Here is a 51,663-nt window from a genome sequence, read left to right on the forward strand (position 1 = left end):
CCAATAACGCATCTGCCAAACCTGTTACAAGATTGGTTGCTCCAGGGCCACTTGTAGCTAATACAACACCGACTTCTCCTGAGACTCTTGCCAAACCTTGTGCTGCATGTACTGCTGCTTGCTCGTGGCGTACAAGTATATGTTTAAGATTTTCCTGATAGTCGTAAAGGGCATCATAAATTGGAATAATGGCACCTCCCGGATATCCGAAAACGGTTTTCACTCCTTCCTGAAGAAAGGCTTCAAGAATGATCCGGCTTCCGCTCAGTTGTATTTCTGTTGATAAATTCAGGTTTTCCATATTTTTATTGAGTGATTTCGTCTGTTACACAGCCTTCTGCGGCTGACGATACGGTTAATGCATATTTATAAAGCAATCCTTTCTGTACTTTAAGTGAAGGCTTTTGCCATCCTTTCTTTCTTCTTTCTATTTCTTCTTCTGAAACTTTAAGCTGTATGGTATTGTTGACAGCATCAATTTCAATCAGGTCATCATCATTAACAAAAGCGATCAGACCTCCTTCGTGAGCTTCGGGAGTGATGTGTCCTACTACAAAACCATGAGTTCCTCCGCTAAACCTTCCGTCTGTAATCAAGGCAACACTACTTCCAAGGCCAGCTCCGATCAACGCACTGGTGGGTTTCAGCATTTCAGGCATTCCGGGAGCTCCCTTCGGACCTTCATGACGGATGACAATGACATCACCATGTTGTACGGTTCCATCCTGAATTCCTCTGATCAGATTTTTTTCACCATCAAATACACGGGCTTTGCCTACGAAACGTTCGCCTTCTTTTCCTGTAATTTTGGCTACACTTCCTTTTTCAGCAAGATTTCCGTATAATATTCTCAGGTGCCCTGTCTCTTTTACAGGTTCTGATAATGGCTTAATGATTTTTTGAGTCGTAAAATCCAGATCGGGGACATTTTCTAAATTCTCTGCTACTGTCTTTCCGGTTACCGTTAAGCAGTCACCGTGTAATAATCCATGGTTCAAAAGGTATTTCATTACTGATGGTATTCCTCCGTGCTCATACAGATCCTGCATCAGGTATTTCCCGCTTGGTTTTAAATCTGCCAGCACCGGAGTTTTATCGCTCATCTTCTGGAAATCATCCTGAGTAAGGGGAACTCCCACACTTTTTGCCATGGCTATAAAATGCAGAACGGCATTGGTACTTCCTCCGAGAATAACAATCATTCGCAACGCATTTTCAAAAGCTTTACGAGTCATGATATCCGAAGGTTTAATGTCTTTTTCCAGTAATACTTTCAGATATTTCCCTGCTTCCAGGCATTCTTCCTGTTTTTCTTTGCTTAAAGCGGGATTGGAAGAAGAATACGGAAGGCTCATTCCTAATGCTTCTATGGCAGAAGCCATTGTATTGGCGGTATACATTCCACCACATGCCCCTGCTCCGGGACAGGAATTTTTCACAACTCCATCGAAATCTTCTTCTGTGATTTCTCCTGCAATCTTTTTCCCTAATGCTTCAAAAGCAGAAACAATATTAAGCTGTTCACCTTTATAGCAGCCGGGAGCAATTGTTCCTCCGTACACCATGATGGATGGTCTGTTCAGCCTTCCCATCGCGATGATGGTTCCGGGCATATTTTTGTCACAACCAGGCAATGCGATCAATCCGTCATAGTATTGTGCTCCACAGATGGCTTCGATACTGTCTGCAATTACATCACGGCTTACCAGAGAATAGCGCATTCCATCTGTTCCGTTGCTCATTCCGTCACTTACTCCGATGGTGTTAAAAATCAATCCGGCTAATCCGTGGTTCCATGTTCCTTTTTTTACTACCTGAGCCAGATCATTCAAATGCATATTACAAGTGTTCCCGTCATAGCCCATGCTGGCAATTCCGACCTGAGCCTTATGCATATCTTCTTCTGTAAATCCTATCCCGTACAACATGGCTTTGGCTGCGGGCTGTTCGCTATTTTGCGTGAATGTTTTTGAATATTTATTTAACATACTTTTCCTACATTTTCTATTCTTTTTCTCTTCTTCAAATAGAGTTCTTTACTAAATTTTGATCCAAAACTACATTTTGTAATATTCTTTTCATTTTCATTTTTTCTAAAAACTACAATATTCAATTATTAAGAAAATAGATTCATTGAATTGATAATCAAATATTTAAATTCATAATATTTACAATGACAGAACTCTTACTAATTTTAAATATGCCTGTTGTACTCTCCCGCTTGCAGTATTTTTCCAGTCTTTCGTAAAAGGAATATCATCGAGTGAATCCAAGGCAACAATTTCTGCTGCCGTACCACAGAAAAAGCCTGCATCTGCACCCCTCATTTCCTCAGGTTTAAAAAAGGTTTCTTTTACAGGAATGTCAAGCTCATCGCAGATCTCCATAACGGTTTGTCTTGTGATTCCCGGAAGGATACTTCCTTTAGCCGGAGTGTATAAAACCCCGTCTTTTTCATAGAACACGTTAGCTCCCGAGCTCTCAGCAACATTTCCGTTTTCATCCAGAACCAGCGCTTCATCATATCCTTTGTCTTTGGCATCCTGGCAGGCCAATATAGAGTTTACATAATGTCCTCCTACTTTGGCTTCCACCTTGAAAGCCTTAGGATTAGGACGCTGAAAAGGGGAAGTCATAATTTTCATTTTATCTGCCAGATAGCCGTTATTCCATTCCCAGGCAAGCAATGACAGATAAGATTTTTGTCCTTTTGAGAGTGACATATTGGGTGAACATGTGACCAACGGACGGATATAAGCATCTGTAAACCCATTACGATCCAGAAGTTCATAGGTAAGTTCTGTAAGCTGATTTACGGAATAATCGAAAGGAATATGCATGAGTTCTGCTGATCTTTTCAGTCTTTCGTAGTGTTCTTTTGCTTTAAAAATTTGAGTTCCACGATCTGTGCTGTAGGATTTAATTCCTTCAAAAACAGAATACCCATAGTGAAGAGATTGTCCATACAGATCTGTTCCGGCATCTTTCGCTTTCATAAATTTTCCGTCAAAATAGATGGTCGTGTCGTCGTTGTAATACATGTTATAGGGGTTTAAAAAAAATTAACAAATGGGAATAAAAAAAGCCCTCTCACACTGTGAGAGGGCTCAATATATGTACAGTCATACATCTTCCTTCTCACAGACGCAAGGGAATAATAATGACGATAATAATTACTGATAATAACTGATACATATTCTTATACTATAAAAAATTAAAAACAAAAAAACCGTTTCATAATTTGAAACGGTTTTATATATAATTTAAATTAAAATCTATTTAAAATGCCGTTTCCTTACTGTTGTTAATGACAACAGCAATAATAGAAATGACAATAATATTTTTCTGATTCGTAAAATTCATACTGCAAATGTATAAACTTTTTAATTACTCACAAGTTTTTTTTGCACTTTTTATTTTTTTCGTAAAAAATGGTTCAGTGTTTCCTTTGCTTCAGCCACATCATGAACCCTTAAAATCTTTGCCCCCTGTTCCAACACTTCCCTATGAAGTTTTTGTGTTTCCTCATTGATATCCAGCGGTGATTTTCCAAGAGGTTTGTAGATAAATGACTTTCTGGAAATACCTATTAAAAGAGGAAATTTTCCAAATCCCAGATATTCAACTTCATGGATCATTTTCATCTGATCTTCTACTGTTTTTCCGAAGCCAAAACCAGGATCAAGAATGATATCATTTACTCCTTTTTCTAAAAGTTCTTTTGTTTTTTTTGCAAAATACTGGTTCACTTCCAGTGTAATATCTTCAAACTTTATTTTATGATGCATGGTCTCGTAGGAAGGGTTTACATGCATCAGAATGTAAGGCAGCCTCGTTTCAGCAGCTGTATCAAACATTTCTGCATCATATTGACCGCCAGAAATATCATTGATCAGATCAATTCCTTCATTAAATCCAAATTTCACTGTTTCTGCATAAAAAGTATCCAGGGAAATCAAGGCTTCCGGAAATTCTTTTTTGATCAGAGAAATAAGATTTCCAATTCTGTTTATTTCTTCTTTCGCACTTAAAAATTCTGCATTGGGACGTGTAGACTGAGGACCAATATCCAGTATTTCTGCTCCTTCCTTCAACAGTTTTCCGGCGTGGTTCAACGCTGATTTTTCATTATTGAATTTTCCGCCGTCAGAGAAAGAATCCGGTGTCATATTGAGGATTCCCATGATTTTTGGAGTGTCCAGTTGTACTAAACGGCCGTTGCAATTGATTGAGTAGGTTGGAGGGTTTGAGTGTGGGAGCGTTGGAGAGTTGGAGAGCATGAGTTGGATGATGATTGATGAATGATAATTGATGAATGACTTCTGTAGTGCAAAATTAGTGATTTATGAGTTTTTAATGAGAAGAAATTAGAAATTATAGGCTGGAAGATATTAATTATGAATGATGAATAATAAGTTATGAGTTTAATTCCTACACTTTCAAACTCTACTACCTCAAATCTCCTTATCCCAAACCCAAAATGTTCCCACTCTCTCCCCCTAAAACCCTCTTACTCTAAAACTCTAAAACCCAACAACTCGAAACCCGAAACTCTAAAACTCTCTCACCCTCAAACCCTCAAACCCTCAGATCCACAAACTCAGCTCATCAAATTCAAAAATCTAAAACCGAATTCGTATATTTGGAAGATTAAGAAAATTTATGCTAAAAACATCAGTACAGTTCGAGAAAGTTATCAGTCAGTGCCGTGATCTTTTCGGTAAAAAATTACAGGATTATGGTGCAGCATGGAGGGTTTTGAGACCGAGCTCCATTACGGATCAGATTTATATCAAAGTCAACAGAATCCGTACGCTGCAAATGACTGATAAAAAAATGGTGGATGAAAGTGAAGAAGATGAATTTATCGCCATTGTGAACTATTCTATCATTGGACTTATTCAGTTAGAGAAAGGTCTTTCCAATGATTTCAATGAAAACAAAGAAGAAATTTTAGGTCTTTATGACCAATATGCCAATGAAGCAAAGGCTTTGATGGAAAGAAAAAACCATGATTATGGCGAGGCATGGAGAGATATGAGAATCTCTTCGATTACAGATCTTATTTATCAGAAAGTACTGAGAACCAAGCAAATTGAGGATAACCAGGGACAAACTATCGTTTCGGAAGGTCTCGATGCCAATTATTTCGATATGCTGAATTATGCAGTCTTCTGCCTGATCAAATTCTCAGAAAAAGAAAATCAATTCGAACCCAAAAATATTTAATATGCTCAAAGGTTTATTACGCTTTATTATTGCTGTTATTTTTATCCTTTCAGGCTTTGTAAAAGCCGTGGATCTGGTAGGTTTTTCTTTCAAAATGGAAGAATATTTCGCACCTCCGGTTTTCAACATGCCATTTTTAGAAAAGTTTGCCCTGTTATTCTCCATTATTGTAGTGGTACTGGAGCTTTTCTTAGGATTTATGCTGCTGCTTAAATTAAAGCTTAAATTTACCTTATCCCTATTAATTGCGCTTTGTATTTTCTTTGGATTCCTTACATTTTATTCCGCGTATTTCAATGTGGTAACAGATTGTGGATGCTTTGGAGATGCTATCAAATTCACTCCCTGGCAGAGCTTCTTAAAAGATGTTGTACTGCTGATAGGATTGATTATCCTGTTTATCCTTTATAGAAAAGATTTCCGTAAAAAAGATGAATATGGAGTTACTCCGAAAGAATCTTCCAACACATTCAAATATATCCTTTTAACAGTCTTTTCGTTGGGAATGATTTATGTTATGGCTCAAGGAATTATGCATGAACCGATCATCGATTTCCGTGATTATAAAATAGGAACAGACATTAAGGCTGAAAAAGCAAAAATTGATAAAAATCCTTCAGAATATAAAACTTTCTACACGCTGAAAAATCAGAAGACAGGAGCTGTTGTAAAAGTAAACCAGGATGATTATATCAAAAAAACAGAATACTGGGCAGAAGGCTCTCCATGGAAAATTGAAGATGGAAAGAATGAATCTGTCCTGATAAAAGAAGGCTATAAATCTGAAATTGTAAAGTTCAAGATTGAAGATCCTACAGGAATGGAAGTTACCCAGGAAATCATCAACGCGCCTAAAGCTGTTCTGATTTTCTCTTATCATCCAAAAGATGTTCCTGCAGACCTGCTTCAAAAAGTGGAAGCGAAAGTAAATACACAGAAAGGTGCCCTTATCTACGGAATTTCTACAGAGCCTAATACTTTTAAAACCATCAAAAATGTACTGATGGACGGAACTGCTATCAAAACAATAGCGAGAAGCAACCCATTTGTACTGATTCTTGAAAACGGAAAAATTGTAGACAAACAGCCTGCAAAGGACTACGTTGATTAATTATAAATGATGAATGATGAATTATAAATGATATGTTACGACAGATATTTGTATGCAATTATCAATTATCAATTATCAATTATCAATTATCAATTATCAAATTTAAACACTAAACTTAAACATACAACAACTCATGCAAAAATCAAATAAATCAATCGCCGGTTATCATTTACTTATGATCCTTTCTTCTGTAGACGGAGAATTTGCTCCTGAGGAAGGAATGCTGGTGCAGCAATACATGGCGGATGAATTTCCTTTCAGAATGAATCTTGACAATGAACTTGAAACCCTGGCTCTTTTGCAGCCTGAGGAATGGAAAGATCATTTTGAATTCCATGCAAGATGTTTCCACGAAGATTCTACAGAGGAAGAGCGTGTGAAATTTGTTCAGTTTGCAAAATCACTGATCAAAGCTGACAATAAAGTAACGGAAGAGGAGCATACGTTCTACGTTCTGTTGAAAAACCTTTGGGGACTATAGCATAAGAAAAGATCCAAACCAAAAAACATGAAAAAAATTTATCTAGGACTATTAGTAATGAGTGCATCTACATTTCAATCTCAGACATTTCCCAATATGAAGACTCCTGTTGCAGAAAAGCAGGAACATATCAGAGAAATCCATGGTGATAAGGTTAATGATCCTTATTACTGGATGATTGATTATTTTAAAAAAGGAAAAGATTCCACCAAAGTTGTTGATTATTTAAAGGCTGAAAACACCTATTGGAAAGGTATGATGAAGGACACTGAACCCTTCAGAGAAAAGCTTTTCCAGGAAATGAAGGCCAGAATCAAGGAGAAGGATGAATCTGTACCTGTTTTTAGAAACGGATATTACTATTACAGCCGCACAGAGAACGGAAAACAGTATTTTAAATACTGCAGAAAGAAAGGCAGCCTTACTGCTCCGGAAGAAGTTCTTCTGGATGTAGATAAAATGGCAGAGGGCCATCCATACTATTCTGCTGCAGGCTTTAGCATCAGTCCGGATAATACAAAAATGATCTACGGAGTGGATGATGTTTCCAGAAGGCAGTACAAGCTATTCTTGAAAGATCTTTCTACAGGGAAAATCACGGATCTTGGTATTAAAAATACAACAGGTTCTGCAACATGGGCCAATGATAACACCACAATTTTCTATACTTCAAAAAATCCTGAGACTCTTTTAACAGAAAAAATTTTCAGACACACGCTGGGAACAGATTCCGGTAAAGATATTCTGGTATATGAAGAAAAAGATAAAACCAACTACATCAGTGTAGGAAAAACAAAAAACAATAAGTTTATCCTTATCGATTCCCGTGCTACCACTTCTTCTGAAACCAGGTATCTGGATGCCAATGATCCTAACGGAAATTTCAAAATTTTCCAGCCCAGGATCAATAATGTACTTTATGATGTAACTTCACTTGAAGATAAATTTTTGGTAACAACCAATAAAGATGCTCTTAACTTTAAGGTTGTAGAAACTCCTTTAGATAAAACGGGAGTTGAAAACTGGAAGGATTTTATTCCGCACAGAAAGGATGTTCTGATGGAGGATGTTACTGCGTTTAAAAATTATCTGATATTCAGTGAAAGACAAAACGGACTTTCCCAACTGGTAATTTATGACAGAAAAACAGGGAAAAAGGAGTTTCTAAAATTTGATGAACCTGCCTATACTGTTTATTCACTGGATAACCCTGAATATAATACGGATAATTTCCGTTTTGGGTATACCTCTATGATTACCCCAAGCTCTCAGTATGAACAGGATTTAAAAACCGGAAAACGAGTTCTTTTAAAGCAACAGGAAGTTCTGGGAGGTTATAATAAAGATAATTATACAACGGAAAGACTTTTTGCCACAGCAAAAGACGGAACGAAAATTCCAATCTCTATTGTTTATAAAAAAGGGTTCAAAAAAGATGGAGACCATCCACTTCTACTCTACGCTTACGGTTCTTACGGAAATTCTATGGATGCCAGTTTCAGCAGTACCAGACTGAGTCTTTTGGACCGGGGTTTTGCATTTGCAATTGCCCATATCCGTGGAGGTCAGGAAATGGGAAGACAATGGTATGAAGACGGAAAAATGATGAAAAAGAAAAATACTTTTACCGATTTCATCGATTCCGGGGAATATCTGGTTAAAGAAAAATATACTTCACCTAAGCATCTTTACGCTCAGGGAGGAAGTGCAGGCGGTTTATTGATGGGTGCTATAGCCAATATGAGCCCTACTCTATGGAATGGGGTTATATCGCAGGTTCCCTTTGTAGACGTAGTGAATACCATGTTGGATACAAGTATTCCACTCACTACCAATGAGTATGACGAATGGGGAAATCCCAATAATAAGGAAGCTTATTTTTATATGAAATCTTATTCTCCGTATGAAAATATAGAGAAGAAAAACTATCCGAATCTTTTGGTAACAACAGGATTGCACGATTCTCAGGTACAATATTTTGAACCAGCAAAATGGGTTGCCAAGCTAAGAGATATGAAAACGGACAAAAATGTACTTTTATTGAAAACAGATATGGACTATGGCCATGGTGGCGCTTCCGGGAGATTTGATTATCTGAAGGATGTAGCTTTGGTATATGCTTTCATGTTTAAACTGGAAGGGATTACTAAGTAATGAATCTCGCAGATTTTGCAGATAATGCAGATTTCTATTAATGACAGAAAATGAAATTTCATACATCGTTCGTAAATGTGTTTTCAATTTATATAATCAGTTAGGACCTGGTTTACTTGAATCTGTATATCAAAAAATAAATTTTAATACCTCCAATATTCTGGACAATATAAAGAGAGTGGTAAATAACTTATAATAAATAATTAGATTACATTAATCTGCTAAATCAAACAAATCCGCGAGAGCAAAAAAGAGTCTCGCAGATTATCCAAAAAAGAAAAATTAAAAAATAAATAAATCTATATTTAAATCTTATGAGAAGAAAAATAGTTGCAGGAAACTGGAAAATGAACAAAAATGTAATTGATGCACAACAATTAATGATTCAGTTACTAAGCTATAAAAACAACAATGCTACGAACTGTGAGGTTTGGATTGCTCCCCCTGCATTGTATTTGATGATGGCAAAAGACGTTTTTGAAAAGGATGAAATCGGAGTATTTTCTCAGGATATGAGCGAGCATGAAAGCGGCGCCTATACTGGTGAAATTTCTGCAGATATGCTGGAATCTATTGATGCAACCGGATCATTAATCGGGCATTCTGAAAGAAGACAATATCACGGAGAAACAGATTCTCACTGTAACAGAAAAATCAAATTAGCTCTTGATAAAGGGCTTATTCCTGTTTACTGTAACGGAGAAACTCTTGAGCAGAGAAAAGCAGGACAGCACCTTGAGGTCGTAAAAAATCAGACTGAAGTAGCTCTTTTCACACTTTCCGCGGAAGAGATTAAAAAAGTAGTGATTGCTTACGAACCGGTTTGGGCTATCGGAACAGGAGAAACGGCAAGTCCGGAGCAGGCTCAGGAAATCCACGCTCACATCAGAAATATTATCGCTTCAAAATACGGACAGGAAGTTGCTGACGAGGTTTCAATCCTTTACGGAGGTTCTGTAAAACCTGACAATGCTAAAGAAATTTTCTCTCAGCCGGATATCGACGGTGGTCTTATTGGAGGAGCAGCTTTGAAATTAGAGGATTTCTCTAAGATTATTGAAGCTTTTAATTAATATAAAGGATTGATATATCATCCAATAAAAAGCGGCGGAATCTTCGATTCCGCCGCTTTTCCGCTAAAAAAATCTAATTATTGAATATCGACTACATACATTGTTCCTTTATCTACTTTACCCGTTTTAGGCAAAATTTTAGCTTTTGGATTTCCGCTTCCATCATCCACTACTCCAAAGTCATCATCATTGAAAACAGCCAGTTTATTATTTCCCAAATAAACAATTCCCTCGAATTTATCATGTTCATAGCCCAGTTTTGCTACCAGATCTACGGCTAATGTTTTGGTAACAGCTTTTATTCCGGCATTGGTAATTTCATCCCATGAACATTGCTCTAAAGCTTTTCCGTTAATTTTCATTCCGTCCACCGCATTAATATCAGTTCCATTCACATCGGAAGCACTGCTCAGATTGATTCTGTATACTTTTTTGATTCCTCCCTGAGATCCGAAATTTCCGTCTCTTTCAATCACCAGGAATTCATTATTGCTAATGGCTGTAATATCACACACCGAATCAGAAGCTCCGCCATCCTGTTTGTATAAAAACTGCCTGGTTTGCCCTGTAATAATATCAAAAGTGACAATTCTCGTTAAAGTAGTATTGGTAGCCAATGCTTTACTAGGAACAAACATCATAGATTGTATGGTGCCTACCAATGTTCTTCCGTCCGGAGTGATGCAAAGTCCTTCCATACCTCTGTTGGCCCTTCTTTTGGCTAAAACAGCAGGCAGTTTTCTTGGTCCTGTATTTACGCCAACAGGGCTTATTCTTTCCATCTCGATTCCATCAGCACTATAATGTACGATATGTGGACCATATTCATCAGAAACCCAGAATGTACCGTCAGCGGCAGCAACAATACTTTCGCTGTCAAGACCATACTGATCAGTACCTAAGACATTTCCGGAAGCATCGTAAGCAATCTCTCCTGTACTTCCCATTCCTGCAGGATTTGGAAGCCCGGTAATAGGTTGTCCGGATGGATTTTTAAGTTTAATATATTTGATGACCTCTACATTTCCGTCAGCATTGATTTTAAAATGCATAATGGTTGGAGTAAAATTAGGAGCAAGAAACTTTTTCCCGTTCTGGAAGTCGGTATTAGGTCCTCGGTCTGTAATGACATAGAATTCACCTTTTCTGGTAGGATGAGCGGCTGCTCCGGAACCAAAACCTCCGTTGATAACATCCACACCGTTTATTGTAGCCAGTTTTGTAAAGGGAAACTCCTGAGGGAGTTTGGAATAATTAATATCCTGATTAATTATGGTGGTATCATCATCACTTTTACATGAAGCCAGTACAGCCAGTATACCCACAGACCATAGTAATTTTTTCATATGATATTTTATGGCTGCGAAAATAGAACTTGATTGTAAACTGATCTTGAATACAATGATAATTGTTTTTTAACAATAGAACAGACAGAAGCATTGAAGATAAATAAGAAAAGAACCTATTTAAAAATGAAAAACCAACAATCTCACCAAATCATCAATCAATTTGAAAATCAATTTTTTAAAGGGAAATAATTCACAAAACGAACTTATCAATTTATATGATATATTTGCAGCGTTTTAAGGCTGAACAATGTTCATTAATAGGGAATCAAGTGAGAATAATATTCAAATCTTGGGCTGTACCCGCAACTGTAAACTGTTTAAACTTACTGCACGAAAAACCACTGGACGTGAAAATCCGGGAAGGAAGCTGTAAGATGTGAGCCAGGAGACCTGCCGTAAAACACCAGATTCAGAGAAAGAATTATTTCTCCTCTGAAGATAAGTTTCGGGAATAAAACTTTAAATTAATTATATCATGAGGAAAATCTATCTTTTTTTCTTACTGCTTTGCATGCAGCTATTGTCGGCCCAATTCACAGAAAATGACATTAAATTTTGGGTAGGAACAGGTTCTAAAAAAGCGTATCTCATTGCAGACTTTAATGATGACAGCACCCCAAATTCTTATGCATGGGGATATCGTTTTGACGGTGATGGCCTGTTGATGGAAGATCTTATCAATGCAATTGTGTCAGCAGAATCCAACATGCAGGTTGACATTCCTACAGGATATCTTTCTATTCTGAATTATAATCATCATACATCCAGTACTGATGACAGCTGGATAACATGGTCCGGATCCAGTGCATCAAACATGACATGGAACAATGGTGTAGGTTATACTCCTTTGGTGGACGGAAAATGGTATGGGGTCACATACGGCCTTGATCATTACGATATTCCTCCCTCTGCTCCCGTTGCAGCCTACAATTCTTCTTGGTTTAGTCCTTCTCAGGTTACGAACTGGGTGGGAACAGGAACTAATAAAAGCCTTGTCGTTATTGATTTCGGAACTGATAATACCAACGGAAATGCCAATTCTTTTGTTTTTGGAATTAAATATAACGGAAGTATAACTGCTGAACAGGCGCTACAAATGATCCAGTCTCAAGCTTCCTATTTTAATTTTACATCAGCAAACAACCAGATTTCTACCCTATCATTGAATTCATTGACTGGGAATACTTCCGGATCAGACAGCTGGAAGTTATATAAAGGAAAAGATCTATCAAGCTGGCAAGCAAAAGCCAATCTTTCTCAGATTCAACTGAGTAACAATGATTGGTTTGGATTGAGTTTCGGGCAAAGAAGACCATTTACTCCAACCGAAGCACAGCTTACTTTAGGGATTTCCTCTGTGACAAAGAAAAAATTCATTGTTTATCCAAATCCGGCAAGTGATTTTATTCAGATTGAAACGGCTGAGAAACTGAAAGAAGTGAATATTTATTCTGCTACAGGACAGAAAGTAATGACTTCACAGTTTACTAAGATTGATATTCATTCTTTAAATACGGGAGTTTATTTTGTGGAGATTAAAACAGCTGAAAATACGACAATACATAAGATTGTTAAGAAATAGAGAAAGTGCCTTGAGGCGCTTTTTTTTGTTGGGATATGCGTAAAATATACTGTAAAACCACCCCGTCAAAAATTCTTTGAATTTTTGCCACCCCTCCAGCGGAGGGGAATTTTTACCCCTTCAGTTGGAATTTTGGTCAGGTTGTAATTTTTCTCTAACATCTGTTCTTGAATCATTGTGGCTGGATTCTACGGAATGACAAACTGTATGGATAAACCATCATTCCAATTGTGTTATTCCATAGAATCTAAGCATTCAGTAAAATGAGCGGTTAAAATACAAATCCACCAAAAAAACCGCACCAGACTGGTGCGGTTTTCTGATGATGTGACCATCAATTATTTTTTCTCTGTAGATCTTTGTAAAACCTCATCTACCATTCCGTAGCCTTTTGCTTCTTCAGAAGTCATCCAGTAATCTCTGTCAGAAGATTTTTCTACCCACTCGTACGTTTGTCCTGAGTGATGACCGATGATTTCATAAAGCTCCTGCTTCAATTTCAACATCTCTCTCAAGTTGATTTCCATATCAGAAGCAACTCCCTGAGCACCTCCTGAAGGCTGGTGAATCATAACTCTTGAGTGCTTAAGCGCAGAACGTTTTCCTTTTTCTCCTGCAACCAATAATACAGCTCCCATTGAAGCAGCCATACCTGTACAGATTGTTGCTACATCGGGCTTGATGATCTGCATGGTATCATAAATACCTAAACCTGCATATACACTACCACCAGGAGAGTTGATATAAATCTGAATATCTTTTGAAGGATCAGCACTTTCTAAGAATAAAAGCTGAGCCGTAACAATGTTTGCTACCTGATCATCAATACCTGTTCCAAGAAAGATAATTCTGTCCATCATCAGACGGGAGAAAACGTCCATCTGAGCAACGTTTAATCTTCTCTCTTCCATGATGTACGGAGTAAGATTCGTTGGGCCATACATTCCCATATACTGATCGGTAACCAAACCGTTGTTTCCTAAATGTTTTACAGAGAAATCTCTGAATTCTTTTTTAATGTCCATATTTCTATTATGTATTATTTTTTAAATATTCTCGAAGTTTAAATTACAATATTTATTCCTAAAATTTTATAGGACTTTTTGTCACAGAATATTAAAAAAACTGACTTAAAAATTATCTTTTTCTACCATAGATTCCTTTGATAGGTGAATATTCGATGATATTACTCAATCGCATGGAAGCCTGTTTCAATAATGTAATTTTCTTGATAAGCTCATAGTACTTTCCTTCATCAGTATCCCTGTACACATCCAGCTCTTTATCTGTTTCTGTAATTAAATAATCAATATATCTGTATTTGTGCAGCAAAACATCTCCCTTGATCTGATCTGCCACTTTATCACCATAATTGGGAGGATAAATATTTCTGGAAGCCCAGTTTTCAAGCTCATCCAACGGGATCAGAGCGTCTACAACCTTGGTGGTAATTTCTTCGTCCATAAAAGATACAAAAAAGTTTCCACTTCTCAACTCATCTTTTTGAATCCCTTCCCTCACCTGAGTAATAATGATTTCATTGCCTTTAACTAAAAATGCATACTGCTCTTCTTCAAAATGATGAAGAATTTCCTCAATTACAGTAATCTGATATTCTTCTCCCTGTTCATTTCTACGTTTCAGAATAATATCTCCAAATGCCAGCATGTGTTCAACAAGTTTATTCTCCATGAACAGTACATCATACAGAAAAGGATCTTCTTTTTCCTGATCCAAAGGCACAACTTCCATTTTCGGAACGGCTGTTTTCTCTTTCTGCTGCTGTTGAACATGATGCGTTTGATTCTGTGTGATCTGCTTCTGAACATCCAGTTCATTGAAAAGACTCTGCTCAGAAAGTCCGAATTTATTGGAAACTTCTTTAAGATAAACCTCTCTTTTCAGGGCATTTTGTACGAAAGAGACAGATTTCACAATATCTCTGATTGCTTCAGCCTTTTTAATCGGATCATTTCCGATATCTCTCAGGAGAATTTCCGCCTTGAAGTCGATGAAGTCCATCGCTTCATTTTCGATGTACTTTTCAACGTAATCCTGCGGGTGTTTTCTGGCAAAGGAATCCGGGTCATCTCCATCCGGGAAAAGCAAGACACGGATGTTCATTCCCTCAGTCAGCAGCATATCAATACTTCGGAAACTGGCTTTGATACCGGCATTATCACCATCAAAAAGAATCGTTACGTTTTCCGTAAGCCTTTTAATAAGTTTGATTTGTTCTGTCGTCAAAGACGTTCCGGAACTTGCCACTACGTTTTCGATTCCGGACATATGAAGGGAAATCACGTCCATATATCCTTCCACCAAAAGACAAGCATTCTTTCTTGAAATAGCCTGCTTACTCTGATTTAATCCGTAAAGAACATTGGATTTATGATAGATCTCCGTTTCCGGGGAATTAAGATATTTTGCAGTTTTAACATTGTTCTTAAGAATCCTTGCTCCAAAACCTAAAACCCTGCCGGAAAAACTGTGAATAGGGAAAATAACCCTTTCTCTGAAACGGTCTACGCCTGCAGGAGTATTTTCAGGAAAAATAGAAAGTCCGGATTTTTCAAGAATCTCTTTAGTATATCCTTTTTCCAGGGCATAAGCCGTGAAAGCATTTTTCTTCTCCGGAGAATATCCAAGCTGGAATTTCTTAATGATATCATCCTTCAATTGCCTTTCTTTGAAATAAGAAAGACCTATACTTCTACCCTCCTGATCATCCCAAAGGATCTCCTGAAAATAAGTATTGGCAACCTCATGGATCTTATACAAGAGATCTTTTTCAGTCTGGGCATTTTTTGCTTCTTCAGAAATTTCACGCTGATCTTCTTCAATTTCAATTCCGTATTTTTTTGCAGCGTGGCGGAGTGCTTCAGGATACGTAAAGTTCTCAATTTCCATAAGGAAAGAGATCGCTGTTCCCCCTTTTCCTGTGGAGAAATCCTTCCAGATCTGCTTACTGGCAGAAACTACAAAGCTGGGAGTTTTTTCGTCATGGAAAGGACTGAGTCCTTTGTAGTTAGACCCTGCTCTTTTCAACTGCACATATTCGCCCACAATCTCTTCAACGCGGATTGTGGAGAATATCTTATCAATGGTCTGTTTGGAAATCATGCTGTAAAATTAAGTATTTTTATGGAAAAGTTGGATGGGTTGGAGAGTTTCAGATACAGGATATGGGGTTCGGGTTTCGAGGTATTGGGCTGGAGAGTTTGAGAGTTAGAGGGTTTTAGGGTGCGAGAGTGTTTGAGGAAAGAGTTTCAAGATTCAATTTATCGAGGTTAGAGGGTTTGAGAGTTAGAGGGTTTTAGGGTTAGAGAGTGGGAACATTTTGCGCCCGGGATGACGAGATTCGAGGTTTTTGGTAGTAGAGTTTGAATGTGTAGGAGTTTAACTCATAACTTATAATTCATCATTCATAATTAATAACTTCCAGCTTCTAGCTTTCAACTGTTAATTTCTAACTTCTAACTTCTAGTTTCTCATTTAAAACTCATAAATCATTATTTTTGCAAAACAAATTAGTATATGCAGTTCACTATTCATACAATCGAAGACTGGCAGGAAGTTGTTGACAACATCATTCCTCAATTACAACATAATATTCTTTTATTAAAAGGAAATCTGGGAGCAGGGAAAACAACATTTACTCAATTTCTGCTTAAAAATATGGGCAGCAATGATGAAGTCAACTCTCCCACGTATTCTATTGTGAATGAATACAATACAGAAAAAGGAAAAGTGTATCATTTTGATCTTTACCGTCTGAAAAACATTGAAGAAGTGTATGATATCGGTATTGAAGAATACCTGGACAACTCTTTTTTATGCATTATCGAGTGGCCGGAAGTGTATGAAGAGGATCTTTACGGTCTTAACTACCATACAATGAGTATTGTAAATACGGGTGAAAACAGAGAAATTTCATTCGAGTAAATATTATGTATCTTTGCTCATTAATTGAGTGTAAAAAACAATCTGTAAGACATAATTTAATTTAAGGATGAGTACAAATATTTTTACTCCTTTCACAGAAGAAGAATTAATGCCGAAAGAGGAAAAATTGGAGGTTATAAAAAAAGGAAAACAGTTCAGTATTGGAATTCCTAAAGAAACCTGTCTCAACGAAAGGAGAACCTGCATTACTCCTGACGCCGTACAGGTGTTGGTAGAGCACGGCCATGAGATCATTATTGAAGCAGGGGCCGGAGAAGGTTCATTCTTTACAGATTTACAATATTCGGAATCTGGAGCGAAGATCACCAATGATCCTAAAGAAGCTTTCGGGCAGGATCTTATCCTGAAGGTGAATCCTCCTACAGAAGACGAAATTGAGTACATGAAACCTAATACCTATCTGGTTTCAGCACTTCAGATCAACCTTAGAGACAAGGATTATTTCTTAAAGCTTGCAGAGAAAAAAATAAACGCCATCGCTTTTGAATTTATCGTTGATGAATACAAGCAACTGGCTTTGGTAAGATTAGTCGGGGAAATTGCAGGAACCGTTTCTATTTTATACGCCTCAGAATTATTAGCCTTATCAAATGGTTTAATGCTTGGAGGAATTACAGGTGTAAGACCTGCAGAAGTTGTGATTCTTGGAGCCGGTATTGTGGGTGAATTTGCTACAAAAGCAGCCATTGGTTTAGGAGCGAGTGTAAAGGTTTTCGATAATTCTTTATCAAAGCTGAGAAGACTTCATACCATCGTTGACAGCCGTGTACCGACTTCTATTATTGATCCTAAAGAACTCAGTAAAAGTTTAAGACGTGCTGATGTAGTAATCGGGGCGCTACCAAGATTAAACATGACCCCTATCGTTACAGAAGATATGGTCATGAAAATGAAAAAAGGCAGTGTCATCATTGATATCACGATAGACAATGGTAAAGTGATTGAAACCTCAGAACTGACCACTATGGAGGATCCTTACATCATCAAACATGGTGTTATCCATTGCGGACTTCCGAACCTTACCTCAAGAATGCCGAGAACTACCACTAAGGCCATCTCGAATTTCTTCCTTTCCTATATTTTAAATTATGACGAAGAGGGCGGCTTTGAAAACATGCTGATCCGCAAAAACGAAATGAAGCAGAGCTTATATATGTACAAAGGAAGACATACCAAAAAGATCATCTGCGACCGTTTCGGACTTACGTACCACGATATCAATCTTTTAATTTTCTAATGAAGAAACTGAAATTTTATGCAATAGGCTTCGTTCCGGGGCTTTTGATCGTATTTTTTATTTTAAACAAAAAAGGGGCAAGCTGCAGCGGATATTTACCGAACAGCCGTGTGATTGCTGAAAGCCTTTCCAAAGAATTCAAATATTCTGAGGAAGCTAAAAATGCAATGACGACCTACAAGATTGATGAGAAGTTTATAAAAGACAGCATCATTACCAACGGAAAAGTAGACTTTGACCGTAGCCATGCACAGAAAAAACCATGTCCGGATTATCTAATCACTTATCCTGAAAAAAATCCGTCTTACGAAATCACTTTTGAAAAGTGTGAAGAAACCGTGACAGTAAACGGTCTTAAGAAACTTAAATAGTTTTCAAAAACGAGCTATGGACGGCAATTACTACATGATTCATGATTATCTGATATTCATCGGAGTTTTTGCCATTTTCCTGTTTCTGACAGTAAGCATTTATCTCTTCAGCCAGAACCAAAAGCTGAAACAGAGAAATACCAAACTAACAGAAACCAACAAACTTATTGAGCAGCGCCTGAATGAAGTTCGTCTGGAACATATCGGCACAAAGCTGAATCCGCATTTGTTTAAGAATATTCTGAATTCGGTGCAATCTCATGCCTATCAGACCTATATGTCACTGGATAAGCTGGCGAATGTGCTGGATTATATTTTGTATGAAAGCAACAATAAGTATGTAAGCCCTAAAGAGGAGCTTAGTTTTGCTTTAAGCCTTATTGAGATTAATAAAATAAAGATCAATCCACTTTTTGACTTCAGAATCAAATCAAAGATTAATAAATCGGATGCTTTATATGAAGAAAAGGTATTTGCTCCGCTGATCTCTGTGGATCTTATTGAAAATGCCTTCAAACATACGGATTTCCTGGCTCAGGACTCCTTTATTTCTATTTATATGGAGCTTGAAGGTGGAATTTTCACGATGAAAGTCAGCAATAAAGCATCTCTGAAAAATATTCTGGAGAAAGAGAAAAGCGGTTTCGGAAGCCAGTCTTTTGATCAAAGGCTTAAAATGATCTACAGTACGTATTACCAGCTGGAAAGAAGTTCAAAAAACGGAATCTTTACTGCAGAATTAAAAATCAATTTAGGAGAATTCTATGATAAAATGCGTTATTCTGGATGATGAATTACTGGCCATCAGTTATTTAAAACTTCTATGCGAACAGATTGAGAATGTAGAAGTGGTAAAAGCATTCAATGATCCTAAAATCTTTCTGAACGAAATAGACAGCCTCGACTGTAATCTATGTATTCTGGATATTGAAATGCCCGGAATGACAGGCCTTCAGGTGGCTGAGATTATTTCAGGTTCTAAAAAAATCATCTTTACAACAGCTTACAAAGAATATGCTGCCGAAGCTTTCGATTTGAATGTGGTAGATTATGTAAGGAAACCCATCAAAAAAGAAAGACTGATCCAGGCCTTCGAAAAAGCTAAAGAACTGGTAGAAAATGCGCCTAAAAAGACCTTTATCGAGTGGAATACCAATATTGGAAAAACAGTTATATTCACAGAGCAGATTTCCTATATCAAAACCTCTGAAATTGATAGCAGAGACAAAGATATTATCCTAAGTGACGGAACAACCATCGTCTTAAAAAACCTGAATTTTAAAAACCTTCTGGAAATGCTTCCCGCAAAAGATTTTGCTCAGGTCAACAAAAAAGAGATTATTGCATTGTCTTCCATTAAGGTATTTTCAACCAACGAAATCATTACAACCATTCCTACGGAAGATCACTCTTTTCTGAAACTTCAGATCGGTGATGCCTACAAAAGCTCACTGATGGAGCTCTTCGGAAAATAGGTCTTTTCCAAATCTTTCCGGTTTCATTACAGAATATAAGTCCTTCATTACAACTCCCCTTTTTCAGTATTGAATCCTGTTAATTTTGCATAGAATTAATTGATTTTATAATGAAAAATTGTTTCTATGCTGCAGGACTTCTCATATCCGGCTTTTGTTTTTCCCAGGAAACCTCTTCAAAACTGAAGGTCTCATTTTTTGACGGAATAGCAGTAGCCGGATATGTGGATCATGGTGCTTACCTCAACTTTACAGGCCCCAATATAAATCTTACCCATAAAAGCGTAAAATTCATTGTTGGAATGCTTCCTTCTCTGAGAATTAAAGAAGACCATTCTTCCGGAACTAAAAACAGTCCTATTATGCCTACGCTGGGAGCAGGTCTTACTGTGGTCTATAAAAAAATAGCCTTCCAGATTCCTGCCTACTATAACACTAAGACAGCAGATCAGAATGGAAACTGGAAAATAGGCTTCGGACTCGGCTATTCATTCAAATAGATTTTATTACATTTTTTAGAACATTCATTACATTTTAAAAAAAAGAGTATTTAACATAACTATATTCTTTTCAACTTTGCATAAAATATTGGAATCATGAATTTGGGGAAATACAAAAATTTAATTTTCTACATTACTACCATCGCTGTTTTTTCGTGTCTGATGTATTATTTCATCATCGAAGGACAGACGCTGGAAGTAAAAGAAAATATTGTTGCTAACACCAGCAGCGGTTCTACCTGGGAAAATTTCCTGGAATCTTTCAAAACCAACCTTCACCATCCGCTTGCCTTATTATTGGCGCAAATTGTCACCATCATCATGACGGCAAGGCTTTTCGGGTGGATTTGTATGAAAATAAAGCAGCCAACAGTCATCGGAGAAATGATTGCAGGTATTGTGCTGGGACCATCATTAGTGGGAATGTACTTCCCTGAGTTTTCAGCTTTTCTTTTTCCAAAAGAATCATTAGGCAACCTTCAGTTTCTAAGCCAGATAGGCCTTATTCTTTTCATGTACATCGTTGGAATGGAGCTGGATCTGAGTGTATTGAGAAAAAAAGCTCATGATGCCGTGGTCATCAGCCATGCGAGTATTATTATTCCTTTTGCTTTGGGAATCGGGCTTTCTTATTTTGTGTATCAGGAATTTGCACCGGATGGTATCCAGTTTACCTCTTTTGCTTTATTCATAGCCATTTCTATGAGTATTACCGCATTTCCGGTACTGGCGAGAATTGTACAGGAAAGAAATCTTCAGAAAACCAAACTGGGAACGATTGTTATTACCTGTGCTGCGGCCGATGATATTACAGCATGGTGTATTCTTGCTGCTGTAATTGCTATTGTAAAGGCAGGTTCTTTCGCCAGTTCTATCTATGTGATCATCATGGCAATCGCCTATGTGTTTTTAATGATTAAAATTGTACGGCCATTCCTGAAAAGAATCGGAGATCTTCAGGCTGGAAAAAACACGATCAGCAAGCCCATGGTGGCTATTTTCTTTCTGACCCTTATTTTGTCAGCATATGCTACTGAAGTAATCGGTATTCACGCTTTATTCGGAGCTTTTATGGCAGGTGCCATTATGCCGGAAAACACAAAATTCCGTACACTTTTTATTGATAAAGTAGAAGATGTGGCTTTGGTACTTTTGCTTCCGTTGTTCTTTGTATTTACAGGACTTCGTACGCAGATCGGACTTCTGAATGACAGCCATCTGTGGATGACCGCCGGATTTATTATTCTGACAGCTGTTCTCGGAAAATTTGCAGGAAGTGCGTTGACAGCACGATTTGTAGGCATTAACTGGAAAGAAAGTTTAACGATAGGAGCTCTGATGAATACCAGAGGCCTTATGGAACTTATTGTCCTGAACATCGGATATGATCTTGGAGTTTTAAGCCCCGAAATCTTTGCAATGCTCGTAATCATGGCACTTTTCACTACTTTCATGACAGGTCCTGCCTTAGACTTTATTAATTTTATTTTTAAATCTAAAAAAAATCAGGACGAACCCCTTCACGAAAACGACTCCAAATATCGTGTTCTCCTCTCTTTTGATAAACCGGAATCCGGAAGTACTCTCTTAAAACTGGCTCACAATTTCACTCATAAAATGAATGGCAATAAAAGCATCACTGCCATGAATATTGCTCCGGTAGATGAGATGCATGCTTATGATATCAACGAGTATGAAGACTCACAATTCCAGAATGTGATTGAGACTTCTCATGACCTTAATCTGGAGGTGACTACCCTTTTCAAAGCTTCTACGGATATCGAAAGCGATCTTACCAGCATTACCAACAAAGGGCATTATGACCTTCTGCTGATCATGCTAGGGAAATCTATGTATGAAGGTAGTTTATTAGGAAGGTTATTAGGTTTTACCACCAAGATTATTAATCCTGAAAAACTTCTGAACACGGTAAAAGGCAAAGGAAACATATTCAACAATTCTCCTTTTGACGATTTTACCCTTCAGATCCTTGACAAAACCAATATTCCGGTGGGGATTTTGGTAGAAAAAGATTTTAAAGCGGCAGACAAAGTGTTTGTTCCGATCTTTAACCTGAGTGATTTTTACCTTCTTGAGTATGCTAAAAGACTGATCAATAACAATAATTCCCAAATTATTATTCTGGATGCCGCAGGACAGATCCGAAATAATATTGAAGTGAAAGAACTGATCAGAAGCATTGAGCAGGTAGCTCCAAACCACATCACCCTGTACAATGAGAAAAAGATTGAAAAAGAATTTCTGAATGCTCAGGATCTGATGCTGATCAGCAGCAAAAGCTGGAAAAATCTGATTGATACAAAGAGTCTATGGCTGTCCGACATCCCATCCACATTAATCATATCAAATCCATAACATAATAACACCGATATTTCTATTTCTATTGAAGCTGTAAATATTATTCGTTGTCTGTAAAGAAAAAACGGGTATATTTATAGCTTCAATTTTTTGGGACATGCTGATTAACAGTGAAAATGGAGTTATAGAGCTGGAAGCCCTTGCTACCACACTTTATAAAGGAATGAGTCTTGATCAGCTGAAACAGTCTGATTTTTATAAAGAAAAATTTCATACGCTCCGGGATGTAAAAACCGGATATTATTGGTATTATTTTAAGAGTATAGAAATAGCAGGCTACCAGGTATCTTTCAGTTTGTGTTTTTTTGGAGATCAATTGGATATCATCCATATGAATACCTCTGAAAAGACCGATGCCAAAGACTGGAATGAATGGACAGAGGAAAAAGAAATGAATGTTTTCCGCCGGAATAATACTTTCCTGACCAAAGTCCTTGGAATATCACCCACCCAAAAAAAGAAAAACCCTTATCCCAGCTGCACCTTCAAATTTCTCTGGGGAAATGTATGGTCGGTCTACGATCCACGAAGTGCCAGCAGCTTTATGGGAATCAGTTTTAATGAAGAGGAAAAAACAAATAAAAAATAACTTATAACCAAAGAATAAGATAATACTATGTGCCGATATGCCATGATGGTTTACAAAGGACATTATGCCTGTTTCAACTGCCAGAAAACTTTCAAACGCCGCCACCTGAAAGATGTGGACCGGGATGCTCAGGTCTCTGTGGAAGCCAAGTGCCCGGAATGTGGAAGTCTGATGGCTAATATGGGACTTGACTTTAAGTCACCGGCAAAGAATGACGATAAACAATGGGCACACATCAAAGATCTGTATACGGTTGGGATCACTTTTCATTCATGTGGATGCTCTGGCCCGGGATATATCCCTCAGGACAGGAAAGCTATTATTAATTATCTTGAAAAAATCCGCTCAGAATATATGCATGCATTGGTATTCTGGAGATACCGCATAGAACCCGAAAATAAAAAAGAACGCGAGCTGGACTATCAGAAAAACAGCTCACACCTATGGGCCGTCAACCGTAATGCTTTCAAAGAAACGGTGACCAATCAGGAAGGAATCAATTATTGGCTTAAAAGGATTAATGAAGTGGAAGAAAGACTCCATATTATCAAAGCTGATCAAAAGAAATAACAGATATTATTCTGCCAGTTTCAGAAGCTTTTTGAAACGCTCTGTTAAGTTTTTCTCCTGTTCAGACGGATAATCAGCACCGATATTAAATCCACGTCCTGTAGTATTACTGATCATAATGATATTTCCATTTTCAAAGTAATTCCTGGTTGTGATAACCTCGGACTTATTAAAATCAAATGCTTGCGTATCATTATTCTCTTTCATTGCTTTTGTATCATAGAAAAGCGGACGATTATACCTGTACTCTTTCTCAAAAACAAAAGACAGCTGCCCGTTCATAAGATAATATTCTATCAACATTTGTCCCATTTCTCCATAATGTCTGGCAATAACTTTTTCCAGCCCTTTATCGGTATAATAAAATACAGACTCTCCTCCTTCTGCAGATTCTCCTTCAATATCTTTCTTTTTAACAGAAGTCCATTTTGTCATGGAATTGATTCTTTTAAAATTAGCCTGAATAGGTTTTATCCTATTTTTTAAACTCTTGCTGCCTGTAGAATCTTTCTCATTAAATGTTTCCCCAATCTTTACAGTATCCTGTGCTTTGGTGGTGAAAAAAACAGACGCTTGATCACCGGACTTCTGAGCATGTACAGAACCCCAACTGATCAATGTTATGAAAACTCCGTGTAAGAATCTATTCTTCATATTGGCTTTTTTATAGCTTTAAAATTAATAATAACTTTTGGTTGTTTTGTATATCATGAAACCACAAAAGTCACAAAAGTTTCTTATTTGCTTGTTTTAAGTTACAACTAACTGTTTTTAAAGTTCACAAGCTTTGAAAAACCTTATAGGAGCTAAGATTCCTACGGAATGACAAACTGTATGAATAAACCATCATTCCAATTATGTCATTCCGTAGGAATCCACCCACCTTAAACCAACAAGAAAAACATGAACAAAAACTCCAATCCTGACTAGAATCACAACTGAAGACGTAAAATTCCCATCCTTTGGCAGGGTGGCGAAAATTCAAAGAATTTTTGACGGGGTGGTTTTCTGTACACCATCAATCTCATGTCGTAATTCTACGACAATTTTTAAAATTTAACCTCAAAAATGAATTTCCAACAGAGTTTTTTAATAGCTTTATCAGATAATTCACTTTGGATGGAAATTGATTTCTTACAATATCAGGTACGGAATGGAGACACGTTGACCTCTATCGCTTCCCGGCTGGGCATGACCAGTGAGGAGCTGAAGTTGTTTCATAATTCCCATTGCCAAAAGATTGATAAGGTTTGGTTTGAAAGCCTTAATGATGTTAAAAATATCTTTGTTCCTACAAATTTTAAAACCAAAGAACAAAAAGAGCTGGAAAGAAAAAGTACTTTTCCTTCTCAGTGGTCTGATTCTTTTTGGGCTAAAAAATATACAGGAAACGAAACTTTTGAAAGTCCGTATGAATCTTCGGTTAACATCAGTTACACCATTGAGCTCAATCTCCGCAAAGACAAAAATACAAGTTGGCATATCCTGAATTATCTTCAAAGCAATTTTAAATCCGGCGGAAATACACCTGATGATAAGGTAAGCAGCCTTTCCATTGCCTGTATGCAAAGCATTATGCCTCTTGAATTTGTGATCAATGAACAAGGCAAAATCACCGGATTTGCAGACCATAAGAAAATGACAGAGACTTTTTCCGAACAACGTAAAGAACTTGAGGAGTTTTATGTAGGTGAAATTTTTCAAAACTATATGAATACGTTTGAAAGAAATATCAACGATGAAATGTTTTTATTAAAACAGTTTCAGAGTACGCTCCTATTTCAGACCCTATTTCCAAATATAGATTGGTTTCAGAAGAAGACAAAATGGAAAGAATCTTTCTATTTAGTGCAGAACTCTTTTCCGGTACAATGTGAAATCAATATTGAACAGGAAAATGAAGATGACAACTCTGTTTTGACTGTTTTAAAAGGTAAAATCACTGAGTTATGTACTTCGCAGGAAATCATGCGTGGCATTAAACTTCATGAAGCATTGGCTGAACCTGCATCAGGAACTATCGTATTAGAATACACCACACACACTAAAAATAAGAATCTACTTGAGGTAAAAGCATCTGTTTTGCTCAGTCATGAAGATCAATTTATTCACCAGCATCACATCAATATAACACAAGGATAATATGAAAAATTATGTCACACAGAAAGGCGATACGTTCAGTTCTCTGGCCCGGCAGTTTAAGCTGAAAGATGAGGGTATTTTGAAAACCTATCATAATCTTCACTGCCCTCCTGAAGATGTTATGCAGGAAGCTGTTCCAGGAAAAGCCATTTTAATTCCGGAAGATCCACAGCTTATGGCTGAGGAAAAAGAACATGGAAACAGCTCAACGTCATCACAAGAAGAAGCTACAGAGGAAATCTCCGCAAATGAAGAAAACGCTACAGAAGAGCAGCCAGAAGGCGGAGAACAGACATCTGAAAATACAGAACAACAATCTGATAAAGAGGAAAAAAAAGATAAAAAAGAAGACAGCGGATCCAGTCCTCATGAAGGAAAATATTTCGTTGTGCAAAAAGGAACCGTGCAATGCAATCAGGGATTTAAATTTCCAAAATTTAAAGTAACCAGCCATCAGAAACATTACTGGAATGATGAAGAAGGAAACGCTGATTATCTGGCCGTAACAGAGGATGACCTTCAGCTAGATCCTGCGGCACAACCATTCGGACAGTGTAAACTGAAGCCAACCTCCGGAGGATATCTTCCCTGTGCTTACGCTCCTGCTGGAAAATGGCAGAAAACGTATGAAAAAGTAAAAGTCCTGGGAAAAAGCTGTCTTACAGAAATCTCAGAACTGATGTGCAGCACAGGAGGAAAAATAACGATTCTCAAGCACGGACAGCAAAGTGAGGCAGGCAAAAGCCATGTGGGAAAAGCAAATACCCAGGAACAGCAGGTTTATAATCCCGTTGTGGATTTTGATGAATTCAAGGAAGATACAAAAGGGACAGACAAACTTTATTACAGCTAAGCCATGACAGGAACTATTATCGGGAATCAGAATCCTCTGGTAGGAACCACCTACTCCTACGAAATAAAACCTTCTATCCTCTCCTTCGGATTGAAAGGTGATTACGAATGGTATCTTTATAAGAAACAAAAGAACGGAAGCTGGAAAGACATTACCAGCCAACCTAAAAAGGGCGAAAAAGTAACCTACAAATTTGGAGAAATAGCACTGGGAATAGAATTTCAAATGAAAGTCTACGAGACCAAGAAAGGAATTTTACCTGGACTTCCCACAACTAAAGAATTGGTTGCCAGTATCATATTAATCCCTACCAGTAACAAAGTTTCAAAAATAGATAAAGTAGTGCTCTTCAACAGAGGAGGAGCAAACGTTAATAAAGCCAGTTATCGGGATACTCTCATTGCTCAGGCTCACTGCATCGCCATGTTTAATAAAGAGATTGAATTCCATCTTTGGGAGGATGATGCGCCTGGAAAAGGTCATGACCCTGTTATCAATAAAAACAACCGCCATACTCGAAGTTATAAGGCTCGGGTTAATGAAAAAGGGATTGCAGAAGTACAAATACCTTTGATGTCTGACGAAAAAATCCTTCGCCAGATGGCCAATCAGTTTCTGATGAAAGGTGATAATAATGAAGGTGCCAATCATGAATATTATGTTACCGCCACTTATTCAGGCCAAATTCAGGGAGCCAGCCAGGTGAATGTAGATGTGACCAATCCGGATTATAAAGGACAGCCTCAAAATCAGCCAAAACCCAAGCCGCAACCTGAGAAACACACGCCAAAATTCCCGGCCGGACAAGGAGGTGGTCCCAAACAGCCGGATCCTAAAGGCAATATTATAGAAGCCCTTTTCATTGATGATAAAGGAAAAGAACTTTCCAAAGTTGCTGTAGGAGATAAAGTTAGGGTAAGAATCCACTCCAAAAATATGGTGGGAAAACACATCCAATATGTTATCTGGGAATATGATACCACTTCCAATGATGAAGTCTACAGAAGCGGAAATATTAAAATTCCTGCCGATGTATGTGATACTTCAGGATTTATCATTACCAAAGATATTTTCGGAAAAGGAATAGACTCCCCTATCGGCGATCCGGATTCCGATGCACAAAATTATTTCATCGAAATTATCTCCAAAGACCTTTCTGCGGAATCTCAGAAATTTGGGGTAAATTCGGAAGGACTGATGCAGGTGGAGAAGGTGAAAAGTGCGGCGGGGGTGCAGAAGCAGCCTGAACCTGAAGCTCCGAAAGATGGTAAATGCAGATCATGTCAAATATCATTAAGCACTAATGATTTGGATAAGTTTATGACAGCTGCAGGGCATGGTTCAATACTTAATAAGGCACCATATAATACAAGAATACCGGCATATATTAATAATTTAAATAAATATATGACTGATTTTGAAATTAATAATAACTGTTATAGGAGAGCAAATTTTCTAGGGCAGGTTGCTAAAGAAACTAAATTTTGGAGTTATAAAGAAGACTTTATATATCCACCAAGTAGATTAAAAAGTAAATTTAGTAACTTCAAAACAGAGATAGGTAAAAAGCATGCAGAAGAATGGGGTTATGGAAGTGACAAATCAGAAATTACAAAAGAAAGAGAAATAAAAATTGCAAACTGGGCATATAGTAGAGGAGATAAAGCAAAAGATCTAGGAAATAATATATGTCCAGAAAATGATTTACAAAACCCTGAACAAGATGGTTATAAGTTTAGGGGACGAGGACTGATACAATTAACTGGAAGAAAAAATTATCAAGGATTTCAAGACTGGTATAATAAAAATTATACTAAAGTTGGATTAGCTCAACAAGATTTTATGAAAAATCCAGACTTATTATTTAATTCAGAATACATTGTATTATCTGCAATATATTTTTGGATGAAAAATAATTTAAGTAATATTGCTGATAAAGGTATTGAAAAGGAAAACGTTAGAAAAATAAGTAATGTTATTAACTCTGGAGAAGATGACGCTACAAAAGCCATTAGATATGACTATGTAAAAGCAGCACATGTTATGCTAAGTGAAAAAGCATCTGATTGTCCATTTAAAACTAAAGGCGAACCACGAAAAAAATCTAACGAATGGCATGATCCTATAGATAATCCACAAATTACACTTCACAATTTTAGCGGTGGCTATGATCCTGACTTTAGTTCTTTTGGTGGCCATAGGGGTAGGCCACATACAGGTCTGGATATTTTTGCAATTAATAAAAAAACTAAAATATATGCTTGCTTAAAAGGTGAAATTGTATATAATGATGTTATTCCTGGTTATGGTAAAACTATTGTATTAAAAGTAGACAAGGAACTATTAGAGAAACATAAAAAAAATTATACATTAAAGTATGATAAAGAAGTAACAAAAGGAGATTTATATGACTCCGGAAAAGATCGATATATTTTATATGGTCATTTGAATAGCTTTGAATTTAAAAGCAAAAATGTAGAACCTGGAGATGTAATCGCAATTTCAGGTGTAACTGGAGTTGCTGAAGGAACACATGGTCCACATTTACACATTGAATTTTCAAGCAAAATGCTTCCACAGAAAGGAGATAATTATAAGTATAGATGCAATCCTTTACTATATATATCCCTTTCAAAAGAAGATCTACAATTACAAAAACAATATAATAAAGCAAATAGAAGCACTGATAAAGTATGAGAACCTTAATATTATTAATATTTTTCACTTTCGCTGTACATAATTGTAAAGATTACAAAAGAGAAAAGATAGAAAACAAAAAGACTATTATCCATGAAGAATTAACATTTTCCCCTGTTACAGAAATAAGAAAAGACTTTAATTTACAAGGAAAAAGTTATAAATATGAGTATAAATTTGACAAAAATATTATAAGGATAGCTGCCAAAAACTATGATGGAGGCTTTTACAATGAGGTCTATTCAAACAATTCTCTAATTGGCAAATTACAAAAGAATTCTTGGAGCTGTACTCCTTATTATTATAAAAATAAAAACCTTGGTCTGCTTTTCATTGAAGAAGGAGATGAGAGTGGTATTTGGGGATATAGTATTTTTTTAGTCAAAGAAAAAGAAATAAAAGAAGTTGGTTTTATTGATATTTCTTCAACCCAGGATTCACCGTTAAATAAATTTTTAAGTTTTACTCAAGAAAATAACTTTATTATATTTAACTTTTTAGAGCCCCAGTTTTTTTCAAATGAAAATACCATCAATAAATCTGATCAAACAGTTAAAATTGACTTAAGTACATTAAAAATCATTAAAAGCTCAAATAACAATACAAACAGCAATATTGCATTTTCTTTAAAAGATCATAATTATACTATAAACTTCACAACAAAGTCAATTGTTCCAAAAACTGATGATGTTTATTTTGAAAACAATTTTCTGGTCATAAAGAAAACAGCCGAAGAAAATACCCCTCATAATCTTCTTACTTACAAATATTATTTTATTTCAACCTCTAAGACTTTACAGTTAAGTAAGATAAACTTTTCTAAAGAAACCTATGTTGAACATGATGATATCTGTAAATTATCATATACTTATTTACCTAATAACGATTCTACTTTTTCCCCTGACGAGATAAATACATTTACAGAAAAAGATCTGGATATGTATATTAGGAAATTGGATTTAAAACAAGCACTGGATATTGTCTCAAAGATTAATAAAGACTATCAGTGTACCCCACCATTAACTGAAAATGAAATCAATCAGCTTTTAAAACAATATCCACTCAATGAAAAAACGGTAAATGATTATAATAATATAGCTTACTATCAGGAACAAAATAAAGATTATAAAAGCTCCATTAGCATCCTTGATAAGATACTGTCTCAATATCCTGACAGGGTTGTTGCCTGGTTAAATTATGCAGATGCTAAATGGGGACTTAATAACAAACAAGAGTCAAAAGAAGCTTATATAAAATATTATAATCTTATGAATAGCCAATCGAAAGATATGTCCAGAGTACCACAAAGAGTTAGAGACAGGATGAAGTAAAAGTACTAAATGGAGTAAAGAAATTAAGCCTACTGATTTTTAAAACCTTCAAAGTAAATTTAATGAAAAATATATTCCTGTTTATTGCTTTAACACTCGGGTTCACCTGCTCTTCCCAACATAAAAACAAAGGTATTGTAAAACTCCGACAGCCATCAGCTGAAACTACAAGAAGCTCATTCGAAACCTACATCAATAATGAAGATTATTTCATAAAGACCTTTGATATCAATAAAGATGGCATCTCTGACAAAATTGTAAGTAACAAACCTTATCAAGGAGAAAATTTATTTATCTTTTTGGGGGATAAGGAAGGTAAATATACATTAGCACTGGAAACAAGAAACTTCTCTGAGGATGGAGGTAATGTTATCAATGATATCCTTCCAATATCCGGAAATAAAGGGTTCACTATAAAAACATCCTTCCCTGACCGCGGATATTATGAAAAAGAATATAATATTATCCTGGATAATAACACCTGGCTTCTTAAAAATATTATCTATAAAACAATGTCAGATATTTCTCAGGATGCAGTAAAATATATTTGCGATGTTCCCCAAAATATTGATATCCAGAAATACGGATGGACTGATAAAATAATACCCATTCCTGAGGAAAATGTAAGAGCCAAAAAATGTAGAGTAGAGAAAAGTCACAGTAAAACAGCCTTTTACATTCAGGATAGTGATGGTTTTACCAACCTAAGAAAGGAGAAAAACTCTTCTTCCCAAATCCTGCAAAAAATCAATACAGGTGAACAAGTTGAAGTTTTAGACCAAAACGGAGATTGGTGGTTAGTGGTTTCTAAGGCAGGTAAAAAAGGATATGTTCATAAAAGCAGAATAAAATCTGAATAATAATCTCTGATTGCTCCCAAAAACAACTTGTTAAAATATGAAGTTTACCACAAACTATTAATCTCATGTATACAAAAGTTAGAAAAGAAATTTCGTCTCATTAAAAAAATATTTTTACCTTTGCTATGTGAATTTTAATAACGGAACATATTATTATAGAATTTTTACCTCAGCTCTGGGATAGGGATTCTTATGAATATAATTTAAAACCTCGTCCTAGGGACGAGGTTTTTTTATTTTAAAAAATAAAGAAAGATGAAAATAAGTATTATTGGAGTAGGATTAATTGGTGGTTCGATGGCTTTGAAATTAAGAGAAAAAAACATCGCCAGTTTCATCTACGGAATCGATAACAATACACAGCATATCAGTGACGCATTAGAACTTAAAATCATTGATGCCGGAGTAGATCTTGAGCATGGAATTAAAAATTCGGATCTGATTATTCTTGCCATTCCTGTAGATGCGGCAAGAAAACTATTGCCTTCTGTTCTTGACTTAGTAACTGACCAGCAGACGGTAATGGATGCAGGTTCTACAAAAGCAGGCATCGTAAATGCGGTAAAAGACCATCCGAAACGTTCAAGATTTGTGGCTTTCCACCCGATGTGGGGAACAGAAAATAACGGTCCGAAATCCGCTATTGCAGAAAGTTTCTCCGGAAAAGCAGGTGTCATTTGTAACAAAGAAGAATCCGCAGAAGATGCACTGAACATTGTTGAACAAGTGGTTAATGCCCTTGATATGCACATGATTTACATGGATGCCCAAGATCACGATGTCCATACCGCTTATATTTCCCATATTTCCCACATTACATCTTATGCCCTTGCCAATACGGTATTGGAAAAAGAACGTGAGGAAGAAACTATTTTTCAGCTTGCGAGCTCCGGTTTTTCAAGTACGGTACGTCTTGCCAAATCGCATCCTGAAATGTGGGTTCCCATCTTTAAACAAAACAAAGAAAATGTGCTGGATGTGCTGAACGAACATATCTCCCAACTCAGAAAATTCAAATCTGCCCTTGAAAAAGAGAATTATGAATACCTTGAAGAGCTGATCACCAATGCCAACAGAATCAGAGGAATTTTAAGGTAAGCAATTCCACACGATACTAAAAGCCCAACGGTTTTTACTTTTATTTTATTAAGAAACCCTTAGTCAGTAATGTCTAAGGGTTTTATGTTGTAAAATAATGGTATTTCTATTAACACTCCGGAACGTTAACGGCAATGGCAAGTCCGCCTTCGGAAGTTTCTTTAAAACGGTCACTCATAGACTGAGCCGTTTCCCACATGGTAAGAATCACCTCATCCAATGTTACCTTTGCCTTGGTAGGATCACTTTCCAGTGCGATATTGGCTGCCGTAATGGCTTTCATCGCGCCCATTGTATTTCTTTCGATACATGGAATCTGTACCAATCCTTTAATTGGATCGCAGGTTAATCCAAGGTGATGTTCCATCGCAATTTCTGCCGCCATCAATACCTGCCCTACGCTTCCTCCTAAGATTTCTGTAAGTCCGGCTGCTGCCATGGCAGATGATACTCCGATTTCCGCCTGACATCCTCCCATCGCCGCAGAAATAGTTGCATTTTTCTTGAATAAGGTCCCGATTTCTCCTGCTACAAGCAAGAATCTTATAATATCCTCCTCACTCGTAAATGGGGTAAATGCCTGAGAGTACATCAATACCGCCGGAATAACCCCACTCGCTCCATTGGTAGGCGCAGTAATAATCCTTCCGAAACTTGCATTCTCTTCATTCACAGCCAGTGCAAAACAGGCAATCCACTTGTTGATATTAGTAAAGTTCTCTTCAGCGTCTACTACCTGCTGGAACCATTCATCTTTATTTTTATAAATCTTATCTCCCAGCAGCTTTCTGTTGATTCCTGCTGCTCTTCGGGTAACATTCAGTCCGCCCGGAAGAATTCCTTCTTTGTTTACTCCTTTATAAATGCATTCTTTGATCTGCTGCCAGATGTAAAGCGCTTCCTGTCTTGTTTCGTCCTGAGTTCTCCAGCTTTCTTCATTCATGAAAATCAAATCTGACATTTTGTCAAATCCCAGCTTTTCACAGTATTTTGCAATATCTGAAGCTTTATGACAAGGATACAGCGTACGTACACACTGCTTCTGAATAGAGTTTTTTTCCTGGCTGGCAATGAAACCGCCTCCTACAGAATAAAAATCCTGCACAAGTTCAGTTCCGTCTTCGAAAACAGCTCTGAAGATCATTCCGTTCGGATGAAAATCAAGGCTCTTTTTCATGTTTAAAATCAAATGATGTCCGTAGATGAATGGAATTACCTTTTCACCACCAAGATTAATGGTCTGAGTACTCTTGATGTAATCTATCTTTTCATCAATTTTTGAAGTGTTGATCGTCTTAAAATCTTCTCCGTTCAACCCAAGCATTCCGGCAATATCAGTTCCGTGCCCAATCCCCGTTTTGGCGAGTGAGCCAAAGAATTCAAGAAAAACTTCTTTAACTTCTTCGATTGATCTTTCTCTTTTTATAATCCTGATAAATGCAGCTGCTGCATTCCAAGGTCCCATTGTATGCGAACTGGATGGGCCTATCCCTACTTTAATAATCTCAAAAACCGATATTGATTCCATAAATGATTCGTCATTTTCCTCAGAAACAAAGATACATGATAAATCCTAATATATGCATAGCAAAATCTTAGATTTATTTGGTTTTGACAGTCCGTAAAACAAGTATTTTTGTAGATTAGCCGGTTATATGAATTTCAATCTGATCTATCATTATACTGTTCTTTTTAATCATTTTTTTTAAATGGAAACATTAATTAAAAGCATTTTGCAGCATGTCCAATTAAGTCCGGAAGAAATAACGGTCTGTAAAAGTTTCTGGACAGAAAAGACATTGGAAAAAGGTGATTTCCTATTGAGAAACGGAGAAATCTGCCGCCATGACAGTTATATCATTTCAGGTGTTTTAAAAGCTTTCTGCATCAATGAAGACAACGGAAATGAAGAAATTCTCTTTTTAGCCATTGATCACTGGTGGGCTACTGATATCACCAGTTTTTCAAAACAGAAACCTTCTATTTATAATATTCAGGCGGTAGAAGAAACAAAGCTCCTACAGATCAGCCATCAGTCTTTTCAAAAAATGCTGAAGGAAATTCCCTCCTTAGAAAGATACTTCAGAATCATTCTGGAAAGTTATCTCGGAACGCTGGAAAAAAGAGTCGTGTTCAATCATATGCACAAAGCGGAACAGAAGTATTATGATTTTCTGGAAACCTATCCTGATATTTCCTCCAGAGTTCCTCAGTATCTGATTGCTTCCTATCTCGGTGTAACTCCCGAATTCATCAGCCGGATCAGGAAAAAAAATAAATCCTCTTGAACTAGATCAATTTTTCACAACTCAATAATCAGGAATTTTGCGGGTATAAATTCTTAACAAATGAAAATACTGATTATTAATGCCAGTGTAAGAAACGAAAGATCTTACAGCCGAAAACTGACCCAGCTTTTCGTTGAAAACTGGACAAGCAAATACCCTCTTGACACGTTCACCTACAGAGAAGCAGGAACTGATACTATTCCCAATATTGATGAATCATGGATTGCAGGCGCATTCAAAAGATCTTCAGACAAAGCTGAAGAAAACCAAAAACCTTTACAGCTGAGTAATGAACTCGTCAAAGAACTCAAAGAACATGATGTATATGTCATCGGAACACCTATGTACAACTGGTCTATTCCGTCCGGATTAAAAGCATATATTGATCAGGTCATGCGAATCAATGAAACATGGAAATTCCGATCCGGAGTTCCGGATGGTGACTATGTAGGACTTCTTGAAAACAAAAAGCTTTTTATCCTCTCAACCCGTGGTGATACCGGATACGGAGAAAATGAAAAGAACGGACATATCAATTTCCAAACGACTTATCTGAAGCATATTTTCGGAATTATGGGTGTACATGATGTTACCATTCATTCCTTAGATAATGAAGAATTCGGAGGTGAGGTCTTTGAAAATTCTAAAAATAAAATCTTCGAAGCCATTGAATCCATTCGATAAATTATTTTTGATTTAATATAACAATCAGCAGGCTATCTCAAAAGCCCAATTATTGGGCACTTGTCATTGACTACGTCGAATCTTTGATTTCTGACGAAGGAAGAATCTTATTAATAACCATACGGATCAGATTCTTCACTACATTTCATTTCTTTCAGAATGACACTTTTGGGAAAGTCCTCTATTTTTATCAGCTGAAACTTTCCTCATGTTGAGAAAGGTCAAGACCTTTATTTTCGGACTCTTCAGAAACCCTTAGCGTAATGATAGCATTTGTAATCTTGTACAACAGCAATGAACCGAAGAATGTAAAAGCAGACACCAAAATCAATGCTGCCATATGATGAAGAAATACTTCAATCCCACCATGAAGCAGACTGGCTTTTTCACCATGAGCAAAGATGGCGGTAAGAATCATTCCCATAATTCCCCCTACTCCATGACAGGCAAAAACATCCAGTGTGTCATCTATTTTCTTTAACCCTTTCCAGTTGACCATTATATTAGAAACTATCGCTGTAATAAATCCTATAAAAAGACTCTCCTGAATACTTACAAAACCACATCCCGGAGTAATGGCTACCAAACCTACCACTGCTCCGATACACGCTCCCAAAGCAGAAACACTTCTTCCATTTATTCTGTCAAAAAAGATCCAGGTCATCATCGCTGAAGCAGAAGCAATGGTAGTTGTTCCAAAAGCGGTAGCCGCAGACGCAGAAGCACTCAGCGCAGATCCGGCATTGAAACCAAACCATCCGAACCACAGCATTCCTGTTCCCAGAAGTACATACGGGATATTCGAAGGTTCATGATGCGGATTTTTTCGGTTTCCTACCACCATAGCGCCGGCAAGGGCTGCAAAGCCTGCACTCATATGCACCACGGTTCCACCAGCAAAATCCTTTACTCCAAAGTATTTATTCAAAAGGCCTTCCGGATGCCATACCATATGACAAAGAGGCGTATAAATAAAGATACTGAAAAGAACGATGAATAATAAATAGGAAATAAAGCGAACCCTTTCTGCGAATGATCCCGTAATAATAGCCGGAGTAATAACCGCAAACTTCATCTGAAACAGAGCAAACAGGATAAATGGTATCGTTGGTGCCATCAGTTTATGAGGCAAATTTCCGACTCCATTAAAAAAGGGATAACTTAAAGGATTTCCAATGATGCCATAATGTTTTCCGGCAATCGTAATGCCCAGAGATTCTCCGAAGGATAAAGAAAAACCTACAACAACCCAGACCATAGAGATCACTCCTAAAGCAATAAAGCTCTGCAGCATCGTAGAAATGACATTTTTCTTCCCAACCATTCCACCATAAAAGAAGGAAAGTCCCGGTGTCATCAAAAGAACAAGCCCTGCCGCAGCCAAAATCCAGGCTACATCCGCACCTACAATTTTATCTTCACTTAAAAACGCTCCCGTATCAGGAATATCTGCAGCCGGATTCCAGAATAACCCTCCGATGGCTACAAGCGCGATAACAGAGAATGAAACAATCCATTTTAAGCCAACTTTCATAAAATTCATATTTAACCCTATCAAATTTAAACATAATTTTCATAAAAACTATAATTTTGAATAGCACACCCCTATAAAAATACCATTACACGAATAATATTTTTAATTTTCACAAAACACTTCCTTTAGTATTTTCGAAACTTCTTTGGATTTTGTAGCGGGAAAAAGATGGGTTCCTCCTTTTATCACGTAATCCGGATTCGAATAACGGATGGGAAAAACAATGTCTTTATCACCTGATATCTGAATAACATTCGGGTTTTCATCAAACTTCCATTCAGAAACTTTTTCCACAGACCATTTCAGATAATAAGGGTCTCTTACTTTAAAATATTGAAGAAGTTTAGGATTTTTAGGATCAAAAAGCTTTCGGATAACTGCATACACGTTGGCTGCTTTATCGTTGAACAATCCTACAGGAAGAATTCTTGGAATCCTGGTAACCTCACCTGTCCTGATGAATCTGGATTTTTCCTTATCAGATTTTATACTTCCCAGGATCACAACTTTTTCTGCAGGTTTCAATTGATTGATCTCCTGCACAATAATTCCACCGAAAGAATAACCTAGCAGATAAAATGGTTCTGCATCATCTACTTTCTCTGCCATTCTTTTAACATAGGCATCGAAAGGCTCATTTTTTTCAGGAATAAGCCAGTCTATAAAAATCAATTCACAGTGTTTGGGAAACTCTATTCTTTCAAGGACCTTGAAGTCTGCTCCCAGACCGCTTACGATATAAATTTTCATACCACTAATTTATGAAAAATACAGAAACAAGGGAAACGCAGTACCCAATCTTTATGGGATAAAGCATAAAAAAGGAGCAGTCCTCACGAACTGCTCTTCTGTATTGATAAAAATATCTCTTATTTTTTCTTCTTTGGAATTCTGTTTTCGTTATCCAGCATTTCTGTAGAAACTTTGAACTGAATGTCCATTTCGTTCTTGATGAAATAATCTTTCAATGAAGACTGATAGAATACTTTAAAGTCTCTTCTGTTCAGAGAGAACTTTGCAGACTCAATCGAAGTTGTAAACTGAGTAACATAAACATTCGCAGGGAAAGAGATTGTTTTTCTCACTCCTTTAAGGGTAAGATCACCGTACACTGTAGAATTGTATTCACTGTTTGCTAAAGGAATAATTTTAGTCAAATGGAATTTTGCAATAGGGAATTTTTTCACTTCAAAGAAGTTTGTACTTTTCAGGTCGTTGGTAAGCTTGATCTGATCTTCATCAGAAACATCCCCTGCCATCATACTTCTCATATCTATTACAAACTCTCCGTCAACAAGCACCGTATGGTCAAAGTTGAATTTTCCGCTTTTTAGCTTTATTGTTCCTGAGTGGGAAGTTTCTTCAGTTTTCACCACCTTATACCCCCACCATCTGATCTCTGATGAAGTCACTTTTGCAACCTTATCAAATTTCTTCTGGGCAGAAACAAATGACATGCTTGCGCACACCATAGCAAACAATAGTAATCTTTTCATTCTTTTTTATTTACAATTCAACAAAAATAAAAAAAAGTGTAGAACTTCTACACTTTTAATAATCTTTTTTTGATTAATTTATTGAGCAGTTACCTTTACAAGCATATCAATATCATCCTTCACAAAAACATCCTGCATTGTAGACTTGTAAGCTACGTCAAATTTTTGTCTGTCGAAAGAGAATTTGTTTGATACTAAACTTACTACTCCTTTGCTGTAAGAAATCTTTGCAGGGAAAGAGATTGGGCTTGTTTTTCCTTTTACAGTAAGGTTTCCGGTTACAAGAGAATTATAAATTTTATCGTTGTTTTTCTTTACTCCTGTAATTTTGAAGCTAGCAGTTGGGAATTTTTCCACTTCAAAGAAGTCACCGTTTTTAAGGTGTCCGTTTAATTTCTGCTGATATTCTCCTGTAAGGTCAGTAGAGCTGATTGAAGTCATATCCAATACGAAGCTTCCGCCTACCAACTGGTTTCCTTTCATCACCATATCTCCAGACTTTACTTTCACAGTACCGTCGTGAGAGCTAGCCTCAGATTTTGCTACTTTGTATCCCCACCAGTGTACATCAGACGCTACTACTTTTTTTGACTGTCCGAAAGCTAAACCACCAGCTAAAACTGCTAATAAAAATATTTTTTTCATTGAATAGAGTTATTTACTTATTTAACAGTACAAAGGTAGGTATCTTATTCAATAGATTTCATTGATGTATATCAATAAAAATTATTATTTTCATGAATAATATCATCCCATAAAAAAACTCCGAATTTCTTCGGAGTTTTATTTTATAGCTGATAGTAAGCGGTGTAAAGCGCTATACCATTTAATGCAGTATGGTTTTGCTTAACCAGATAGATGGGAGTATTTTTCAGCATTTCCTCCATTTTATCACTGATCTTGAATTTCTCGTAGAATTTCGCCTTATCAATATAGTCTGCAATCATCTGCGGAATATCTCCGGCAATCAGTAAACCTCCGGTAGCCTTTAATTTCAATGTTAAGTTATTGGCCTCTCTTGCCAGAAACTCAAGGAAAGTATCCAAAGCGATTCTGCAGATCAGTACATTCTCCTCAATAGCCGCTTTATAAAGTTCTTCCACAAAATTCCCCTGTGCAAGACGTTCTCCTAACCATTCAGGTTCAGGGTGTCTTTTCACGTCTCTTAAGAATCTGTAGATATTGAATAAACCTGACTTTGAAAGTACATTTTCCCAGCTTACAATACCATAGATATTATTTAAGAACTGGTAAAATTCAACTTCTACGTTGGTTCTTGGTGAAAACTCTGAGTGTCCTCCTTCTGTGGCGAAAGGTCTCAGGTATTTTCCGTCAAAGAAATATCCGGCTTCTCCTAATCCGTTTCCGGGAGCAAGAACCGCTACATTTCCTTTTTCAAGATGTCCGCTTGTATAAATAGCTTCAAGGTGATTATCTTCAAGAAGAGCCATCCCGTAGGCTGAAGCTTCCAGGTCGTTCAGCATTTCTACTTTTTCAAACCCGAAATCGCGTGTATACTCGGCAATATCTAAATACCAACCTAATCTTGCTGGACTGCTTTTCCCGTCCAATACAGGACCTGGCACTGCCATTCCCAGACGTTTTACGTTTTCAAGCTGATTATCCTGAATAAACTTCTTTAAAATATCTGAAAAAGAAGAATATTCTTTGGTTGCATATGTATTTTCTACTTTTATCTCAAGACCTCCGTTCCCGGATACAAAATAGCCTAAGATTGTTATATCTTCACGGAGACTTGCTCCAATGATAGAAACATTATCATTATTACTGTTCTCTACTCCTGGTAAATAAAGTGGAAATTTTGGATTCAGAATCATAACCTCAAATTTTACCAAATATAATAATTGTTTTTGTAAATCCTGCACAGAACAAAAAAACCTTTCCACTTTCGTGAAAAGGTTTTGGTTAATAATTGTTTATATATTAAATCTAACTACTTTCCTAATGGAATATTGTAACCGAATCCTACTCCGATATTCCCCACATTATAGTCCTGACCTGGCAAATCTCCTTTAGTTCCTACGAAAACCTTTTGGTATTGTACGAAGAAATTCCAGTCTCTGTTGTGATATCCGATCTCCGGTTTAAGGTAGAAACCTCCGCTTGCTCTTTCAGTATTAGTGTTTGACGCCACTGCTTTATCTCCAACCAGGAATCCGTATCCTAAGTCAGTTCCGAAATAAAAACCGGTTTGTTTCGGATAAATTCGGATTAAAGCTGCTACAGGAACTACTCCTACATCATTGTTTTTATATCCGTTGTTCTCTTTTCCAAAATAGTGCGTATATCCTGATGCGATACCAAGTCCGAATCCAGGTGTGATCAGATTCTGGTATGCTACATCCACTCCTACTGCAGCGGAAAGATTATCTGCGGGAACTGCTAAACCAACATTTGCACCTACCTTGATCATATTGTTCATTTGAGCACTTTGGGCGCTTGCGATACCTGCTGTTAAAATACCAGCCAGTACTATTGCTTGTTTAAACATTTTCATAACTCTAATTTTTTAATTTTACTAAACAAGAAGATGTAAAAATCATGCCAAGCAAGGATTTTCCTCTGCTTTTAACATTGATTAAATTCATAAAATAATGACTATCAACAAATTAATTTTAACAAAATTTAAATAATTGTTTAACAAAATTTATCAAAAAACGGGTCCTAAAAAGTGAATTAAAGAATAAAAGAAAGGAAGCCGGATGCCGGAAGAAATATAGCTCCATTAAATCAACTCAACTCTATTTCGAATATCCAAAACTTCATACCTCAAACTTCATACCTCTAGCCTCAAGATTCAAGCCTTATACAATACTATTAACAATCCTTAACCGTTGTTATTTTAACCTTTTTCTTCAAAATACATCAAAAAATAAATTCTCTATGATGGCTGATTCATTATTAAAAAACAAGCATCTTCTTTGGCGAGCGGGTTTTGGTGTTGGTATTAATCAAATTGATGATTTGAAAAATAAAAACATTAAAACGTTAATGAATGAATTATTTAAAGAAGAAAGCTTCAGTGAAATCACATATGACACTCCTGATCCGGTTTCTGTGGCAGATTATATGAACAGTACCGCTCCTGCAGAAAAGAAAAAAGAAATGCAGCGGATCAACAGGGAACAAAATAACGAACTGAACCTGAGTTTTCTGAACTCCATCGTTAACAGCAAGGAACAGATGAGAGAAAAAATGGCGTTTTTCTGGCATGGGCATTTTGCATCAAGAGTACAAAATCCAAGGTTCAACAAACAGCTTTTGAATACGATCAGGAAAAATGCACTGGGCAATTTCAAAGATCTGCTTTTTGAAGTAAGCCAATCGCCTGCCATGCTTAACTTTCTGAATAATCAGCAGAATAAAAAAGATCATCCTAATGAAAATTTTGCCCGTGAAGTGATGGAACTATTTACCATGGGAAGAGGCAAATACACTGAAAAAGATATAAGAGAAGGAGCCAGAGCTTTTACAGGATGGAGCTATGATAAGGGAGGTAATTTTAAAGAAAGGAAAAATCTTCATGACGAAGGCAGCAAAACCTTTTTAGGAAAAACCGGAAACTTTGACGGAAATGATGTTCTCAATATTATTCTGGAACAAAAGGCTACGGCACTGTTTATTACAACGAAGATTTACAAATTCTTCGTCAATGAAAAACCAGATCAGGAGATTGTTAATCAGCTCAGCACCAATTTCTATCACTCAGGATATGATATCAAAAAGCTAATGACTGAAATCTTTTCAAGCACATGGTTTTATGATCAGAAGAATATCGGAAACCGTATAAAATCGCCTGTAGAACTGATGGCAGGAATGATGAGAATCCTTCCTATGCATATTCAGAATCCTGAAAACCTCATCGTGTACCAGAAATTATTAGGACAAATGCTCCTTTATCCTCCCAATGTAGCGGGATGGCCGAATGGAAAATCATGGATTGACAGTTCTACTCTGATGCTTAGACTTCAGGTTCCACAGATCTGGTCCGGACTTCGTCCTTTGGAATACAGCCCGCGGCAGGATGACGATATTGATATGGGAATGAAATCCCGTGAAACAACTTTAAACAAGAGCTTTAAAAACCCAAATATCACCATCGACTGGGATCGTATTGAAAAGCTTTTTGCTAATAAAAACTGTGAAGATTATCTTCTGCAGGATACCCAAAGTCTCGATATGAATTCTGTACGGAATTTTTCTGACAAGAGTATAAAAATGAATGTCATCAATCTGATGTCTACTCCGGAATATCAGTTATGTTAGGTAGGAGGTTTTAGGTTGCAGGCAGCAGGTAATAGCTGTCGCAGTATAACTTGACTATCATTTATTTATTTTTTACTGCTATAAAACCCGGTGCTATAACTTTACAACCTACTACCCGCCACCTATCATCTGCCACCTTAACCCCTAAAAACAAAATTATGCTAATCAAAAGAAGAGAATTCCTCAAAATAAGTTCCTTGGCTACCGCTTCTATGCTGATGCCTAATTTCCTTAAAGCTATGACTCTGGATGAAGCACTGAATCCTAACCAGAACATTCTGGTAGTTCTTCAGTTTACAGGTGGAAATGATGGTTTGAATACCATTATTCCTGCTAAAAATGATATTTATTTCAGAGAAAGGAAAACATTGGCTATTCATGACTCTATACCGCTTACTGATGAGGCAGGAATCAATCCGTCACTCTCCTATTTTAAAGAACTTTTTGATAACGGCGAACTGTCTGTAATGAATAATGTAGGTTATCCGAATCCGGACAAATCTCATTTCCGAAGCATGGATATCTGGCAGTCGGCAAGCAGAAGTGATCAGTTTCTGGAAACAGGCTGGCTGGGGCGTTTTCTGGATGAAGAATGCTATCGTTGTGAGCATCCCACACAGGCACTAGAAGTAGATGATATGCTAAGCCTTGCTTTAAAAGGGGAAAATAATAAAGCTTTTGCCTTTAAAGATCCTAAAAGGCTTTATCAAACCAGCCAGGAAAAATATTTTAAATCTCTCTACTACCATCATCACGATGATGAAACGGTGTCTTATCTCTATCAGACCTTAGGCTCTACCATCAACAATGCCGATTATATTTTTGAAAAAAGTAAAGCTAAAAAGACAGAGCAGATCTATCCCAATTCTCAGCTGGGAAAAGATTTCAAGACGGTAGCTTCTTTGATAAAGTCTGACATCAACACTCAGGTGTATTACCTTTCCGTGGGAAGTTTCGATACCCATGTCAACCAGAATGAAAGGCAGAAAAAGTTATTCAACGATATCAATGAAGCGGTACAATCATTTGTAGCAGACATGAAGAGCAATGGACTTTTCAAAAATATACTGTTGATGACATTCTCGGAGTTTGGCCGTCGTGTGGCACAGAATGCCAGTAACGGAACCGATCACGGAACAGCCAACCAGATGTTCTTTATCGGCGGAAATCTTAAGAAAAAAGGATTATTGAACGCCCTTCCCGATCTTCAGAATCTGAATGAAGGAGATCTTATCTACAAAGAGGATTTTAGAAAAGTATATGCTACGATTTTAAAAAACTGGCTTAAAGCGGATTCTTCCAAAGTATTGGGCTGGAAAGATGGCGTTTATGATTTTGTGTAGGGAAACCGAGATTCCTACGGAATACTCAATTGGAATGATGGCATATCCACACAGTTTGCTATTCCATAGAAACCCAGCCACAATCATGCAGGAATGGATATGAAGAAAAAAATTACATTACTGACCACAATTCCAACTGAAGACGTGAAAATTCCCCTCCCTCGGAGGGGTGGCAAAAATTCAAAGAATTTTTGACGGGGTGGTTTTCAGCGTTCATCAAAAAGATCCATTAACAAAAAAAAAGAGACCGTACATCCTCATGACAGTCTCTTTTCAATAATTTTAAATTTAAACTACTTTTACGTTAAGCCGTAATCTGCTTTTTTTCGCTCTCTTTTTCTTCCTGTTTTTTATCTATTTTCTCAGATATTTTTTTCACGATATACTCTATCGCCAATGGAGCTATGATTGCAATTAATGCTTTAAATATTCTTGATTTCATAATTAATTTGGTATTGTTAAGTTAATAATACAATTTCCAAGCCAAGATAAAATATGAAAATAAATGATCTTTAACAAAGCCTTATGAATAGTGCATGTAAAATAAGTTAGTTTTCCTCAGGAACAATCAGATTCTGATAATTTTTACTGCCTGCACTGAACTTTTCCTCCATTTTCAACCGTAGTTTTTTGGGCTTATGCACAATGAGAGAGTCTCCGAACCCAAGCAAAAGTCTTTCCAGCTCATAATTGATCTGAACACATATTTTAAACAGCGTTCCGTCACGGTCTTCCTTTAAGATTTCCTGACTTTTATGCAGCGGTTTTGTTTTCACATAAGGAGCATTACCTGAATCCACCCAAAAGATCACATTCCTGGGATCCATTGACTCTGCAACGGTTACTCCTACAATATCTTTAAAATATTCATCTCCATCCAGATCCTTGTCAATATAGGGAAGACTGTCATCTGTTTCAATACTTTCCATTCTGTCCAGTGCCAGATTGTACATTTTCTGTTTGTAAAGACAGATCAGAAACCAACGGTTGTTGAACTCTTTCAACAGCTGCGGATGTACTGTAAAGATATTGGATTCCCTTGCCGTAAAACTTTTGTAAAGGATCTTCAAAACTTTTTTATTAGCAATACTTTCGTACAGAATATCAATATGTTCCAACCCTTTTAACTGTTCATTTTTATCCAGATGGATAATGGACTTCTGGCTGGTTGCATGAATAGAGTCTTCCAGTTTCTGAATAACCCCATTCATCTCCTTAAACATAGAAAAGTCTTTGAATTGTTTTAAAATCTGAACTGCATTATTCATCGCTTTCAGATCACTTTCGTTCACAGAGATATTATGAATGCTGTATTCCGGATCACTATAACGATAGTATTTTCTTTCGTAGACTTCAATAGGTGCTTCATATCCGAATTTTTCACTCCGCATATTCTGAAGATCAAGCTGAACAGTCCTCTTACTCACATAAGATTCTTTCCCTTCAAATTCAAACAATGCTTCTGAACATTCATCAATGAGATCTTCCAGCGTGTATTTCCTGTATTTATTTTTAAGGCACTTATCTAGTGTTTTATACCGGATGAGGGCATTTTTATTGGATGACATTCCTTAGTGTTTAATGATTTGGTGTTTTTATAAGCAAATTCTGCTTTTTAGATTATTTTTCTTTCAAAGCATTTTCGTCAAAAGTAATCCCTTCCCAGCCGAATTTCATAAAATTCCGGATATTCTGATGATCAGTTCCTTCAGGATTTTTCAAAACATCTTCTCTGTAGAACTCACCAAAAAGCCAAAGTGTCTGTTCTTTTGTCAGATCCTGAATGCTTGCAAAGCTGAAAACCTTACACGAACCATTGTTCTGTCCGGCCTGATTGGTTGTATCTCCGTTTTGAAAAGCAGTAGGAGTAAATTCATAATGTTCATCAATATGAGCGATCACATCATTAAACTGGATCGTTTCCGGGAAATGTTTTAATTGTTCTAATAATACCATGAACCTTGTTTTTTTAATTTTATACTATTTTTACGAGTCTGCCAATGTGCTTTTTCGTCTTTTTAATTAATTTTTGTAAAAATAATTAAAATTTCTTTATCTACGCAAAACTATTGCGCAATAATGATATTACTTTGCATCATCAAAATGAAACAAAATGGAATTTAATGGAAATCATTTAATCGAATTAGGATATAGACCAGCAAAATGGTTTAAAGATGCCATTAGCTATATCAACGAGAATCATCTGGATGAACATCAGATCGCAGAATATCTGGTACAGTTCAAACAGCCTGATCTTATGCCGCTTCATGAAACAGCTAAAGATTTTATGATCAACATACGTGCAGAACACGAAAGTGAAAATGATAATGTGGACAAAGTAATCAAAACCATGAAAGTTCTGATGAAAACCCCTACCCTTATTGGCGGAGCTTTAATGCCGGATGCCTGCCCTACAGGTCCTGAAGGTCAGATTCCGGTGGGAGGTGTGGTCGTGGCAAAAAATGCCATTCATCCTGGATTCCATAGTGCTGATATCTGTTGTTCTGTAATGTTGACAGATTTTGGAAAAACAAATCCTAAAGATGTTTTGGATGCAGCACATTCTGTCACTCATTTCGGGTACGGAGGAAGACCAAGAGGAGAACAGATGCCGATGTCTCAGGAACTGATGGATGCTTTCAGAGAAAATGAATTCTTACAGGATGAAAAACTGATCAGCATTGCCCGTTCTCATATGGGAACTCAGGGAGACGGAAACCACTTCCTTTTTGTCGGAATTTCCAAAAATACAGGAAATACCATGATGGTAACCCATCACGGATCAAGAGCTCCGGGTGCCGCTTTATATGATAAAGGAATGAAGGTTGCCAACCGTTTCAGACAGGAAATCTCTCCTGAAACATTAAGAGAAAATGCCTGGATTCCTTATGATACCGATGAAGGTAAATCGTATTGGGAAGCCCTGCAACTGATAAGACAATGGACCAAAGAAAATCATACTTCCCTTCATGATGCCGTGCTGAATAAGCTGGAAATGGAGAAGGAAAACAGATATTGGAACGAACATAACTTCGTTTTCAAAGATGGAGACCTGTTCTATCATGCAAAAGGAGCTACTCCACTGGATGACAAGTTCATGCCTGATATTACAGGACCAAGACTGATTCCGTTGAATATGGCAGAACCGGTATTGATTGTTCAGGGAAAAACAAATGAAAGAAACCTAGGTTTTGCACCGCATGGAGCAGGAAGAAATTTCAGCAGAAGCCAGCATAAAAGATCATTGGCTCATAAAACCACTGAGGAAATTTTCAATGAAGAAACAGCAGGATTGGATATCCGTTTCTATTCCAATGAGATTGATATTTCTGAACTTCCAAGCGCTTATAAAAGTGCGAAGAACGTAAGAGCACAGATAGAAGAGTACGGACTTTGTGAAGTTCTGGATGAAGTGATGCCTTACGGATGTATTATGGCCGGAGATGTTCAGAAGAATGCGCCATGGAAGAAAAAGAAGAAATTCAGAAAAGCATAATGTTAATAGTATGTTCAAAGCTAACATTTAAACCTAACGGGTTTTAGAAACCCGTTAGGTTTGAATAAAAACAATAACCAAAATTTCGCAGCACTAAAAAGTTATTTAAAAAAATTCAAGGCAAAGAAAGTTCCTATATTTCCAGATTTACTTTCCGCCTTTTTACAAATTATAAGGCAAAGGGAGTTCCTATATTTTCGGAAAATTACTCCCCGCTTTTTATAAATTATAGGTAAAAGGAGTTCCTATACCCTTCACTTTTAATGAATCTACTCCTCACTTATTTTTTAAACTTAAAACAATGAAAACACTACAATTATTCAATGCTGTACTGGCCAGAAAATCTGATGAAAAGCCATTTATTTCTAATGATGGATTCATCATTGAACCGGATGCTTTATGGGCAAAAAATGAAATCATCTCTTTTTATGCAAAGGAAAAACTGAATGGTAATGACTTGAATAAAACCTTTCATAAATCCTGGGAGAAAATAAAAAAAACTTCCAGAATTGATTTATTGATTGAACAGATCACCCATTATATGTCAACGTATGGAAGTAATTTCCAAAGTGAAATCTATATTCCCAATGAAATATTGGATGTTCCTGATATGAAGCTGGTTTTTAAAGTAATCAAAGCCTATTCTGTGGAAGAAATGCAGGAAAAATGCCTTGCTCTTTTAAGATCAGGAATTGCTTTAAAAGAAGAAACCATTGATGATTTGCTTTCTATTTTACATACGGAGCTGGAATATGATTTTACAGGAAAAAAAAACATCAGAAATAAAGAAGCGGTTATAAAAATTGCTGATCTTTATGATATTTACCCTGAAAATCCTGTTGAATTCTTGCGTTATGTCATTTATAAAACGACGAACACTACGCTTTTAATCAAAAATGATGATTTGATTAATTTAATAAAGCAGAGTAATTTCAATCCGACATTCTTATTTGAAAGCTTTGGAATGGAAAAAATGGCAGAAATTTTCAACAGATTTAAACCATTATTTCTGGCTTATAAAAACAGAGCACCAAAAGCGATCAATAAAATATCAAAGTTATCTAAGACCCATCATAAACCATTGATTTCAAACCCATTGAATGACGCCACAAATACTCTATTGGAAAACAGCGATTGGCACTGGCTGGAAAATGCAACACCGTTTGCCTTATTCAAAGCATTGTCAGCATGTTACTCAAGAATGTATGGCCAGGATACATTTGTCTACAGAGTCCGAAACGGAAAATCATGGACTAAAAAAGGTAAGGAAACTTACGTGAATCAGTTCAATTATGATTTCATTCTGGACTTTTTGAAACTGAAGTATGAAAACCTATCCGGAAAGAAATTCTATTTCCCTGAGAATATAGAATTTGCGTTGCCAACTTCTGAAAAGATGTTTGTTGGAAACATTCCTACCGGAACCCGTTTTTATGCGGATAGACTTGCTGTAGGTATTTATTGGGAAGACCAATGGGGTGCTAATGACCTTGACCTTTCAGGATTAAATATTGCCGGAAAAATTGGTTGGAATGCCGCTTATAACCATGGTAACGGACAATTGATGTACTCCGGAGATATGACTTCTGCTCCTAATGGCGCTGTTGAATATCTTTATGCCAATAAAGGTCTGTGTGAGCCAACACTTGTCATGAACAACGTTTTCAGCGGAGATTCCAACTGTGGATATAAAATTGTGATCGGAAAAGGAGATGACATTTCCTACGATTATATGATGAATCCTAATCATCTCTTTGCTGAGGCCAGATGTAATTCTGTTCAGAAGCAAATGATTCTGGGAATGCTGGTGACAAAGAATGAAAAGCAATGTTTCGTACTGTTGAATTTCGGAGCCGGACATGCTCATGTTTCAGGAAATAGCCAGATTTCTGCAATGGCAACAAGTGCATTATACCAGCAATGGTATGAAGCGATGCCTTTCAATGACCTTATCAAAGAACTTGGAGGTGAGATTACCACAGAAAAAGCGGAAGCTGATTTTGATTTCTCACTGGAAAGCCTGGAGAAAGATAGTTTTATCAGAATTTTTAAATAAATTCTATGACGTCATCTGATGGTATCGGGTGGCGTTTTTTCGTGGTGGTTGGGTTAGGGAAACTTGAGAACCACCCCGTCAAAAATTCTTTGAATTTTTGCCACCCCTCCGAGGAGGAGAATTTTCACGTCTTCAGTTGGGAGATTGGTCGGGATTGTACTGTTTTCTTTGTGTGTATGTGTTTATGGGATTGCTGCTGGATTCCTACCTTTAGATTAGTTCTATGAAATAAAATGATTACATTTAGAAAAGAGCAAGCATTTAGTTACACTATAGATTCCTTAGAATATGATTCACATTCCGATAAAGAACTAAATGCTTTTTCATCAAAAGACTTAAATAGAAATTCGGGATTTAAAGCCCATTATAAGGTGTTAAGAATCAGATGAATTGCTCTTCCATTTATAAATTAAACCAAAAGTATGGAAAAAATTGTAATAGGTATTGATATTAGTGCCAAGACACTGGATATCTGTATTAAAAAGTGTGGTTCTTATTCTTTTTATGTTATTGCCAATGAAGCTAAGGCAATCAAAGTATTCTTCAAAATTTTTCAAAAACCAAAATCTGAGACTATAGTTTCCATGGAAAATACAGGAAGATATAATTGGGAATTATATCAGGTTCTGGAGTATTTTAATTTTAAAGTTTTTGTACTTAACCCCTTACACTTAAAGAAAAGCATAGGCTTAATAAGGGGTAAAAATGATAAAATTGATGCTAAAAGGATCTGTGAGTTCACAGAGAAACATGAAAAAGAGCTCATAGAATGGAAACCATGCTCTGATAACATAAAGAAAATTAAAGTGCTGTTTTCTGAGCGAAATTCTAAGATAAAGCTAAGAGCTTCTTTATTAAAACAAAGACATCTGTATTCACAACTTGAAAGTATAGGATATGATTCTAAATTTTTAAGAATGAATAAAAAGGAGATTGAAGTTTTAGAAAAGCATATAGATTTTTTAGAAAATGAAATAGAACAACTCATTGATAATGACTCAGATTTATACTCCAAGAAGCGATGTATACAAAGTATTCCAGGAGTAGGAAAAGTATTAAGCTGGATGATTATTGCCAAAACAGAAGGGTTTACAAAGATTAATAGCCCCAGAAAATTAGCTTGTTATGCAGGTGTGGTCCCCTTTGGCTATCAATCCGGAACATCAATAAAATTTAAACCTAAACTTTCTTATTATGCGGATAAATCATTGAAAACAGTACTCCATATGGCTGCAATGAGAGCTGTGAGACTAGAAAATGATTTAAAAATATATTATCACAGAAAAATAAGTGATGGTAAAAACAAAATGGCAGTTTTAAACGCTGTGAGAAACAAAATTATTCATAGAATTTTTGCAATGATCAGAACAGGGAAACTTTATGAAAAAAACTATAATAATTCTTTGTTTTTGTCATAGAAATCGGAATGACA

The 51,663-nt window shown here is 36.7% G+C and carries 47 protein-coding genes and 1 riboswitch (1 of these 48 cut by a window edge); of the genes, 29 read left to right on the forward strand and 18 right to left on the reverse strand.

Annotated features, from left to right (window positions below; all coding sequences use genetic code 11):
* The 4 genes from ilvB to folP all read right to left on the reverse strand — a co-directional run.
* Nucleotides 1–301: the 5' portion of a biosynthetic-type acetolactate synthase large subunit gene (gene ilvB / locus DDF69_RS13290; RefSeq protein WP_114821208.1), read on the reverse strand. 1,424 nt of this gene lie to the left of the window's left edge; 301 of the gene's 1,725 nt are visible here — the first part of the coding sequence; it begins with the start codon at nt 299–301; the stop codon falls past the left edge of the window.
* Nucleotides 302–305: 4 nt separating this feature from the next.
* Nucleotides 306–1,988, reverse strand: a complete 1,683-nt coding sequence (gene ilvD / locus DDF69_RS13295) for a dihydroxy-acid dehydratase (protein WP_114821209.1) — start codon at nt 1,986–1,988, stop codon at nt 306–308.
* Between the two features lie 180 nt (nt 1,989–2,168).
* Complete coding sequence (gene ilvE, locus DDF69_RS13300) at nt 2,169–3,041, reverse strand: branched-chain-amino-acid transaminase (protein WP_114821210.1); 873 nt, start codon at nt 3,039–3,041, stop codon at nt 2,169–2,171.
* 372 nt (nt 3,042–3,413) lie between these two features.
* On the reverse strand, nt 3,414–4,184 hold the full coding sequence (gene folP, locus DDF69_RS13305; RefSeq protein ID WP_185144349.1) for a dihydropteroate synthase: 771 nt from the start codon (nt 4,182–4,184) through the stop codon (nt 3,414–3,416).
* 478 nt (nt 4,185–4,662) lie between these two features.
* Between folP and DDF69_RS13310 the strand changes: the two genes are divergently transcribed.
* The 6 genes from DDF69_RS13310 to tpiA all read left to right on the forward strand — a co-directional run bounded on the left by DDF69_RS13310 (nt 4,663) and on the right by tpiA (nt 10,048).
* A complete protein-coding gene (locus DDF69_RS13310) occupies nt 4,663–5,229 on the forward strand; it encodes a DUF1599 domain-containing protein (protein ID WP_110009240.1) in 567 nt (188 codons plus the stop codon).
* Nucleotide 5,230: 1 nt separating this feature from the next.
* Complete coding sequence (locus DDF69_RS13315; protein ID WP_114821212.1) at nt 5,231–6,340, forward strand: BT_3928 family protein; 1,110 nt, start codon at nt 5,231–5,233, stop codon at nt 6,338–6,340.
* A 133-nt stretch (nt 6,341–6,473) separates the two neighbouring features.
* Complete coding sequence (locus DDF69_RS13320; protein ID WP_114821213.1) at nt 6,474–6,821, forward strand: TerB family tellurite resistance protein; 348 nt, start codon at nt 6,474–6,476, stop codon at nt 6,819–6,821.
* Nucleotides 6,822–6,848: 27 nt separating this feature from the next.
* Nucleotides 6,849–8,975 (forward strand): S9 family peptidase, encoded by a 2,127-nt coding sequence (locus tag DDF69_RS13325; RefSeq protein WP_114821214.1) that lies wholly within the window; start codon nt 6,849–6,851, stop codon nt 8,973–8,975.
* Between the two features lie 40 nt (nt 8,976–9,015).
* Nucleotides 9,016–9,171: a GxxExxY protein gene (locus DDF69_RS13330; protein ID WP_114821215.1), complete on the forward strand. Its 156-nt coding sequence runs from the start codon at nt 9,016–9,018 to the stop codon at nt 9,169–9,171.
* A 118-nt stretch (nt 9,172–9,289) separates the two neighbouring features.
* The gene (tpiA, locus tag DDF69_RS13335; RefSeq protein WP_062671267.1) at nt 9,290–10,048 is read left to right on the forward strand and encodes a triose-phosphate isomerase; all 759 of its coding nucleotides are present in this window, start codon (nt 9,290–9,292) and stop codon (nt 10,046–10,048) included.
* 77 nt (nt 10,049–10,125) lie between these two features.
* Here the strand turns inward: tpiA and DDF69_RS13340 are convergent, their stop codons facing one another.
* On the reverse strand, nt 10,126–11,394 hold the full coding sequence (locus DDF69_RS13340; RefSeq protein WP_114821216.1) for an esterase-like activity of phytase family protein: 1,269 nt from the start codon (nt 11,392–11,394) through the stop codon (nt 10,126–10,128).
* A 223-nt stretch (nt 11,395–11,617) separates the two neighbouring features.
* Nucleotides 11,618–11,810, forward strand: a riboswitch (cobalamin riboswitch).
* 62 nt (nt 11,811–11,872) lie between these two features.
* On the opposite strand from DDF69_RS13340, the gene DDF69_RS13345 reads away from it, so the two are divergent.
* Complete coding sequence (locus DDF69_RS13345; protein WP_114821217.1) at nt 11,873–12,979, forward strand: T9SS type A sorting domain-containing protein; 1,107 nt, start codon at nt 11,873–11,875, stop codon at nt 12,977–12,979.
* Nucleotides 12,980–13,317: 338 nt separating this feature from the next.
* On the opposite strand, the gene clpP is transcribed toward DDF69_RS13345, so the two are convergent.
* Complete coding sequence (clpP, locus tag DDF69_RS13350) at nt 13,318–14,004, reverse strand: ATP-dependent Clp endopeptidase proteolytic subunit ClpP (RefSeq protein WP_027373257.1); 687 nt, start codon at nt 14,002–14,004, stop codon at nt 13,318–13,320.
* 112 nt (nt 14,005–14,116) lie between these two features.
* Complete coding sequence (gene dnaG, locus DDF69_RS13355; RefSeq protein ID WP_114821218.1) at nt 14,117–16,102, reverse strand: DNA primase; 1,986 nt, start codon at nt 16,100–16,102, stop codon at nt 14,117–14,119.
* A gap of 414 nt (nt 16,103–16,516) precedes the next feature.
* Between dnaG and tsaE the strand changes: the two genes are divergently transcribed.
* The 9 genes from tsaE to DDF69_RS13400 all read left to right on the forward strand — a co-directional run bounded on the left by tsaE (nt 16,517) and on the right by DDF69_RS13400 (nt 24,066).
* Nucleotides 16,517–16,924: a tRNA (adenosine(37)-N6)-threonylcarbamoyltransferase complex ATPase subunit type 1 TsaE gene (gene tsaE, locus DDF69_RS13360; RefSeq protein ID WP_114821219.1), complete on the forward strand. Its 408-nt coding sequence runs from the start codon at nt 16,517–16,519 to the stop codon at nt 16,922–16,924.
* A gap of 67 nt (nt 16,925–16,991) precedes the next feature.
* The gene (locus DDF69_RS13365) at nt 16,992–18,182 is read left to right on the forward strand and encodes an alanine dehydrogenase (protein ID WP_114821220.1); all 1,191 of its coding nucleotides are present in this window, start codon (nt 16,992–16,994) and stop codon (nt 18,180–18,182) included.
* Nucleotides 18,182–18,553 carry a DUF4258 domain-containing protein gene (locus DDF69_RS13370; protein ID WP_034692291.1) on the forward strand — a complete coding sequence of 124 codons (372 nt, stop codon included), beginning with the start codon at nt 18,182–18,184 and terminating at the stop codon, nt 18,551–18,553. The genes DDF69_RS13365 and DDF69_RS13370 overlap by 1 nt, the downstream gene beginning before the upstream one ends.
* A 16-nt stretch (nt 18,554–18,569) precedes the next feature.
* Complete coding sequence (locus tag DDF69_RS13375; protein ID WP_114821221.1) at nt 18,570–19,343, forward strand: histidine kinase; 774 nt, start codon at nt 18,570–18,572, stop codon at nt 19,341–19,343.
* Nucleotides 19,318–20,028 (forward strand): LytR/AlgR family response regulator transcription factor, encoded by a 711-nt coding sequence (locus DDF69_RS13380; RefSeq protein ID WP_114821222.1) that lies wholly within the window; start codon nt 19,318–19,320, stop codon nt 20,026–20,028. Before DDF69_RS13375 ends, DDF69_RS13380 begins: the two co-directional genes overlap by 26 nt.
* Before the next feature lie 110 nt (nt 20,029–20,138).
* Nucleotides 20,139–20,528, forward strand: coding sequence for a hypothetical protein (locus DDF69_RS13385; protein ID WP_114821223.1), 390 nt, complete (start codon nt 20,139–20,141; stop codon nt 20,526–20,528).
* Between the two features lie 96 nt (nt 20,529–20,624).
* On the forward strand, nt 20,625–22,904 hold the full coding sequence (locus DDF69_RS13390) for a cation:proton antiporter (RefSeq protein WP_228411993.1): 2,280 nt from the start codon (nt 20,625–20,627) through the stop codon (nt 22,902–22,904).
* Between the two features lie 100 nt (nt 22,905–23,004).
* Nucleotides 23,005–23,496 carry a hypothetical protein gene (locus DDF69_RS13395; RefSeq protein WP_114821224.1) on the forward strand — a complete coding sequence of 164 codons (492 nt, stop codon included), beginning with the start codon at nt 23,005–23,007 and terminating at the stop codon, nt 23,494–23,496.
* A gap of 27 nt (nt 23,497–23,523) precedes the next feature.
* Nucleotides 23,524–24,066: a hypothetical protein gene (locus tag DDF69_RS13400; RefSeq protein WP_114821225.1), complete on the forward strand. Its 543-nt coding sequence runs from the start codon at nt 23,524–23,526 to the stop codon at nt 24,064–24,066.
* 6 nt (nt 24,067–24,072) lie between these two features.
* Here the strand turns inward: DDF69_RS13400 and DDF69_RS13405 are convergent, their stop codons facing one another.
* Nucleotides 24,073–24,720 carry a hypothetical protein gene (locus DDF69_RS13405; RefSeq protein ID WP_114821226.1) on the reverse strand — a complete coding sequence of 216 codons (648 nt, stop codon included), beginning with the start codon at nt 24,718–24,720 and terminating at the stop codon, nt 24,073–24,075.
* Between the two features lie 414 nt (nt 24,721–25,134).
* Between DDF69_RS13405 and DDF69_RS13410 the strand changes: the two genes are divergently transcribed.
* The 6 genes from DDF69_RS13410 to DDF69_RS13435 all read left to right on the forward strand — a co-directional run bounded on the left by DDF69_RS13410 (nt 25,135) and on the right by DDF69_RS13435 (nt 33,047).
* Nucleotides 25,135–26,208 carry a LysM peptidoglycan-binding domain-containing protein gene (locus DDF69_RS13410; protein ID WP_114821227.1) on the forward strand — a complete coding sequence of 358 codons (1,074 nt, stop codon included), beginning with the start codon at nt 25,135–25,137 and terminating at the stop codon, nt 26,206–26,208.
* A 1-nt stretch (nt 26,209) separates the two neighbouring features.
* Entirely contained in the window at nt 26,210–27,061 is an 852-nt protein-coding gene (locus DDF69_RS22200) for a DUF4280 domain-containing protein (protein ID WP_185144350.1), read from the forward strand.
* Nucleotides 27,062–27,064: 3 nt separating this feature from the next.
* Nucleotides 27,065–29,758: a M23 family metallopeptidase gene (locus DDF69_RS13420; protein ID WP_114821228.1), complete on the forward strand. Its 2,694-nt coding sequence runs from the start codon at nt 27,065–27,067 to the stop codon at nt 29,756–29,758.
* On the forward strand, nt 29,755–31,089 hold the full coding sequence (locus tag DDF69_RS13425) for a tetratricopeptide repeat protein (RefSeq protein ID WP_114821229.1): 1,335 nt from the start codon (nt 29,755–29,757) through the stop codon (nt 31,087–31,089). The genes DDF69_RS13420 and DDF69_RS13425 overlap by 4 nt, the downstream gene beginning before the upstream one ends.
* 62 nt (nt 31,090–31,151) lie before the next feature.
* Nucleotides 31,152–31,949, forward strand: coding sequence for an SH3 domain-containing protein (locus DDF69_RS13430; RefSeq protein ID WP_114821230.1), 798 nt, complete (start codon nt 31,152–31,154; stop codon nt 31,947–31,949).
* 255 nt (nt 31,950–32,204) lie between these two features.
* Nucleotides 32,205–33,047: a prephenate dehydrogenase gene (locus tag DDF69_RS13435; RefSeq protein ID WP_114821231.1), complete on the forward strand. Its 843-nt coding sequence runs from the start codon at nt 32,205–32,207 to the stop codon at nt 33,045–33,047.
* Between the two features lie 109 nt (nt 33,048–33,156).
* On the opposite strand, the gene DDF69_RS13440 is transcribed toward DDF69_RS13435, so the two are convergent.
* On the reverse strand, nt 33,157–34,575 hold the full coding sequence (locus DDF69_RS13440) for an L-serine ammonia-lyase (protein ID WP_114821232.1): 1,419 nt from the start codon (nt 34,573–34,575) through the stop codon (nt 33,157–33,159).
* A gap of 181 nt (nt 34,576–34,756) precedes the next feature.
* Here DDF69_RS13440 and DDF69_RS13445 point away from each other — a divergent pair, with 181 nt between their 5' ends.
* Nucleotides 34,757–35,335, forward strand: a complete 579-nt coding sequence (locus DDF69_RS13445; RefSeq protein ID WP_114821233.1) for a Crp/Fnr family transcriptional regulator — start codon at nt 34,757–34,759, stop codon at nt 35,333–35,335.
* Nucleotides 35,336–35,395: 60 nt separating this feature from the next.
* Nucleotides 35,396–36,019, forward strand: a complete 624-nt coding sequence (locus DDF69_RS13450) for an FMN-dependent NADH-azoreductase (protein ID WP_114821234.1) — start codon at nt 35,396–35,398, stop codon at nt 36,017–36,019.
* A 190-nt stretch (nt 36,020–36,209) separates the two neighbouring features.
* Here the strand turns inward: DDF69_RS13450 and DDF69_RS13455 are convergent, their stop codons facing one another.
* The 6 genes from DDF69_RS13455 to DDF69_RS13480 all read right to left on the reverse strand — a co-directional run bounded on the left by DDF69_RS13455 (nt 36,210) and on the right by DDF69_RS13480 (nt 41,567).
* The gene (locus DDF69_RS13455; RefSeq protein WP_114821251.1) at nt 36,210–37,553 is read right to left on the reverse strand and encodes an ammonium transporter; all 1,344 of its coding nucleotides are present in this window, start codon (nt 37,551–37,553) and stop codon (nt 36,210–36,212) included.
* A gap of 102 nt (nt 37,554–37,655) precedes the next feature.
* Nucleotides 37,656–38,303, reverse strand: a complete 648-nt coding sequence (locus DDF69_RS13460; protein WP_114821235.1) for an alpha/beta hydrolase — start codon at nt 38,301–38,303, stop codon at nt 37,656–37,658.
* 119 nt (nt 38,304–38,422) lie between these two features.
* Nucleotides 38,423–39,049 (reverse strand): YceI family protein, encoded by a 627-nt coding sequence (locus tag DDF69_RS13465; protein WP_114821236.1) that lies wholly within the window; start codon nt 39,047–39,049, stop codon nt 38,423–38,425.
* Nucleotides 39,050–39,127: 78 nt separating this feature from the next.
* The gene (locus DDF69_RS13470; RefSeq protein ID WP_114821237.1) at nt 39,128–39,694 is read right to left on the reverse strand and encodes a YceI family protein; all 567 of its coding nucleotides are present in this window, start codon (nt 39,692–39,694) and stop codon (nt 39,128–39,130) included.
* Between the two features lie 143 nt (nt 39,695–39,837).
* A complete protein-coding gene (locus DDF69_RS13475; protein WP_114821252.1) occupies nt 39,838–40,887 on the reverse strand; it encodes a glucokinase in 1,050 nt (349 codons plus the stop codon).
* A gap of 116 nt (nt 40,888–41,003) precedes the next feature.
* Nucleotides 41,004–41,567 carry a hypothetical protein gene (locus tag DDF69_RS13480; protein ID WP_114821238.1) on the reverse strand — a complete coding sequence of 188 codons (564 nt, stop codon included), beginning with the start codon at nt 41,565–41,567 and terminating at the stop codon, nt 41,004–41,006.
* A 389-nt stretch (nt 41,568–41,956) separates the two neighbouring features.
* Between DDF69_RS13480 and DDF69_RS13485 the strand changes: the two genes are divergently transcribed.
* Both DDF69_RS13485 and DDF69_RS13490 read left to right on the forward strand, forming a co-directional pair.
* Complete coding sequence (locus DDF69_RS13485) at nt 41,957–43,336, forward strand: DUF1800 family protein (protein WP_228411994.1); 1,380 nt, start codon at nt 41,957–41,959, stop codon at nt 43,334–43,336.
* A 158-nt stretch (nt 43,337–43,494) separates the two neighbouring features.
* The gene (locus DDF69_RS13490; protein WP_114821240.1) at nt 43,495–44,679 is read left to right on the forward strand and encodes a DUF1501 domain-containing protein; all 1,185 of its coding nucleotides are present in this window, start codon (nt 43,495–43,497) and stop codon (nt 44,677–44,679) included.
* A 304-nt stretch (nt 44,680–44,983) separates the two neighbouring features.
* Here DDF69_RS13490 and DDF69_RS22205 read toward each other — a convergent pair whose 3' ends face one another.
* The 3 genes from DDF69_RS22205 to DDF69_RS13500 all read right to left on the reverse strand — a co-directional run bounded on the left by DDF69_RS22205 (nt 44,984) and on the right by DDF69_RS13500 (nt 46,635).
* Nucleotides 44,984–45,121, reverse strand: a complete 138-nt coding sequence (locus tag DDF69_RS22205) for a hypothetical protein (RefSeq protein ID WP_167497810.1) — start codon at nt 45,119–45,121, stop codon at nt 44,984–44,986.
* 106 nt (nt 45,122–45,227) lie between these two features.
* Entirely contained in the window at nt 45,228–46,247 is a 1,020-nt protein-coding gene (locus DDF69_RS13495) for a helix-turn-helix transcriptional regulator (RefSeq protein WP_114821241.1), read from the reverse strand.
* A gap of 52 nt (nt 46,248–46,299) precedes the next feature.
* Nucleotides 46,300–46,635: a HopJ type III effector protein gene (locus tag DDF69_RS13500; RefSeq protein ID WP_114821242.1), complete on the reverse strand. Its 336-nt coding sequence runs from the start codon at nt 46,633–46,635 to the stop codon at nt 46,300–46,302.
* 739 nt (nt 46,636–47,374) lie between these two features.
* Between DDF69_RS13500 and DDF69_RS22525 the strand changes: the two genes are divergently transcribed.
* From DDF69_RS22525 to DDF69_RS13515, 3 genes are all read left to right on the forward strand, one after another.
* Nucleotides 47,375–48,175, forward strand: coding sequence for an RtcB family protein (locus DDF69_RS22525; protein WP_410494290.1), 801 nt, complete (start codon nt 47,375–47,377; stop codon nt 48,173–48,175).
* 301 nt (nt 48,176–48,476) lie between these two features.
* Nucleotides 48,477–50,231: a hypothetical protein gene (locus tag DDF69_RS13510; protein ID WP_114821244.1), complete on the forward strand. Its 1,755-nt coding sequence runs from the start codon at nt 48,477–48,479 to the stop codon at nt 50,229–50,231.
* Between the two features lie 422 nt (nt 50,232–50,653).
* Entirely contained in the window at nt 50,654–51,649 is a 996-nt protein-coding gene (locus DDF69_RS13515) for an IS110 family transposase (protein ID WP_114821245.1), read from the forward strand.
* The last annotated feature ends 14 nt before the right edge of the window (nt 51,650–51,663 follow it).

The organism is Chryseobacterium sp. KLBC 52 (assembly GCF_003347605.1).
GTDB lineage: Bacteria > Bacteroidota > Bacteroidia > Flavobacteriales > Weeksellaceae > Chryseobacterium.

What these genes read in the sequence shown, in the direction of transcription:
- DDF69_RS13310 (WP_110009240.1), top strand. Translation starts at nt 4,663, where the DNA reads ATGCTAAAAACATCAGTACAGTTCGAGAAAGTTATCAGTCAGTGCCGT.
- DDF69_RS13450 (WP_114821234.1), top strand. Translation starts at nt 35,396, where the DNA reads ATGAAAATACTGATTATTAATGCCAGTGTAAGAAACGAAAGATCTTAC.
- DDF69_RS13495 (WP_114821241.1), bottom strand. Translation starts at nt 46,247, where the DNA reads ATGTCATCCAATAAAAATGCCCTCATCCGGTATAAAACACTAGATAAG.
- DDF69_RS13480 (WP_114821238.1), bottom strand. Translation starts at nt 41,567, where the DNA reads ATGAAAATGTTTAAACAAGCAATAGTACTGGCTGGTATTTTAACAGCA.
- DDF69_RS13430 (WP_114821230.1), top strand. Translation starts at nt 31,152, where the DNA reads ATGAAAAATATATTCCTGTTTATTGCTTTAACACTCGGGTTCACCTGC.
- DDF69_RS13385 (WP_114821223.1), top strand. Translation starts at nt 20,139, where the DNA reads ATGAAAAATTGTTTCTATGCTGCAGGACTTCTCATATCCGGCTTTTGT.
- DDF69_RS13475 (WP_114821252.1), bottom strand. Translation starts at nt 40,887, where the DNA reads ATGATTCTGAATCCAAAATTTCCACTTTATTTACCAGGAGTAGAGAAC.
- dnaG (WP_114821218.1), bottom strand. Translation starts at nt 16,102, where the DNA reads ATGATTTCCAAACAGACCATTGATAAGATATTCTCCACAATCCGCGTT.
- ilvE (WP_114821210.1), bottom strand. Translation starts at nt 3,041, where the DNA reads ATGTATTACAACGACGACACGACCATCTATTTTGACGGAAAATTTATG.
- DDF69_RS13370 (WP_034692291.1), top strand. Translation starts at nt 18,182, where the DNA reads ATGAAGAAACTGAAATTTTATGCAATAGGCTTCGTTCCGGGGCTTTTG.
- DDF69_RS13380 (WP_114821222.1), top strand. Translation starts at nt 19,318, where the DNA reads ATGATAAAATGCGTTATTCTGGATGATGAATTACTGGCCATCAGTTAT.
- tsaE (WP_114821219.1), top strand. Translation starts at nt 16,517, where the DNA reads ATGCAGTTCACTATTCATACAATCGAAGACTGGCAGGAAGTTGTTGAC.
- DDF69_RS13325 (WP_114821214.1), top strand. Translation starts at nt 6,849, where the DNA reads ATGAAAAAAATTTATCTAGGACTATTAGTAATGAGTGCATCTACATTT.
- DDF69_RS13330 (WP_114821215.1), top strand. Translation starts at nt 9,016, where the DNA reads ATGACAGAAAATGAAATTTCATACATCGTTCGTAAATGTGTTTTCAAT.
- DDF69_RS13510 (WP_114821244.1), top strand. Translation starts at nt 48,477, where the DNA reads ATGAAAACACTACAATTATTCAATGCTGTACTGGCCAGAAAATCTGAT.
- DDF69_RS13440 (WP_114821232.1), bottom strand. Translation starts at nt 34,575, where the DNA reads ATGGAATCAATATCGGTTTTTGAGATTATTAAAGTAGGGATAGGCCCA.
- DDF69_RS22525 (WP_410494290.1), top strand. Translation starts at nt 47,375, where the DNA reads ATGGGAACTCAGGGAGACGGAAACCACTTCCTTTTTGTCGGAATTTCC.
- DDF69_RS13320 (WP_114821213.1), top strand. Translation starts at nt 6,474, where the DNA reads ATGCAAAAATCAAATAAATCAATCGCCGGTTATCATTTACTTATGATC.
- DDF69_RS13435 (WP_114821231.1), top strand. Translation starts at nt 32,205, where the DNA reads ATGAAAATAAGTATTATTGGAGTAGGATTAATTGGTGGTTCGATGGCT.
- DDF69_RS13375 (WP_114821221.1), top strand. Translation starts at nt 18,570, where the DNA reads ATGGACGGCAATTACTACATGATTCATGATTATCTGATATTCATCGGA.
- tpiA (WP_062671267.1), top strand. Translation starts at nt 9,290, where the DNA reads ATGAGAAGAAAAATAGTTGCAGGAAACTGGAAAATGAACAAAAATGTA.
- DDF69_RS13490 (WP_114821240.1), top strand. Translation starts at nt 43,495, where the DNA reads ATGCTAATCAAAAGAAGAGAATTCCTCAAAATAAGTTCCTTGGCTACC.
- DDF69_RS22200 (WP_185144350.1), top strand. Translation starts at nt 26,210, where the DNA reads ATGAAAAATTATGTCACACAGAAAGGCGATACGTTCAGTTCTCTGGCC.
- DDF69_RS13485 (WP_228411994.1), top strand. Translation starts at nt 41,957, where the DNA reads ATGGCTGATTCATTATTAAAAAACAAGCATCTTCTTTGGCGAGCGGGT.
- DDF69_RS13425 (WP_114821229.1), top strand. Translation starts at nt 29,755, where the DNA reads ATGAGAACCTTAATATTATTAATATTTTTCACTTTCGCTGTACATAAT.
- DDF69_RS13500 (WP_114821242.1), bottom strand. Translation starts at nt 46,635, where the DNA reads ATGGTATTATTAGAACAATTAAAACATTTCCCGGAAACGATCCAGTTT.
- DDF69_RS13420 (WP_114821228.1), top strand. Translation starts at nt 27,065, where the DNA reads ATGACAGGAACTATTATCGGGAATCAGAATCCTCTGGTAGGAACCACC.
- DDF69_RS13410 (WP_114821227.1), top strand. Translation starts at nt 25,135, where the DNA reads ATGAATTTCCAACAGAGTTTTTTAATAGCTTTATCAGATAATTCACTT.
- DDF69_RS13465 (WP_114821236.1), bottom strand. Translation starts at nt 39,049, where the DNA reads ATGAAAAGATTACTATTGTTTGCTATGGTGTGCGCAAGCATGTCATTT.
- DDF69_RS13445 (WP_114821233.1), top strand. Translation starts at nt 34,757, where the DNA reads ATGGAAACATTAATTAAAAGCATTTTGCAGCATGTCCAATTAAGTCCG.
- DDF69_RS13345 (WP_114821217.1), top strand. Translation starts at nt 11,873, where the DNA reads ATGAGGAAAATCTATCTTTTTTTCTTACTGCTTTGCATGCAGCTATTG.
- DDF69_RS13460 (WP_114821235.1), bottom strand. Translation starts at nt 38,303, where the DNA reads ATGAAAATTTATATCGTAAGCGGTCTGGGAGCAGACTTCAAGGTCCTT.
- DDF69_RS13515 (WP_114821245.1), top strand. Translation starts at nt 50,654, where the DNA reads ATGGAAAAAATTGTAATAGGTATTGATATTAGTGCCAAGACACTGGAT.
- DDF69_RS13405 (WP_114821226.1), bottom strand. Translation starts at nt 24,720, where the DNA reads ATGAAGAATAGATTCTTACACGGAGTTTTCATAACATTGATCAGTTGG.
- DDF69_RS22205 (WP_167497810.1), bottom strand. Translation starts at nt 45,121, where the DNA reads ATGAAATCAAGAATATTTAAAGCATTAATTGCAATCATAGCTCCATTG.
- DDF69_RS13315 (WP_114821212.1), top strand. Translation starts at nt 5,231, where the DNA reads ATGCTCAAAGGTTTATTACGCTTTATTATTGCTGTTATTTTTATCCTT.
- DDF69_RS13365 (WP_114821220.1), top strand. Translation starts at nt 16,992, where the DNA reads ATGAGTACAAATATTTTTACTCCTTTCACAGAAGAAGAATTAATGCCG.
- DDF69_RS13390 (WP_228411993.1), top strand. Translation starts at nt 20,625, where the DNA reads ATGAATTTGGGGAAATACAAAAATTTAATTTTCTACATTACTACCATC.
- clpP (WP_027373257.1), bottom strand. Translation starts at nt 14,004, where the DNA reads ATGGACATTAAAAAAGAATTCAGAGATTTCTCTGTAAAACATTTAGGA.
- DDF69_RS13340 (WP_114821216.1), bottom strand. Translation starts at nt 11,394, where the DNA reads ATGAAAAAATTACTATGGTCTGTGGGTATACTGGCTGTACTGGCTTCA.
- DDF69_RS13395 (WP_114821224.1), top strand. Translation starts at nt 23,005, where the DNA reads ATGCTGATTAACAGTGAAAATGGAGTTATAGAGCTGGAAGCCCTTGCT.
- folP (WP_185144349.1), bottom strand. Translation starts at nt 4,184, where the DNA reads ATGGGAATCCTCAATATGACACCGGATTCTTTCTCTGACGGCGGAAAA.
- DDF69_RS13470 (WP_114821237.1), bottom strand. Translation starts at nt 39,694, where the DNA reads ATGAAAAAAATATTTTTATTAGCAGTTTTAGCTGGTGGTTTAGCTTTC.
- DDF69_RS13400 (WP_114821225.1), top strand. Translation starts at nt 23,524, where the DNA reads ATGTGCCGATATGCCATGATGGTTTACAAAGGACATTATGCCTGTTTC.
- ilvD (WP_114821209.1), bottom strand. Translation starts at nt 1,988, where the DNA reads ATGTTAAATAAATATTCAAAAACATTCACGCAAAATAGCGAACAGCCC.
- DDF69_RS13455 (WP_114821251.1), bottom strand. Translation starts at nt 37,553, where the DNA reads ATGAAAGTTGGCTTAAAATGGATTGTTTCATTCTCTGTTATCGCGCTT.